Origin of the sequence: Prevotella sp. P6B4 (genome assembly GCF_000619985.1) — a bacterium.
Classification (GTDB): domain Bacteria; phylum Bacteroidota; class Bacteroidia; order Bacteroidales; family Bacteroidaceae; genus Prevotella.
The window spans coordinates 173015-230685 of record NZ_JHVE01000003.1 but is presented as its reverse complement, the minus strand read 5'-3'; the positions used below and the strand labels follow the sequence as shown (position 1 = coordinate 230685).

General features: G+C 50.7%; 35 protein-coding genes (2 of these 35 running past the window's edge). 15 read left to right on the top strand and 20 right to left on the bottom strand.

What is annotated here, in order from left to right:
- Together T491_RS0103240 and T491_RS0103235 are read left to right on the top strand one after the other, a co-directional pair.
- Positions 1–264, top strand: partial view of a TonB-dependent siderophore receptor gene (locus T491_RS0103240; RefSeq protein WP_028902604.1) — the end only. Its footprint begins 2250 nt before the window's first position; 264 of the gene's 2514 nt are visible here — the last part of the coding sequence; its start codon lies beyond the left edge, outside the window; its stop codon occupies positions 262–264.
- A gap of 43 nt (positions 265–307) precedes the next feature.
- A complete protein-coding gene (locus T491_RS0103235; RefSeq protein WP_028902603.1) occupies positions 308–1570 on the top strand; it encodes a hypothetical protein in 1263 nt (420 codons plus the stop codon).
- A gap of 97 nt (positions 1571–1667) precedes the next feature.
- Here the strand turns inward: T491_RS0103235 and T491_RS0103230 are convergent, their stop codons facing one another.
- Genes T491_RS0103230 through T491_RS0103210 form a run of 5 tightly spaced genes read right to left on the bottom strand, consistent with a single transcriptional unit; the run spans position 1668 to position 10773 of the window.
- Entirely contained in the window at positions 1668–2336 is a 669-nt protein-coding gene (locus T491_RS0103230; RefSeq protein WP_028902602.1) for a B3/4 domain-containing protein, read from the bottom strand.
- Positions 2336–3217 (bottom strand): 4-hydroxy-3-methylbut-2-enyl diphosphate reductase, encoded by an 882-nt coding sequence (locus T491_RS0103225; RefSeq protein ID WP_028902601.1) that lies wholly within the window; start codon positions 3215–3217, stop codon positions 2336–2338. The genes T491_RS0103230 and T491_RS0103225 overlap by 1 nt, the downstream gene beginning before the upstream one ends.
- A complete protein-coding gene (gene meaB / locus T491_RS0103220) occupies positions 3214–4308 on the bottom strand; it encodes a methylmalonyl Co-A mutase-associated GTPase MeaB (protein WP_028902600.1) in 1095 nt (364 codons plus the stop codon). Before meaB ends, T491_RS0103225 begins: the two co-directional genes overlap by 4 nt.
- Positions 4309–4327: 19 nt before the next feature.
- The gene (locus T491_RS0103215) at positions 4328–5401 is read right to left on the bottom strand and encodes a DUF1573 domain-containing protein (RefSeq protein ID WP_081773219.1); all 1074 of its coding nucleotides are present in this window, start codon (positions 5399–5401) and stop codon (positions 4328–4330) included.
- 2 nt (positions 5402–5403) lie between these two features.
- On the bottom strand, positions 5404–10773 hold the full coding sequence (locus T491_RS0103210; protein WP_028902598.1) for an alpha-2-macroglobulin family protein: 5370 nt from the start codon (positions 10771–10773) through the stop codon (positions 5404–5406).
- A gap of 124 nt (positions 10774–10897) precedes the next feature.
- Between T491_RS0103210 and T491_RS0103205 the strand changes: the two genes are divergently transcribed.
- Complete coding sequence (locus T491_RS0103205; RefSeq protein WP_028902597.1) at positions 10898–12979, top strand: acetate--CoA ligase family protein; 2082 nt, start codon at positions 10898–10900, stop codon at positions 12977–12979.
- On the top strand, positions 12976–14163 hold the full coding sequence (locus T491_RS0103200; protein WP_028902596.1) for an NAD(P)/FAD-dependent oxidoreductase: 1188 nt from the start codon (positions 12976–12978) through the stop codon (positions 14161–14163). The genes T491_RS0103205 and T491_RS0103200 overlap by 4 nt, the downstream gene beginning before the upstream one ends.
- Here T491_RS0103200 and T491_RS0103195 read toward each other — a convergent pair.
- Together T491_RS0103195 and T491_RS0103190 are read right to left on the bottom strand one after the other, a co-directional pair.
- The gene (locus tag T491_RS0103195; protein ID WP_028902595.1) at positions 14120–15646 is read right to left on the bottom strand and encodes a RagB/SusD family nutrient uptake outer membrane protein; all 1527 of its coding nucleotides are present in this window, start codon (positions 15644–15646) and stop codon (positions 14120–14122) included. The two genes, T491_RS0103200 and T491_RS0103195, sit on opposite strands and share 44 nt — an antisense overlap.
- A 32-nt stretch (positions 15647–15678) precedes the next feature.
- Complete coding sequence (locus T491_RS0103190) at positions 15679–18951, bottom strand: SusC/RagA family TonB-linked outer membrane protein (protein WP_028902594.1); 3273 nt, start codon at positions 18949–18951, stop codon at positions 15679–15681.
- Positions 18952–19206: 255 nt separating this feature from the next.
- Between T491_RS0103190 and T491_RS0103185 the strand changes: the two genes are divergently transcribed.
- The 4 genes from T491_RS0103185 (at position 19207) to T491_RS0103165 (ending at position 23872) form a co-directional block, all read left to right on the top strand.
- A complete protein-coding gene (locus T491_RS0103185; RefSeq protein WP_028902593.1) occupies positions 19207–21648 on the top strand; it encodes a GH36-type glycosyl hydrolase domain-containing protein in 2442 nt (813 codons plus the stop codon).
- Between the two features lie 797 nt (positions 21649–22445).
- Positions 22446–23012 (top strand): hypothetical protein, encoded by a 567-nt coding sequence (locus T491_RS0103175; protein WP_028902591.1) that lies wholly within the window; start codon positions 22446–22448, stop codon positions 23010–23012.
- A 70-nt stretch (positions 23013–23082) separates the two neighbouring features.
- On the top strand, positions 23083–23187 hold the full coding sequence (locus T491_RS17585; RefSeq protein WP_155950006.1) for a smalltalk protein: 105 nt from the start codon (positions 23083–23085) through the stop codon (positions 23185–23187).
- A 214-nt stretch (positions 23188–23401) separates the two neighbouring features.
- Positions 23402–23872, top strand: a complete 471-nt coding sequence (locus T491_RS0103165; RefSeq protein ID WP_155950005.1) for a hypothetical protein — start codon at positions 23402–23404, stop codon at positions 23870–23872.
- 50 nt (positions 23873–23922) lie between these two features.
- Here T491_RS0103165 and T491_RS0103160 read toward each other — a convergent pair whose 3' ends face one another.
- From T491_RS0103160 to T491_RS0103145, 4 genes are read right to left on the bottom strand one after another with little or no spacing between them, the layout of a single operon-like run.
- A complete protein-coding gene (locus T491_RS0103160) occupies positions 23923–26379 on the bottom strand; it encodes a bifunctional UDP-N-acetylmuramoyl-tripeptide:D-alanyl-D-alanine ligase/alanine racemase (RefSeq protein WP_028902589.1) in 2457 nt (818 codons plus the stop codon).
- 20 nt (positions 26380–26399) lie between these two features.
- A complete protein-coding gene (locus T491_RS0103155; RefSeq protein WP_028902588.1) occupies positions 26400–27221 on the bottom strand; it encodes a GSCFA domain-containing protein in 822 nt (273 codons plus the stop codon).
- A complete protein-coding gene (locus T491_RS0103150; RefSeq protein WP_028902587.1) occupies positions 27221–29875 on the bottom strand; it encodes a bifunctional fucokinase/fucose-1-phosphate guanylyltransferase in 2655 nt (884 codons plus the stop codon). The genes T491_RS0103155 and T491_RS0103150 overlap by 1 nt, the downstream gene beginning before the upstream one ends.
- A gap of 27 nt (positions 29876–29902) precedes the next feature.
- Entirely contained in the window at positions 29903–32389 is a 2487-nt protein-coding gene (locus T491_RS0103145; RefSeq protein WP_028902586.1) for a YfhO family protein, read from the bottom strand.
- Between the two features lie 94 nt (positions 32390–32483).
- On the opposite strand from T491_RS0103145, the gene T491_RS0103140 reads away from it, so the two are divergent.
- The 3 genes from T491_RS0103140 to T491_RS0103130 all read left to right on the top strand — a co-directional run bounded on the left by T491_RS0103140 (position 32484) and on the right by T491_RS0103130 (position 34467).
- Positions 32484–33230, top strand: coding sequence for an RNA methyltransferase (locus T491_RS0103140; protein ID WP_028902585.1), 747 nt, complete (start codon positions 32484–32486; stop codon positions 33228–33230).
- 39 nt (positions 33231–33269) lie between these two features.
- Entirely contained in the window at positions 33270–33899 is a 630-nt protein-coding gene (mtnN, locus tag T491_RS0103135; RefSeq protein WP_028902584.1) for a 5'-methylthioadenosine/S-adenosylhomocysteine nucleosidase, read from the top strand.
- Between the two features lie 73 nt (positions 33900–33972).
- The gene (locus tag T491_RS0103130) at positions 33973–34467 is read left to right on the top strand and encodes an S-ribosylhomocysteine lyase (protein WP_028902583.1); all 495 of its coding nucleotides are present in this window, start codon (positions 33973–33975) and stop codon (positions 34465–34467) included.
- A gap of 78 nt (positions 34468–34545) precedes the next feature.
- Here the strand turns inward: T491_RS0103130 and rpsO are convergent, their stop codons facing one another.
- A complete protein-coding gene (rpsO, locus tag T491_RS0103125) occupies positions 34546–34815 on the bottom strand; it encodes a 30S ribosomal protein S15 (protein ID WP_028902582.1) in 270 nt (89 codons plus the stop codon).
- 193 nt (positions 34816–35008) lie between these two features.
- Between rpsO and typA the strand changes: the two genes are divergently transcribed.
- On the top strand, positions 35009–36811 hold the full coding sequence (typA, locus tag T491_RS0103120) for a translational GTPase TypA (RefSeq protein WP_028902581.1): 1803 nt from the start codon (positions 35009–35011) through the stop codon (positions 36809–36811).
- Between the two features lie 118 nt (positions 36812–36929).
- On the opposite strand, the gene T491_RS0103115 is transcribed toward typA, so the two are convergent.
- A complete protein-coding gene (locus tag T491_RS0103115) occupies positions 36930–39356 on the bottom strand; it encodes a TonB-dependent receptor (protein WP_231480168.1) in 2427 nt (808 codons plus the stop codon).
- A gap of 209 nt (positions 39357–39565) precedes the next feature.
- On the opposite strand from T491_RS0103115, the gene T491_RS0103110 reads away from it, so the two are divergent.
- Positions 39566–42076: an ATP-dependent Clp protease ATP-binding subunit gene (locus T491_RS0103110; RefSeq protein WP_028902579.1), complete on the top strand. Its 2511-nt coding sequence runs from the start codon at positions 39566–39568 to the stop codon at positions 42074–42076.
- A gap of 18 nt (positions 42077–42094) precedes the next feature.
- Here the strand turns inward: T491_RS0103110 and T491_RS0103105 are convergent, their stop codons facing one another.
- From T491_RS0103105 to hflX, 6 genes are all read right to left on the bottom strand, one after another.
- Positions 42095–43564: a M6 family metalloprotease domain-containing protein gene (locus T491_RS0103105; protein ID WP_081773217.1), complete on the bottom strand. Its 1470-nt coding sequence runs from the start codon at positions 43562–43564 to the stop codon at positions 42095–42097.
- Positions 43543–45192 carry a fumarate hydratase gene (locus T491_RS0103100; RefSeq protein ID WP_028902577.1) on the bottom strand — a complete coding sequence of 550 codons (1650 nt, stop codon included), beginning with the start codon at positions 45190–45192 and terminating at the stop codon, positions 43543–43545. Before T491_RS0103100 ends, T491_RS0103105 begins: the two co-directional genes overlap by 22 nt.
- Before the next feature lie 27 nt (positions 45193–45219).
- Positions 45220–48126: a pitrilysin family protein gene (locus T491_RS0103095; protein ID WP_028902576.1), complete on the bottom strand. Its 2907-nt coding sequence runs from the start codon at positions 48124–48126 to the stop codon at positions 45220–45222.
- Between the two features lie 141 nt (positions 48127–48267).
- Positions 48268–49815 (bottom strand): hypothetical protein, encoded by a 1548-nt coding sequence (locus T491_RS0103090; RefSeq protein ID WP_155950004.1) that lies wholly within the window; start codon positions 49813–49815, stop codon positions 48268–48270.
- A gap of 22 nt (positions 49816–49837) precedes the next feature.
- Positions 49838–51700: a DUF4954 family protein gene (locus tag T491_RS0103085; protein WP_028902574.1), complete on the bottom strand. Its 1863-nt coding sequence runs from the start codon at positions 51698–51700 to the stop codon at positions 49838–49840.
- Positions 51693–53024 carry a GTPase HflX gene (gene hflX, locus T491_RS0103080; RefSeq protein WP_028902573.1) on the bottom strand — a complete coding sequence of 444 codons (1332 nt, stop codon included), beginning with the start codon at positions 53022–53024 and terminating at the stop codon, positions 51693–51695. The genes T491_RS0103085 and hflX overlap by 8 nt, the downstream gene beginning before the upstream one ends.
- 136 nt (positions 53025–53160) lie before the next feature.
- On the opposite strand from hflX, the gene nagB reads away from it, so the two are divergent.
- Together nagB and T491_RS0103070 are read left to right on the top strand one after the other, a co-directional pair.
- Positions 53161–53955, top strand: a complete 795-nt coding sequence (nagB, locus tag T491_RS0103075; protein ID WP_028902572.1) for a glucosamine-6-phosphate deaminase — start codon at positions 53161–53163, stop codon at positions 53953–53955.
- A gap of 59 nt (positions 53956–54014) precedes the next feature.
- On the top strand, positions 54015–55934 hold the full coding sequence (locus T491_RS0103070; protein ID WP_036915178.1) for a glycoside hydrolase family 97 protein: 1920 nt from the start codon (positions 54015–54017) through the stop codon (positions 55932–55934).
- A gap of 59 nt (positions 55935–55993) precedes the next feature.
- Here T491_RS0103070 and T491_RS0103065 read toward each other — a convergent pair whose 3' ends face one another.
- A protein-coding gene (locus tag T491_RS0103065; RefSeq protein WP_028902570.1) for a beta-galactosidase crosses the window boundary here: on the bottom strand, positions 55994–57671 show its 3' portion. 641 nt of this gene lie beyond the right edge of the window; the window shows 1678 of its 2319 coding nt (coding positions 642–2319); the start codon falls outside the window, past its right edge; its stop codon occupies positions 55994–55996.

Genomic DNA, 57671 nt, shown 5'->3' with positions numbered 1-57671 from the left:
ACGTACGAGAGCATGGGTATGACAGAACAGGCTGATGCCGCCTGGAAAGAAGCGCTCTCTACCGTCAAATACGTCACCCTGCACAAAGAGATGTCGGCCCGCGCTATTCTGAATCTCGGTGGCGAGTATGCCTTAGGGAACATCACCTTCGGGCTGAACATCCACAATCTGCTGGGCACACGTTACTACCGTAGCGGAATGAACACCAACATCATCCCTCAGCAAGGACGTTGGTTCACAGCCAGCATAGGTATCAAGATATGATTCTCATTTGTTAAACAATAAATACAATCAACTCATTATAAACATGAAACAAGTCTTTTTCTCAGTTGTTTTCATACTCCTTTCAGCGACAGCTGTCTGGGGGCAGCCAACATCAGCTATCGACCAGTTGAAGGCCGATCCTCGTAAAGCATACGGCAACGACTATCCGTACCAGTTGGCAATTCCTCGACTCACAAAGGCACCAAGTGGATACAAGCCCTTTTACATCAGTCACTACGCACGGCATGGCTCACGCTACTACTGGAGCAGTTCGCTCTACAAAGAACTCGACACCCTGCTTACTACTGCTCATCAGAAACAGTTGCTCACTCCCGTGGGCGAGACTTTCCGCCAGAAGTTCATGGCAGCCAAACAGGAACTACAAACAGGTGTCAGCGAACTCACCGAACTGGGATGGCAACAGCATCAGGGCATCGCCCGCATCATGTACAACAACTTCCCCGAGGTTTTCAAGAAGGGCGGCAATGTGCTGGCCGTATCGTCGCTGGTAGGCCGTTGCGTGCTCAGCATGTCGGCCTTCTGTCAGGAGCTGGTGCAATGCAATCCCAAACTTGAAATCCGCGAGCAATCATCACGCTTCACTCTTGATGCCGTAGTGCCTACCGACGGACAGAATCCAGTGAAGCACAACTACCCCAGATACGTCAAGCCCCGCTACGAGAAGAACATGAAAAACTTTAAGCGCGAGCACGGGCTACGCGACAAGATTGCCAAACGCATGTTCGTGAGCACCGAAGGGTTGCCTGGCAACATCCACCACATCACCAGCAACCTTATCAACCTCTACACCTCGCTGCCCAGCATTGGTCACGAGGGCATGATGGAAGGTATTATGAGCGACGAGGAAATAGCCTCTGAGTGGGAAGGTGGGAACTTGGGATCCTACTCATGGGTATTCGGTCCGCAGTATCAGATGATTCCTATCTTGCAGGATATTCTGCAGAAAGCCTCTGCTGCTATCGATGGCAGTAGCGACCATGTGGCCGACCTGCGTTTCGGGCACGACACCTGCATCGGCCCGCTTACCGTGCTCATGGGCATCAATGGTGCCGACCTCGACCCCGAAGACCCCTACGAGGTAAAGAACATCTATCAAAACTGGGAAACCTGCAAGGCTTCTAACATCCAGCTCATCTTCTACCGCAGCAACAAGCCTGGTGCCGACACCTTAGTGAAATGCCTACTCAATGGCAACGAGGCCAAGCTGCCTGTTCCAACCCAGAGCTATCCCTATTATAAATGGTCCGACTTCCTGCAATTCTATACCCAGCGTTGCAACAAATGATACCCTAACACTAACTCTGCTTTAGTATAACACTAACCCCGCTATAGTATGATACTATCGCGGGGTTAGTGTTAGGGTAAGAAATGGATTTCCCTGGTTATTTTTTGTAGATAGTGACGGTACCACCATCGCTTTGGGCATAGTCGATAAGCAACTGCTGAATGTATTGGGCATTAGCCAATACACGGGCCTCGTCACCATCATAGCCGTTAATGAGCACTACAAGGTGAGTGGTACTAAGCGTCATCTTGGTACGCTCATGGTCACTGGTAGGCGTGCCTACCCCACCCTCTGCATCACGGTACACGGGCAGACCGGCTATATTCAAAGGACCACGCCCTATACCTTCATAAGGCTCGCCCTCGCGGCCAACACCTAACACAAGTTCACCTCCCACGAACTTATCGGCATCAAAACCGCCAATGCTATAGCCATAGGCTATCGAAGCAAGGTTTACGAGGTCGACCAGCGTATCAATCTGATACAACTCCTTGCCCTGCAACATGCGGCGGATGAGCTGTTCGCTGGCTGGACGATAGCGCGAAGGATCCTTGCCACAACGCTTATAAACTGCACGGGTGGCAGCAATACTGGGTTGCAACTTAACGCTCTCGGTAGTCAGTTCGCTACGCAGGCGCTGTTCCACTTGGTGGATGGCATTCCAAAGGCGGTCGTTATATGGCGTATTGACCACCTGAGCCTCAACGCAGGCACCTACAAACTCGGGGCACACGCTGGAAATCTCATCAGAAACTCTAACCTGTATCATTGCTGCATCTCCTGAATAGCGTCGCGGCATTGCTCCATGAGCCAACGAGGGGTGCTGGTGGCTCCACAGATACCTACGCTATGGATACCATCAAGCCACGAAGGGTCAATCTCCTGAGGGGCTTCGACAAGGTGAGAATTAGGGTTAACACTCAGACACTCATTGTAGAGCACTTTTCCATTTGAGCTCTTACGTCCGCACACGAATAAGATAAGGTCGTGCTTGGCAGCAAACTGCGAGATATTGGGCATGCGGTTGGCCACCGAACGACAGATGGTATCAAAGCTCTTGAAAGTGGCCGTTGGCGAGATATGCGTCTTAATATAGTCGATAATACAACGGAACTCGTCGAGCGACTTAGTAGTCTGCGAATAGAGATAGATGTCGCGCGAGAAATCCAGTTTAGTCACCTCGTCACTACTCTCAATAACAATGGCTCTCGACTGGGTTTGTCCTACAAGCCCAAGCACTTCGGCATGACCTTTCTTGCCGAAGATGACAATCTGGGCAGGGGATTGTACCTCACCCGCAAACGTATTGGAGTCATATTGTTCTTTTATACGTTTCTGAAGTTTGAGTACCACAGGACAAGTGGCATCGATAATCTCAATGTCGTTCTGACGAGCCAGTTCGTAGGTCTCAGGAGGTTCGCCATGGGCACGCAGCAATACTTTGGCATGATGCAGCTGGCGCATCTCGTCGTGATTGATGGTAATAAGCCCCATCTCACGTAGGCGCTCGCACTCCATACCGTTATGTACAATATCGCCCAGACAATAAAGCTTTTCGCCTTTGGCAAGCTCCTCCTCGGCTTTCTTGATGGCGGTGGTCACTCCGAAACAAAAGCCACTGCCGTTATCAATCTCAATCTGAATCATTTCTTTAATAAGTCAAAATACATATCCAATAAATCCTGCGCAGCCACAAAACTTGTCTTCTGCCCAGCCAGCACCAACTGTTCAGCAGGTTGCAACTGAGCACGGATGGCGGGATTGTTGTAGAAGTTAAGGCGTAGCTGCTCATTGATGCTCTCATACATCCAGTATTTCGACTGCTCGTTACGTCGATAGTCGAAGTAGCCATTGGCCTTGACAAAGTCGATATACTGGTAGATCATGTCAAAGATTTCCTTGATACCCGTGCCATAGAAACCGCTGTAGCAGAGCACCTGTGGTGTCCAGCCACTATCAGGCATAGGGAAGAAGTGAAGCGCATTTCGGAAGTTGGTAGCAGCCATCTGGCAACGGTCCACATTATCACCATCACACTTATTGATAACTATACCATCCGAGATCTCCATGATACCACGCTTGATGCCTTGCAACTCGTCGCCCGTACCCGCCACCTGAATAAGCAGGAAGAAATCCACCATCGAGTGGCAGGCGGTCTCGCTCTGTCCCACGCCTACGGTCTCAACAAAAATCTTATCAAATCCTGCAGCCTCGCAAAGGATGATAGTCTCACGCGTCTTGCGCGCCACACCGCCCAACGAGCCTGCCGATGGGCTGGGACGGATAAACGACGACGGATGCTGCGCCAGCTTCTCCATACGAGTCTTATCCCCCAGAATAGAGCCCTTAGAACGTTCACTACTGGGATCGATAGCCAGCACAGCCAACTTTCCGCCCTTCTCCTTGAGCACATGCATCCCAAACTCATCAATCGATGTGCTTTTACCAGCACCTGGCACACCACTGATTCCAATACGAACGGAGTTACCACTATAGGGCAGACACTTATTGATGACCTCCTGCGCCCGCGCTTGATGATCAGGATTCGTACTTTCGATAAGGGTGACAGCCTGTGAGAGGATAGTAACATCGCCTTTGAGCACTCCCTCAACCATTTCGCCTACCGAGAGTTCTCGCCGACGATTGCGCTTGAGGTAGGGATTGACAATAGGAGGCTGGTTGACCCCACTGTTCACCTGCAGACCTGCATATTCTGAACTGTTTTCCGGATGTTCCATACAATGAAGAATAAAGGGGTTATTTCTTAATGTTGATATTGACCACCACCTTAGCATGGTCAGGATCGTTGGTAATCATGAGGATACGCGGACGTGTGCGAAGCTTCTGAAGTTCATCGGCATAGCCCGTAATCTTCAGATGGGCACTCTGTCCTGGTTCAATAACACTCTTAGAAAGGGTTACCTTCAGACCACCGGTAAAGAGCTGAAGCGAAGTAATCTTCAGTGATGAATGTCCCATATTTGATAGCGCCACAGTAGCCGACTTCTTGCTCTTACCTCCGAAATCAGTAAAGTCAACATCGGTACTCGACATCTGTAGCTGTGGTGCCAAGTCTTTATTGCCCTTCTCAAACTGCTTCATATCGGGCAGCAATACGGTCACCACCTCGATGGCATTCTCCTGCTTCACCTTGTCACCAGGGTTATGCGCCATATAGAGCGTGGTCTTGTTCAGGCCATAGTCGCGCAGCTTGTCAGAGAGCAACTTCACAGTGATAGTGGCCGAACGACCAGGCAGCAGATGATCAGGACTGGTAATGGCCGAGAGATACGGTGGCAGATGCATCAGGTTAGGTCGCAAGGCTTTCTTACCATTATTAAAGAGGTGTATCTCCTTCACAGGCACATCGCCCTTATTGATATCATCAAACTCGATGGCATCGGCATCCATCAGCAGGTCGCCCAAAGCAATGGGATAGTCGCCCGAATAATCCCTGTAGTCCGACTTCACCACACCTTTCATGGTGAGGTAGAACGGTTTTTTAGTACCGTTGCTCTTCACCAGGCACATCTTTTGGAAATGGCCCAACTGTCGTGCATCGTAGGTCATCCTGATGGTAAACCTGTCACCCACGCCCACCTCCTTAGGATACTCGATACGCGTACAGCCACAATCAGGCTTTACACTCTCGATAACCAGTCGGCGCAGACCTTTATTACGCAGTTCGAACGTGGCAGTGATGGGCTGTTCGTAGCCCGTAGCCCCTACATCGATAGTAGTGGTCTTGACTGTCAGGCGCTGCGCCTGCGCGTCGCACACGAAGCATTGTACAAAGAACAATGATAAATAGATATACTTTGGAATTCTCATCTTTATTTAGTAATATTAATTGTTTGCGAATGGGTTACAGCACGGAACTCAGGCGAGTAGGCGCACTCTACTGTTGCAGTACCTGTCTCGTAGGTTCCTGCACGATCTATGTAGTATTCTGTTTCAATCACATGGGTACCCTTCGATAGCATATCGTAGAAGTAGCATGTGATGTTATCACGAGGAGTGATGTAACCACCATGATGATAACCACTGAGTTGTTTGATTGGTTCCATACATGCAGCACGCTTGTCTACCATCTGAACAAAGTCGTAGTCACGATCGGCAGTGATGGTGATACGTACCTTCACACGATCACCAACCTTCAAATCCTTATTCAGGATTTCTCTCTTGATGGTCAATCCGTTACCGTGATCAGCAATATTTTCCGTCTTCTGGAAGAACTGGGCATAGACAGCACCCCATGATGTACCATCACTGGTCTTGCGGATGGTGAGGCGCTTGCCCTTGGGCAACTGGGTCTTCACGTAGCCCAGAGCAGCCGTAGCCTTAGGCTGAGCCACCGTGCGTGCATCGAGGTTGATGGTAGCCTTTGGCTGGTTCTGTACCAAACGGAACTCCTGTCCTCTGAGGAAAGCATATACTGCATTCACACTATTGATTGGAGTATCCCATGCCTGAGTGCGCTTCTGCTGAAGCAACCAGCGCTGCATCTCGTCGATGGTCTGGAAGTCATCAGGCGTTATCATTTGAAGCGCCTCGATAGCAATACTCTGAGTTGGTATCTTATAGTCGAACCATGAGTAACCAGCACGTGGCGTGTCGTAATAGCGCCCCATATCCTCGCGGAACACGGTGTACTCTTTCAACGACTGGGCATATTCCTTTGCGCGCTGCGTATCAACCTTTGAGAAGATGACAGTCGAGAGAGCTTTGTCGTAGATACTCTGACGTTTGATATCCTTCTTCAGCAACTCGATGAGATAGTCGTTAGCAGCCTGTACATCGGCAGGAAGTGTGCGACCATCAAGAGTAACCAGATAGAGCCACTGCAAAGCCTTGTAACTGGGGAAGCTGACTGTCTCGCCCTTCTTCTCGGCCTTCTTCAGTTCCTTCACCAGATCGACTATCTCGTTGCCCATAAAGCTAAAGGCATTATTAAGCATATCACTTGTAGCACTCTGTTTCTCAGTGAGAGCATTCAGGCGTACCAGCATCTCGCTTACTGCCACAGTCATATAGAACGAGCCAGGCATACCAGGATACCATGTCCAAGCGCCCTCATCATTTTGTAGTTTCTGTAGTTTCTCCACACACTTGTCCAGACGATTATTCATCAGGTTCGCGTCGAAGAAGTTAGCCAGACGATGCTTCTGTTCTGTCTCGTTGTCAGCATCCATCACCCAGGGTGTCTCATTCAGAACCACATCTTTCAGTTCCTGGTTCTTCTCAAGTTGAGATGTGAGCGATGTCTCATGGCCCTTCTCCTGTTGCCAAGCCTCAAACACAGGCTTGATCTGTGGATTATGGTCGATGATATGTTTACCGATACCATTGGCATAGAACGAGGCAGCCAACGAGATGGCATTGTCATCGCGGGGTGCCCCCAGCGTAGGCAGCGCCTGCACCATCAGCCAAACAGGATTATTGGTGTATTCGAGTGTGAGTTTTGTATTCTTGGCACCAGCAGGAACCAGCTTCGAGAGGTCGATAGTCTCTGTACCAGGCTGATGCTGGGTGATAGGCAGGGCGATAGTTACACGCTCGCTGGCAGGTAATACGGGCAGGTAGTGCTGCTCGCCATCGCTGAATCCCTTGCCGCTTACGCTCATCTTGCAGATTAACATTGAACTTTGAAGTTTGAAGTTTGAACTTTCCACATCGAATGTTACAGATGTGGTCTCGCCAGCCTTTAGCGATACTTGCTGAGTCTTCTCGTAGACTACCGCATTGGTCTCGGCATTTATCAATTTCAGTGTTGCCTTGCCTTGCAGGTTCTTAGCGCCTGTGTTATAGATGCGACCAGAGATGGCAGCCTTGTCACCTTCGCGAACAAATCGAGGCATGTTGGGCTGAATCATCACATCTTTCTTGGCCACAGTCTCAGATTGGATGTTACCATAATAGAGTTCGCGCGTGTGAGCGAAACCAAGCAGCTGCCAAGTGGTCAGACTCTCAGGCAGAGTAAACTTGATGGCCACACTACCATCCATATCCGTAGTGAGTTGGGGATAGAAGAAAGCGGTTTCGTTCAGGTTTTCACGCATCTGTACATCTTCTGTTTGATTTTCATCAGAATCAGCACTACCAGCGCTCGAAGTCTCGACAGCCTCCTTGGCGTCTTCCATATCATATTTAACTACAGGAGCAGCAAACTCCACCGTATTTTTAGCCATTGCAGGAGCAGCATCCATCAGCATCATTTCATCCGCTGCCTCAAGTCCCATCGAACGTCCCAACTTAATTCTTGAACCACGAATACTGTACACGCGATAACCATTGGGATAAACATCGCGGTCGAAACGACTGAAACGTATTCCGCTTTCATCAAGCATGTTCCACGAACGAGCGCAACTCTCATAGAAGTTGCGAGTGGCTTGATACTTCCAACTGGTACTTGGCAGTGGAACCCACAGATATGGACTGAACGACCACTGATGCTTAGCTATCTGGTCGAGACTCTGATCATAGAGTGTCGCCATCAGATTGGCGTCAACGGGTTTGCCTTCTGCATCCTTGATGGTCAGCGTCCACTCTTCCTGCTGTCCTGGTGTCAGTCGATCGCGGAATGTAGCCCACTCCAAGGTGAGTTTCTTGTCAGGCATTGGGCGCTGAATCTGCGCTGAATGGGTATAGCACTTGCCGTTCTTCACCCATGCGTAGGTAAGCAGCAGTCCGTTTTCGTACGCATCCTTGTATGTAAACTTGCGATTAATCAACTGATTATTACGATCCACACTCCCCTGTTCTATCAGTTTTTTACCAGAGAAGATGCTGTATACGATATGTACATCCTGAGCTGACGAGCCTACCTGGATAGTAACAGGTGTGCCATCATTGGGGAACTGCCCTGCCGACTGGTAGAACCAATCGTCAGTATCAGTAGCAGGTTTCTCATCGTTGAGCGAGAAGATGACAACAGTCTTTTCTACTGTCTGATCGTCGTATTTAGCCTCCACACAATGCTTGCCTGAAGCCAACTTAGCCAATGTTATCTGCTGATTGGTCTTGGCATTAATCCATTCGCCATTATCTATGCGATAGCGTACCTCTGCATCGATATCCTGCCCTGCGGCATTGCGCAGATGGAATGTAGCTGTGGGCTGATCCTCAACCAACACTTTTTCTGCCACGTCGATGCTCAGTGCTGTTGGGCGATTGCCCAGAGGCAACGACAGCTGACCATGATGTGTTTCGCCAGCCACGTCTGTCACATCGGCCTCAACCACGAAGTTGTAGAACATCGGATGCTCTGATTCAGGCATCGTCAGTGGCATTTTTACTGTAAAGTTACCATCAGCATCGGTGGTAGCCTCGCCAGCAAATATCTCTTTGCCTTGATTGCTATAACCAAAGGCCCCCTCGTCATAATAGCGACTATACGACCACCACCAGAGGGCTGTGCGACGCATTACCTTATAAGCCACTTTGGCATCCTGAACAGGTACACCTGCATAACTTAGTGCAGTACCCTTCACGTCGATTGTATCACCTGCCTTATAGACTTCCTTGTAATCAGCAAAATCTACATGGAATGTGGGACGCTTATACTCCTCTACACGCACACGTAGTGAGTTGTTGTTTACCTGAACGGTGAACATACCTGTCAGTCCGCTTGATGGCAGCGTAAAGTCGACAGCAGCCACACCAAACTCATCAGTCACAGCCTTCTTCTCAGCCACCACCTTATAGTTGGCATCACGCAGTGTAAACGTCATATCCTGCTTTATACATACCGTCTGCTCTGTGCCGTGAATCACCTGATAGGCCAAAGCTGAAGCATGAAGGGTCTGACCAGGGCGATAGATGCTGCGATCAGTAAATATGGCCGTCTGCTTGCGCACACCGTCAGCCTCGTAGTAGTCATAGCGATTAGCGCCGCTCAACACAGCACTTGCCTTGTCATCATTCGTATAGGCAAACACCGTGCGGGTGCGTGTCACATCTTCTGTCGAGAAGATATACTCACCCTTGCTGTTGGTCTCGCCTATGTATGTTTTCTCGTCGCGATAGCTTCTGCGCTCCTTTATCTTGAGGTGTGCACCAGCTATGGGCTGACCTGTTGTGGCATTCACCACCACATAGCGTATGCGGTTATTGGGCTGCGTCTCGGTGATGGTGTACACGTTAGTCACGTGATACATCACACGCACCACCTCAGTCGTGGGGTTACTCTTAAACTCCACCATATACATGCCCACTGGCAGTCCGTCAAGCATCAGCGAATCGTCAAATTCCTCATAAGCAGGGCGGGTAGCGAACTTGATTGTCTTGTTGATTACAGGCCGCCCCAACAGTGGTTTAATCTTAACCCACCCCTTCTCGTTTTGCGGCGAATACTCAAAATCGCCCTCACACTTCACGGGATATACCGTCATAGTGAGTTGCGACAGATTGCGCAGGTCCTTCAGCTCCACCTTCTGTGCCTGCATAGGACGAACCACCTGCAGTTCGTACTGCAATCGGAACTGCGGGTTAGTCAGTCGTGTCTTCTCGTTGCGCAGTTCATTGATAACAGACCACTTGCCCCACTTTGCTACTGCGTCATCAATATAGGTGATCCTCTCTGCCGCAGGTGTGGCATACGACAGGGTATGATAGCGCTCTACAGCCTGTTTTGCATCGAGCAAACTCACTGCCTTTTGGTTGCCCACCTTGCTATAATAGTCGCGCATCAACTGATAGTCTTCCAATTCAGCACCTATCACGCTCAGCATGTCGTTACCAAACACCGATGCGTCAGTACCCAGTATCACAAACGGTTCAAAACTCTTATCCTTCGTCTTGGCCAGCATCTGGCACAGTTCAGGTGTCAGAACGGGTTTCTTATATCCAAGTGCCAGACTATAGTTCTCGTCAGAAATCTGCCACAATACGGTCTGATATACCATCCGTAGCACCTTATCGGTAGCAGCGTTATAGCGATTTACTATACGATTGATCTCAGGCTTCAGCGAGTCGGGAGCGATGGCAGCCATAGTCTGAGCTCCCATAAGCTCAGCCTTCAGCAGTTGTCCGTATTGTTTCTCCTTCTGAGCCTTGGTCACTATCTGCTGCAGTAGCTCGTACTGGGTCTTGGGCAGGTCTTTCTCTTCAGCATCCGACACTTTCTTCCAAAGTGAAGCATACGACTGTCCGAAGATGAACATTGGTATGATCAAAGCTATAGTAATCAATAAAATCTTTCTCATAAAGCCCGTTTTAATTGGTTTAACTATGCAAAGGTAGCGATTATTTTCCAATTTCCTTTGGAAATTATGAATTATTATATTATCTTTGATTTTCGTTTGAAGATATTTTTGTAACTTTGCACCTATGATTAACCAACAATTATTGAATCCGAAGAGCATCGTCGTCATAGGCGGCTCTAACAACGTGCATAAGCCCGGTGGGTCTATCGTGCGTAATATTATCAATGGTGGTTTCGATGGTCCTCTGCACATCGTAAACCCCAAGGAAGATGAAGTGCAGGGGATCAAAGCCTATCATGACGTAAAGGACATACCCGAAACGGATTTGGCCGTGCTGGTAGTTGCCGCTAAGTTCTGTCCTGACTACGTGGACTATCTGTGCGCGGAGAAAGGCGTACGTGCCTTTGTCATCATCTCAGCCGGATTCGGCGAGGAGACCAAGGCGGGTGCGGCATTAGAGCAGCGCATTCTGGATACGTGCAAGAAGTTCGGAGCAGCCCTCATCGGCCCAAACTGTATCGGACTGCTGAACCGCAACCATCATAGCGTGTTCACGCTCCCCATCCCCAACCTGAATCCTCAGGGTGTGGATTTTGTTTCGGGCTCAGGTGCCACCGCAGTTTTCATCTTAGAGAGTGCGGTCATCAAGGGTCTGCAGTTCAACAGCGTATGGAGCATTGGTAATGGCAAGCAGATTGGTATCGAAGATGTACTACAGTATATGGACGAGCATTTTAATGCCGAAACAGATTCGAAGGTCAAGCTGCTCTATATCGAGAATATTTCGAACCCCGACAAGCTCTTATTCCACGCCAGCAGTCTGATCCGCAAGGGTTGTAGGATTGCTGCCATCAAGGCTGGTTCGAGCGAGAGTGGTAGTCGTGCCGCCTCGTCGCATACGGGTGCCATAGCCTCCAGCGACTCTGCTGTCGAAGCCCTGTTCCGCAAGGCAGGCATTGTACGTTGCTTCTCGCGCGAGGAGCTGACCACCGTAGGCTGTATCTTTACGCTTCCAGAACTGAAGGGTAAGAACTTTGCCATCGTCACCCATGCAGGTGGCCCAGGTGTGATGCTGACCGATGCCCTTTCGAAAGGCGGTCTGAACGTGCCCTCGCTCACCAGCGATGTGTCTGACGAGATAAAAGCAGCAGCCGAGGAACTGAAATCCAAGCTCTTCCCTGGTTCATCGGTAGCCAACCCTATTGATTTCTTAGCCACAGGAACAGCTGAGCAATTAGGCATGGTGATAGACTATTGCGAAAACAAGTTTGATAATATCGACGCCATTGCCGTTATCTACGGCACCCCAGGACTCACCCAGCTCTACGAGGCCTACGATGTGCTCGATCAGAAAATCAAGGAATGTAAGAAACCTATCTTCCCAGTTCTGCCCAGTCTGCATACCGCAGGTCCTGAGGTGGCAGAATTCCTGAAACGCGGCCATGTGAACTTCAGCGACGAGGTGACCCTTGCCACAGCCCTCAGTCAGATCATGCGCACGCCAAAGCCAGCACCACCCGAGGTGCAGCTTTATGGTATCGACCTTCCCCGACTCTATAAGATTATCAGCAGTGTTACAGATAACGGTTATGTTTCGCCACAAACCGTACGCGACATTCTGTCGTGTGCAGGCATCCCCCTGGTACCCGAGATGGTCAGCACATCGAAGGATGAGCTGATTGCCTTTGCCGAGAACGTAGGCTATCCTGTGGTGGCCAAGGTGGTTGGTCCTATCCACAAGAGCGATGTGGGTGGTGTGGCCCTGAACATCCGCACCCCAGAGCACCTGGCTCTTGAGTTCGACCGTATGATGAAAATCAAGGATGCCACAGGCGTGATGGTACAGAAGATGATGAAGGGTACCGAACTGTTTATCGGTGCTAAATACGAGAACCGTTTCGGCCATGTCATCCTCTGCGGTTTAGGCGGCATCTTTGTCGAGGTGCTGAAGGACGTATCAAGCGGTCTGGCCCCATTGAGTTACGACGAGGCCTACTCAATGATTCACTCACTGAAGGGTTATAAGATCCTGAAAGGTACACGCGGACAGAAGGGTATCAACGAGCAGAAGTTTGCCGAGATTATCGTACGACTCTCTACCCTGCTGCGTTTCGCCATCGAGATCAAAGAGATGGACATCAACCCCTTGTTGGCTGACGAGAACGACGTAGTAGCCGTCGACGCAAGAATACTGATTGAGAAATGAGAACAGCGATAGTAGGCGGAGGGGCGGCTGGATTCTTCTTAGCCGTTAACCTCAAAGAGATGTGCCCCGATATGGACATCACCATCTTCGAGAAATCGAAGAAGGTGCTGGCCAAGGTCGAGGTGTCAGGTGGTGGCAGATGCAACTGCACCAACTCGTTCGAGGCCGTGAGCGATCTGCAACAGGTGTACCCCCGTGGGCACCGGCTGCTGAAACGGCTCTTCAAGACCTTCGATTACCGTGATGCCTACCAGTGGTTTGAAAGCCACGGGATAAAGCTCACCACCCAGGACGATCATTGCGTATTCCCCGCCTCGCAGGATTCGCACACCATCATTAATCTCTTCTTAGCCGAAGCGCGCAGAAAGCACATCGACATCCGCACGCAGCGCAAAATCGAGAGCCTCGATGAGCTGAGCGATTTCGATTTCAAGGTCATCACCACAGGTGGCGGTACCGCAGCTATGGCTGGTGTTCCAACCATCGAGCCCGTACCCTCGCTCTTTACTTTCACCATCAACGACGAAGCCTTGCGCGCCTTGATGGGCACCGTGGTCGAAGATGCCACAGCCTCTATCCCTGGCACTAAGTTCCGTAGTAACGGACCACTGCTCATCACCCACTGGGGCATGAGCGGACCAGCCATTCTGAAGCTCAGCAGTTATGCCGCCCGCGACTTGCACGGGCACAACTATCAGATGCCTTTGGCTGTGAACTGGACCTCGCTCAAGGAGCCCGACATCCAGCAGGAGCTGCGCACCATCATCGCCCAGCATCCACAGAAGCAGATAGCCACCATCCGTCCTTTTGGTCTGCCCAGCCGTTTGTGGGATTACCTCGTGGCCAAGACCCTTGGCGAGCGTGCCCAGAACCGTTGGCAGAACCTGAACCAGAAGGAGCTGAACCGCCTGACCAATGCCCTGTGCAATGATCAGTACCAGATAGCAGGCCGTTCAGCCTTTAAGGACGAGTTTGTGACCTGTGGCGGTATCGATTTGGCGAGCGTCAATCCCAACACCTTAGAAAGCAAGCACCTCCCCAGCGTTTATTTCGCTGGAGAGGTGCTCGATATCGATGGTATCACAGGCGGCTTTAATTTCCAGGCCGCTTGGACCACCGCTTATACTGTAGCCTGCGCCATTAGTCAACAAGCTCGTTGTAGTCAGTCTCCTTCTGAGGGATAACCCATGTCCAGGCATTGCCGTCCTCAGGATTGATGGTTACGGCAAAGTCTGACTTGAAGCTACCACCCTGAGCATTGGTCTTACGAACGATGGAGTCACCCCAACGCTTGTAGTCGAACCAGTCGTTACCCTCGCCCCACAGATCGAAGCGGCGATACAACTTGATTTCGTCCATCAGCTCGTCGCCAGTCTTGGTGCTCTTGGTGTAGGCATCATCGTACTGGGCCACAGCCTCATACAACAGCTCCTGAGCCTCAGCCTCCTTGTTCAGGTGACAGTCAGCCTCAGCCTCTGTGTACAGCATCTCGGCATAACGGATGAGTGGGAACGAACCACCACCAGGATAGAAGGCCACCATAAACTTAAACTGCATATAGGCATATACATGCGATTCGCTATACAAGCAATCCGGATAGTCTTTACGTGCGCGATTATACAAACTCTTTTGGCTGCGACCAGCGGCATTACACTCGGCATACTCAGCATCGGTAGGAACCAGATATAAGTATCTGCGTTTGTCAGTTTCAGGAATCTGGTCAATCAGTTCCTTACTGATAGCCACAGGATACTTGCAACAGTTGGTGGTGCTCGAGTTACAACCGATATAAGCAAAGAAACTATAGTAGTTCAGGTTCTGTAATTCATCTTCATACACGCCCCAGATCCATTCATCATTCGCAGAATGGAAACCACCATTGATATAATCGTCAAGCGTCATCTGCGCATGGCCTTCACGAGCCAAAGCGGCATAGGTAGCAGCAGTCTGCCAGTCCTCACGGTTCAGTGCGGCCTTGGCATAGATGGCATAAGCCACATCCAATCCAGGCTGGTAGAACTTCTCGCGCTCTACACCACTCTTTTTGTACAGAGCGATAGCCTCGTCCAGGTCCTTATAAATCTGAGCGTAGGTCTCTGCCTGAGTAGCGAGTTTCTGGGCACCCAGACTCTCGTCGATACGCAGCACGATACCATCGGTGTCGCCCTGATAGTCGCTCCAGCGATAGGTGTAGAGCTGAGCCAGGCGGAAGAATGAGTAAGCACGGAAAGTAAGTGCCTGAGCCTTCAGGAAAGCCTTATCGGCCTCTGTGCCTTCTGCATCATCCACATGGCAGATAATGGCGTTGGCATTGCTCACCAGCTTATAATAGTAGAACCAAGGATAAACGGTATAAGTCGAGGTAGGACGCAGGTGGTAGTTGTTGTTCCATACGTTAGCCCAACCGGTATTAGCGCACTTCTGGGCATCGTTACCATTGAATGTGCCGTACCAGTTCAGGATGGTGCCCTCGCCGTTCAGACCCTGTGTGCTCAAATACTGTGACGACATAGCCTTGCACAGTCCGTTCACAGCCAGTTCGATATTCTCGGTAGTACCCAGTACTTTTTCTTTATCCTTCTGAGCCTCAGGAGTGGTATCCAGATAATCGCTCGAACAAGCGCTAAGCCCCAGTGCAGCGATACAAATATATAAATACTTTCTCATAATTTTCTTTTTACTTTTTTACCTTTTTACCTTTAGAATTTCACGTTCACGCCCGCTGAGAATACACGAGATGTCACGAAGGTAGCCGACTGAGTACCATTGAAGCTCATCTGTGGACTCAATCCCTTACGAGCAGCCAGCGTAAACAGGTTCTCGCAAGTCAGTGTCACCATCACGTTCTCCATGCCTGCCTTACGCACCAGATCCTTTGGCAGGTTGTACGAGAGGTTTACGTTCTTCAGAATCAGATAGCTGGCGCTGGTCAGCCAACGCGAAGAGGTGCTGTTCAAGTCTGCCTCCAGACCACTCACAATCTGTGGTGAATCGCTCAGCATGGGCACACCATTACGATCGATAGCGTCGTAGTCAGTAGCCTGCTCGCTGGTCCACCCCTTCAGTACATCCTTGTGCAGCGATGTTGGCGTACCACCCGAGGTCATCAGTGTCTGGTAGTTGCTGTCCATAATCTTGCCGCCCAACTGATAGGTAAACAATGTGTAGAACTGGAAATCCTTGTAGTTAACGCTGAAGTTAAAGCTACCAAAGGCAGTAGGCATGGCCGAACCCTGGAACTCGCGCTTACCATAGGTAGTAAGATACGAGTAAGGCACACCGTCGATCACAACTACGGCATTCAAGTTACTACCCTTAATCTGGGTTCCTTCGGTATTACCATAGGTAGTGCCGTCGAGTGTGAAGAAGTAGTCGTCATCGTTAAACTTATACAGTGAGAAACCGTTCTTGGTGTTGATACCCTCCCAGGTGTAGGTATAGAACTGATAGCGGTCCATGCCCTCAACAATCTTCTTGGTACCATCGATGATACCACCCTTATTCTGCTCAGGCAGCTTTACCACCTTATTCTTCTCGAAGGTAATGCTGGCACCCACGTTCAGTTTCCACTCCTTGGTCTTCAGCACGTCCATATCAGCCGAGAGCTCTACACCATGGTTCGAGATGGTACCCAGGTTTCTGGTAACCACACTCTCTGCCGAAGAAGTGCTGGTAGCACCTGCTGAGAGGGGATTATAAACATTAAAGATCAGGTCCTTATTGCGCTTATCGAAGTACTCCACGCTGAAGTTCAGTTTGTTCAGCAGGCGACCCTCGATGGCGACACCCCACGACTGTCCGGTCTCCCACTTCAGGTCCTCGTTAGGCAGCTGTGCATTGTAGAAGGCACCCTTGTGGTCGTTCAGAGCAGGATTATACAAGGCCATATAGCCATAGTAGTCCGAACCAGAGTCGTTACCTACCTCACCATAGTCGGCACGCACCTTCAGGTAGTTCACCCAGCGGTACTCCTTCATCCACTTCTCGTTCGATACTACCCAGTTAGCACCAGTGCTCCAGAAGTTACCCCAACGGGATTTCTTTGAGAAGCGTGATGAACCATCGCGACGGAACGAGAACTCAATGTTATAACGACTATCGTAACCATAGCGCACACGTCCCAGATACGATTCTGTGTGATAGGTCTCGTTGTAGTCTCTCGATATCACAGGCTCAGCAAAGTTGATCAAGTTGTTCAAGCCTGGCTCAATCTCAGTATTCTTAGTAACATAAAGCTCGTTTACGGTATAGTCGTAGTTCTCATGAGCCAGCAGGGCGTCGATAGAGTGTACACCATACTCATGGTTCCAGTGCAGCTGCTGCTGGAATGCGTAGTTCTTATAGCGATAGTCGCGACGACGACCACGACCGTTGTTACCCTTACCATCGCCAATCACAGCGCTATCGTAAGCACTCTCCGAGCTGTTGCGCAGGTTCAGGTTACCCTTCAACGTAAAAGTGAAGTTGTAAGGCAGTATAAAGTTAGCGTAGGCAATACCATTCACGGTGTTACGTGTGGTCTTATCCTGATTCAGCTCATTCTCCCAGATCACATGACGATTCTGATACTGGTTACGTGTAGCCATTACCTGCCCGTTATCATCTGTATACGAACCGCTGTCGTACTGCTTGTTTCCGTATTTGTCCAGATAATACTCACCAGTATATATGTTATGCGCATGTACAGGATATACGGGCGAAATCTTACGACAGAAGTTGAAGGGGTTACTGTAGGCATCACCCGTACCATAGGTAGAATCAAAGTTCTGGTGGGTGGCGTTGATATTCAGTCCAGCCTTGAACCAAGGAGCGGGATTAACATTGGTTGTCAATCGGGCTGAGAGACGGTCGAAGCCCGAAGTCTTCAGATAGCCCTGCTCATCGAGATAACCCAGCGAAATCAGGTAGTCGCTCTTCTCACTGGCGCCATTCACATTAAAGTTGTATTCCTGGCGGTAGCCGTTACGGATGGTCTGCTTGTACCAGTCCAGATCCTCACCGTAGGTACCCAGCATCTGGGCATCGCTCACCATCTTGCCATTGGCGTCAAACAAGGCGTTGTCGGCCTTATTGAATATGTTGAGCAGCACGCGGTCCTCAATCAGATGCTCTGATGCGTAGGTAGCAGCGGTAGCAGCATCGGCACCTGTGGTCATCTTATTATTCTTCATGTTCAGCCACTGAGCCTCCATCCACTCGCGAGCACCCAAGCGATCGTACTCAGAGATACCACGGCTGTAGGTACCCTGCTTAATGTCCAGGGTTACGTTCATCTTACCTTGCTTACCCTTCTTGGTGGTAATCAGAATCACACCGTTCGAGGCACGGTTACCATAGAGGGCGGCTGATGCAGCATCCTTCAGTACCGACATGCTCTCGATGTCCTGAGGGTTCAGGTCGCTGATGTTACCATTATAGGGCACACCATCCAGAATGTACAGCGGACTTGTGCTACCATTCACGGTTCCCACGCCACGAATGCGGATACTTGGATCGGAACCAGGTGCACCAACACTGCTGTTCACCTGTACACCAGTCACTGTTCCTTCGAGTGCCGAAGCTACCGAAGTGGTAGGACGCAGCTCAATGGCCTCGCTCTTCACCTCCTGAATCGATCCGGTAAGCGATGTCTTCTTCTGTGTACCGTAGGCCACAACAACCACCTCGTCGAGGGTGTGTACATCATTTCTCAACTGAATCTTTAAAGTTTTTGTGCTTACTGCCACCTCCAGTGGTTCCATGCCCACATAGGTGATACGCAGTGTTTTCATACCTTCAGGTACTTCGAGTGTGAAGTTACCATCATAATCGGTAATGGTACCAATGTTGGCATTACCAACCACCTGAATGGTGGCGCCAATAATCGGCTCGTTATCCTCATAACTTACCACTGTACCAGTAACCGTTGTCTGTGCCAGCGCCATCCCCACACTTAGGAACAGCCCAGCCAACATCATACTGAGTCTTTTCATTTAATAAATAATGTTGTATAAATAAATATTAGTAATTACTATCATTTTTTTAAAACCAGAATTAAGCATTCCTCACGAAATGGGCGGCAAAGGTACGAAGATATTTTGACATCTGCAAGATTTTTTTCAAAAATATGATATTATTATGCTCATTTTTGCCGCTTTAATGCTCTGACCCGATGTTATATCAGATATTTTTGTAACTTTGCAGTCTCAATTTAGTATTTTTTCTAACTCTCAATACACATTTTTATCATGGAACAACAGAAACGCTATGGTCATTTCGACGACCAACATCGTGAGTATGTCATCACAGACCCGCAGACACCTTGGCCCTGGATCAACTACCTGGGCAACGAGGATTTCTTCTCCTTAATCTCTAATACCGCTGGTGGCTACTCATTCTATAAGGATGCCAAATTCCGCCGTATCACCCGTTATCGTTACAACAACGTACCCATGGACAACGGGGGGCGCTATTTCTATATCAAGGATGGCGATACCGTATGGAACCCAGGCTGGAAACCCTGCAAGACCCCACTCGACTTCTACGAGTGCCGTCATGGCATGAGCTACACCCGCATCACAGGACGTAAGAATGGCGTTGAAGCCAGCGTACTGTTCTTTGTACCATTGAAGAAATGGGCTGAGGTTCAGAAGCTTACCCTGAAAAACGAGACTGACGAGGTGAAGACTCTGAAGCTCTTCTCGTTCGAGGAGTGGTGCCTGTGGAATGCCGCTACAGATATGGAGAATTTCCAGCGAAACTTCTCTACAGGTGAGGTTGAGATCGAGGGTTCTACCATCTATCACAAGACCGAGTATCGCGAGCGCCGCAACCACTATGCGTTCTATCACGTAAACGCTGATATTCAGGGATTCGACACCGACCGTGAGACCTTCGTAGGCCTCTACAACGAGTTTGCCGACCCACAGGTAGTGATGGACGGCAAGCCACGCAACAGCCACGCCCACGGCTGGAGCCCCATCGCCTCGCACTATATCGAGGTAACCCTGCAGCCAGGCGAGAGCAAGGACTTTGTGTTCCTCCTCGGCTATATCGAGAATAAGCAGGAGGAGAAATTCTCTGCACCTCAGGTTATCAACAAGACCAAGGCACACGCCCTCATCGCTGAGCTCGACACTACCGAAAAAGTTGACAAGGCCTTTGCCGAGCTGTGCGAGTACTGGGATGCTCTGCTCAATATATATAAGGTGAAGACAGGCAACGACAAGCTCGACCGCATGGTCAACATCTGGAACCAGTACCAGTGTATGGTCACCTTCAATTTCTCACGCTCTGCCTCGTTCTTCGAGAGCGGCATCGGACGTGGCATGGGCTTCCGCGACTCCAACCAGGACCTCGTGGGATTCGTACACCAGATACCATCACGCGCCCGTCAGCGCATCATCGACATCGCCTCAACCCAGTTCCCCGATGGCGGCTGCTATCATCAGTACCAGCCCCTCACCAAGCGTGGTAACAACGATATCGGCGGTGGATTCAACGACGACCCCTGCTGGCTCATCTTCGGTACCGTGGCTTATATCAAGGAGACAGGCGACTTCTCCATCCTCGACGAGATGGTACCATTCGACAATCAGCCAGGCTCAGAGGTAACACTCTTCGAGCACCTGAAGATTTCGATGGACCACGTCATCAAGAACCTCGGTCCCCACATGCTGCCACTCATTGGCCGTGCCGACTGGAACGACTGCTTGAACCTGAACTGCTTCTCATGGGATCCTAACGAGAGCTTCCAGACCACCGAGAACGTATCAGAGGGCACCAAGGCCGAGAGCCTCATGATTGCCGGACTGTTCGTGGTTACTGGTAAGGACTACGTAGCCCTCTGCAAGAAGATTGGCAAGGATGCCGAGGCAGCTCGCATGCAGCAGGCCATCGACGCCATGGTCGAGGCAGTGAAGAAGCACGGCTGGGATGGCGAGTGGTATCTGCGCGCCTACGACTTCTATGGCAATAAGATTGGTAGCAACGAGTGCGAGGAGGCCAAGATATTCATCGAGAGCCAGGGCTGGTGTACCATGGCCGAGATTGGTGCCGAGGAAGGTATGGTTGCCAAGAGTCTCGACTCATGTAAGAAGTACCTGGAGTGCGAGCACGGTATGGTACTCAACAATCCCGCCTTCACCAAGTACATCTACGAGTATGGTGAGATTTCTTCATACCCCGAGGGTTATAAGGAGAATGCAGGTATCTTCTGCCACAACAATCCTTGGGTCATCATCGGCGAGTGTATCGCAGGTCGTGGTAACGATGCCTGGAGCCACTACGCTAAGATTCTGCCCTCATACGTAGAGGAGAAATACCAGACACTACATAAGGTTGAGCCATACGTCAACTGTCAGATGGTAGCCGGTAAGGACGCCTTCAAGCCAGGCGAGGGTAAGAACTCATGGCTCACAGGTACCGCCGCTTGGATGTGGTACACCGTATCAGAGTTCATCCTCGGTATCAAGCCCGACTACGATGGTATCCGCATCGATCCCTGTCTGCCAGAGACAGCAACCGACTACACCGTAAGCCGCAAGTTCCGCGATGCCGACTATGAGATTACCATCCATCCTAACGGCGCCCAGAAGGGTGTTAAAGCCATCACCCTCGATGGCCAGCCCGTCGATGGCACCGTTATCCCCTACGCTCCCGGCAAGCACGTTGTAGAGGTTACGATGTAATCAGGATTACATACATCTATACAAACAAATCCCCGCCCATCACTGAGCGGGGATTATTGGTTTTAGGCGACAATAAGTATGTTATACACTTCAAAAATGTACCTGCGTACCTGCGTTCGGCTAAGGTACCAAACGAGCATTCAACCTATGGGATGATGTGATTAAACTAAAGTAGCGATGTGGTAACTGCCACGGTGATTCATTAATTCATTAATTCATTTCTGTTTTTAGCATAAGCAAATATTGGAGGAAGAACGATTGGAGATTCCAAGATTAACATCTTATACATATTATATATTATATATATTATAATATATATAATATATAAAATAATAATAAGAAAAATAGACGGATAATTGATTTTACAAAATGAATTAATGAATTAATGTATTAATCTCCATGTCCAGAAGAACGTTTTGAGCGGTACGGCAGAATCTGGTAGAAAATTTACGAGATTCAGAAAGAATCTGCCAGACTTTCTCGTAGATAGTCAGGCTAAACGAATAAGATAGTATATATGGAGGGTTCTTTAGTTGGATTATTTCTTTACATTTTAACACTTTAGAAAAAAATCGGGAAAAAGTCGAAAAAAGGCTTTTTTCGCATCGATTATTTTTGTACCTTTGTACTCGCAATCAAGAAGTTGCGGGTACGAGTGAAGGCTGCGGCTCAGCATAGCTCGAGCGAGCTCGGCTCTGCATTCGCCTTGCACTTCCCTTGCATCAGTAAACATAAGTATTAACCATTCTTGGCAGAGCCAAGCGGCAAAGCCGAGCGAAAATCATTAAAATTAAAGTATGGCGAAGATTTTTTATGAGCTGCGACAGAACAAGAACAACAAGTCGCAAGTATTTGGCAGGTGGTTTGCCCACAGCAAGAGTATTGAAACCCTGAACACCCGCAAGATGGCCAAGCACATCAGCGAGCACGGTAGCGTGTACACGCAGGATGTGGTATTCGGTGTGCTGGAGAAGTTCCGCAGCTGTCTGGTGGAGATGCTGCTGGAGAGCAAGCGTGTGAAGATCGACGGTCTGGGCACCTTCTTCACTACCCTGGAGAACGAGCCCGGCGGCACCCTGAAGAAGGACGACTTCAACGTGGGTAAGAACCTGAAGGCGCTCCACATCCGATTCATGCCTGAGCAGGAGCAGGAGATGAACATCTCAAGCCGTGAGTTCCTGAAGAAGGCCGAGTTTGTGAATGCCGAGAGTCTGCTGGGCGGCACCAGCGACAAAGACACCAACGATGGTGGTTCGGACAATCAGGGCGGCAATACCGGTGGAAACACTGGCGGTGGCCAGGGTACCAACACGGGTGGCAACGGTGGCGGTGAGCCTAACCCCGACGGAAGTACCGAAGATTAGTGGTTGGGGCAAAAGCCCCAACTACTTTGAACTTTGAACTTTGAACATTGAACTTTAAATCACTAAAACTATGAACAAGAAAGAAAGCATTAAGTTTATCGTGCAGCTGATTGCCAGTATCGCAACTGCGATTGTAACTGCCCTTGGTGCCACGAGCTGCATGGGCGTCATGTAGATAGCCAAGGACCTGCACTTGCGCGGCCCGCCACGCATACTGCAGCAGGCTCTATCCTATCACCCTCAGGTTTCAAATCGAAGCCTGAGGGTATTTTATTTTTCAGTCAATCGCTTCAAAAAGAATTAAATTTCTACCACTGTGCTTTGTTATCTTGGAAAGAATGCGTAACTTTGCCAGCGATTTTTCGGTAAAGACAAATAACAGACTATTTATGAAACGAAACACGATTCTTGCCGTCGTTGCCGGCATTATGTTAGCCATTGGCTTTGGACCGTACTTACTGTTGCTGCTGGTTATCGCCCCCTTCGCTTACTTCATCATCAAGCGCAAGGAGCGGACGGCTGTTCCAAGGGTGACCTACGCCACGGTGGAAGAGGCAAAACAGAGATACGGAGAACCCGACGGCGTGGTGGTGCTGGATGCCTCGCGAGCCAACGAGCTCCTTGCCCTTATCCTATTCTATCCCAACCATGACATTGCGATTATCGCCGGCGAAGAGCTGAAACTCAGCAGTCTGGAGTGCGTGATGTCAAAGAACATGGCCACGCCCTACACCATAGACGAGTATGCTGTGATCATCGGTACCAACGACCCGCTTCGTCCCACTATCGAGCTCCGTGTGGGCTACGGTGCCGTACTGGCTGGCGACATTGCCGCACAGATAGACGCTTACATACAATAAAGGGAGTACATAACTGCACTCCCTGACTTGTAGTTGTATATAGGATTAAACTAATCCTGGAAATAAACACGCTTGACGCGGTTGCTGATGCCGGTGAGCACCTCGTAGGGGATGGTGTCGAGGACATCGCTGAGCACAGTGACTGGCAGGTGCTCGCCGAAGATCTCAACCTGATCGCCCTCGACACAAGGGATGTCGGTGACATCGATGAGGGCTACGTCCATACAGATATTACCCACATACTCGGCCTTCTGACCATTGACCAGACAATAGCAGTGACGATTGCCCAGGTGACGGTTCAGACCATCGGCATAGCCGATAGGAATGGCGGCGATGACAGAGTCGCGTGTGAGCTTGCCCTTGCGGCTATAGCCCACGGTATCGGTCTTGGGCACCTGGCGCATCTGCAGGATGGTGGTCTTCAGCGTAGAGACGGTGTGCAGGATGCGGTTGTCGCGCGGATCGATGCCATAGAGGCCAAGGCCCAGGCGACACATATCCATCTGGCGCTCGGGGAAGTGCTCGATGCCGGCAGAGTTGTCCATGTGGCGCAGAATCTTATGCGAGAAAGCAGCCTGCAGCTTGGCACTGCCTGCCTCGAAACGCTTGAACTGAAGGGTGGAGAAATTATCGAAATCGTCGCTATCAGAGCCTACGAAGTGGCTGAACACAGAACGTGGGATGACTGCCTGCTGATGCTTCAAACGGTCGATGAGCTCGTCCATATCCTCCTCGGGATCGAAGCCCAAGCGATGCATGCCTGTATCGAGCTTGATGTGGACAGGCCAGCCAGTGATACCCTCCTTGCGAGCAGCCTTGATGAGAGCGTCAAGCAGGCGGAAGCTATACACCTCGGGTTCCAAGTCGTAGTCGAACATGGTCTTGAAGGCGGTCATCTCAGGATTCATAATCATGATATTGGCGGTGATGCCTGCCTTACGCAGGGTGACACCCTCGTCGGCCACGGCTACAGCCAGGTAGTCCACACGGTGATCCTGCAGGGTCTTGGCTATCTCTACAGCGCCAGCGCCATAGGCATCGGCCTTGATCATACATACCATCTTGGTGTCGGGCTTCATAAACGAGCGATAGTAGTTGAGATTCTCGACCACAGCATTGAGGTTCACCTCGAGGATGGTCTCATGTACCTTCTGCTCGAGCTGCTCGGTAATCTGGTCGAAGCCGAACGGACGGGCGCCCTTGAGCAGGATCATCTCGCCACGCAGGCCTGTAAACGCCTCGCTACTCAGGAAGTGGTTCACATCGGCAAAGAACTGCTTGTCGGCAATCTGAATCTTATCAGCCTGCGCTGTGAGCTCAGGACCGATACCGATAAACTTGCTGATGCCACGCTTGATGGCGAGCTCGCTCACCTGGGCATAGAGCTTATCGGGCGATGTGCCGGTCTGGAAGATATCGCTGAGAATCAGCGTACGCTTGTTCTGCTCCTCGCGACGGTTCATGAAGTCGAGGGCGATATCGAGCGAGTTGATATCCGAGTTGTACGAGTCGTTGATGAGAATACAGCCACGCTGTCCCTCCTTCACCTCCAGACGCATGGCCACGGGCTCAAGCAGGGGCATACGCTCGGCAAGTTCCGAGGGCGTCAGTCCCAATCGGAGGGCTACTGCGGCACAGGTGATACAGTCCTCAATCGAAGCCTCATCGATGAAGGGGATATCGAAGCAGTTCTCCTCGTCCTGCCAGATATAGGTGATGCGCGAGTTCTCAACGCTCTTCACGAAGAAGGCTGCCTGCTGGTCGCAGGTGCTCCACGAGATCTTCTCGCCCTTATAGTTCATACGACGGATGCAACGGCTCACGATATCGTTATCCGAGCAATATACCATAGCCTCGGTGTCGTGCATCAGCTCGAGTTTCTCCATGCATTTCTCCTCCATCGAACGGAAGTTCTCCTGATGGGCAGCACCTAACGAGGTGAGCACGCCGATGGTGGGCTGGATGATATCGCGCAGGGCCATCATCTCGCCTGGCTGAGAGATACCTGCCTCGAAGATGCCGACCTCGGTCTGCTCGTTGAGCAACCATACTGAGAGGGGCACACCTATCTGCGAGTTGTAGCTGCGAGGCGAGCGCACTATGCGCTGTGAGGGCAACAGCAACTGATAAAGCCACTCCTTGACCATAGTCTTGCCATTAGAGCCCGTGATGCCCACGATGGGCAGCGAGAACTCATCGCGATGGCGCTCGGCCAGTCGCTGCAGGGCAGCCAATGTGTGGGGTACGCGCAAAAAGTTGGCTTCAGGATAAAGGGTATCGTAGTGATCGGGCACCTGCTCGACTACGAACTGGCGCACACCACGGTTATACAGGTCCTGAATATAGCGATGACCATCGTTACGCTGAGTTTTCAGGGCAAAAAACAAGGTCTCTTCTGGGAAACAGAGGCTACGACTATCAGTAAGCAACCAACTTACCTGTCCCTCGGTGTTTCCATATCGTCGCGCACCAATCAGTGTGGTAACTTTTTCTATACTGTATTCCATTTTGATATTTGACTATTTCACTATTTATCGATTGGGAGTGCAAAGTTAGGGTATTTTTTTTGCAACTCGGCTATTTTTAACATAGTTTTATCCATAAACATCCGATAATCATCCGAATCGGGATGGAAGGGCTTATGACTCAACGCTGCCTTCAGGGGCTGCCACTCCTTGAGGAAAGCCTTGGCGGCATCGCTCAGATAGACCTCAGAGAACCGCTGCCAGATGTATTCCACGGCCTGCAACGAGGGGTGGAGCATATCCTCAGCATAGAAACGGTAGTCGCGCAACTCGTCGTTGATGATCTCGTAGGCGGGGAAGTAGGTGGCGGGCGCCACCTTATCGACGGCTAAGAGCAGCGTGGCTTTAGAGAGTTGGGAGCCGTGGTAGCCGTATTTGCGATAGCGGATGGGGCTCACGGTGAAGACGATATGCATCTGCGGATTGGCAGCATGCAGGATAGCAACAGCCTGCTGCAGATAATCGGCACAGGCATCGACACTCAGCTCCTCCTCGTCGAAGAGCGACTGGGGGCGCTTCTGACAGTTATCCACAATCTCGCCTGTTTCCTTGAGCCGGTACACGTGGTTGGTACCAAGGGTGAGGACTGCCGTTTTTACAATTGACAATTCCTGGCGTTGCTGAGCAGCGAGGCGCTGGATGGTATGGAGGACGGAGGCAGGATTATACATCACGCCAAGGGGATTGACGATGGTACGGAAACGCTCCTCAGTGAAACGTGCGCCCATCTTATCGGCAAAGCACGACCCTACGAAGAGCATCTCCTCGCATGGCGCCAGCCTGAACCCAGGGGCCTCTATATCAACAATCGTTCTAAATTCCATTAACTTCTGCTGATTTGTAAGCCTGTGGTAGAGAGACTCATATCCACAAATCGTGCGTTCTTACGCACAGTGTTCTCATTCAGTATCTGCTTGATGCGCGCAGCGGCCTCAGGATCCTTGGCCACCATATACAGATAGCCGCCTCCACCTGCACCAGGCAGTTTATAGCCCAAGCAGAGGTCGTCGATCAGACTGGTGAGTCTGGCCACATCGGCAGGATTAGTACCTGCATCGAGGCGCTGGTTCTGCGCCCACGTCTTACGTACCAACTGGCCCATACGTTCGAAATCGTTCTGCAGGATGGCCTCGTACATATCAAGGGTGTGCTGCTTCATCTGGCGAAGCAAGCGGAGCTCCTCGCCGTGGTTGAGGAACATACGGCGCACTATCTCTGCCAGAATGCTCTTGGCCGTGCGCGTGATGCCCGTATAATATAATAGGTGACAGGGGCGATATTCGGGTTGCGTCCACAGATCGGTGGGCAACCAGCGCACCTGTGGGTTCTGGGTGAATCCCCTACCCGTCTGTAGCAGTTTCACACCACCCAGCACGCCTCCGAACTGATCCTGCCAACCACCACCTGTGGTGAGCATCTGTTCGAGCATCAGCGTGCGATGACCTATCTCGTTCTTATCCCATCCCAGTCCGCAGAAGTCGTTGAGCGCACCCAGCACCGTAGCAGCCAGGATGCTGCTGGTGCCCAAGCCGCTGCCTGCGGGGATAGCACTGAGCAGGGTGAGCTCGATACCTGCGCCAAAGGCTGCCAACTCGTCGCTGAGCGCACGCTGACCAAAGCCAGCCAGCACCAGAGCGGCCTTAGGGATAGAGAAGGGTGAGCCTACGTGCATAAAATCACGCAACTGCTCGGAGGTCTCTACTACCTCCATGGCACCCAGGTCGATGCTACGCAGCACGATACGGGGCTCCTGACAAGGGCGTATATAGGTCTGCAACGGGGGCTGACCATTCAGCTCTATCGCCAGATTGATGACGTTTCCACCCTCCATCAGACAGTAAGGCGGTGTATCCGTCCAACCACCTGCGATATCGATACGTACAGGCGAACGGCCCCAAACTATCTGGTCGTCGGCCACGCTGAGCTGTGGCACAGGCTGGCGCTCATCGGTATCGAGCAAGCCCTCGCGCAAAAGCTTAAAGGCTTTATCGCTCTCGCCACGGAACATGGCATCGTGGATGCGGGTCATCAGGGGCGCATCATCGTCGAGCACGGGTGGCATCGCGATATGCTGCTCCTCAAATTCGCGCTTGGCATCGGCCAGGTCGAGCTGGTAGAACACACTGTGGTTCCAGTTCTGAGCCAAGGCGCTCCAGTTGAGCTTGCGGAAAGCCTTGCGCTGGGCAAACAGGCGATGCAGATTGGCCTCGGTACTGATCTCCTCGGCAGAGATATGACGAACGGCCAGGAATCCCAAGCCATCCAGATTATCCAGTTTCTTCAGGACTTCAAGGTTCTCGACCACGGGGAACTGCTGTTTCTGCTGTTCGGCACCGGCAAACTTATCGTCGATATGATACAGGCGCACTGCGTATTCGGTATCGCCAATAGGCACCACGTCGATACACTCGCCTGGGGCCAGGTTCACCTTCCAATGGTTCTCGGGCACGCCTGTTATAATATGGTCGTGGCTCAGGGTCCAGCCCTCGCTCACGTTGCTGTTCTCAATCCATATATGGGTATTCTCGCCAGTAAAACGATACTGACAGACAGAATTCTGCACAAAGATGCTGGGGTGCGGCTTACGATCGTGGTGCATAATCTCACGCTGATCGTTAACCAGATTCTGGATGCGGAGGGTTGATGTAATCATCTCGCGCGAAGTTCCGAAATGATAGAACTCGCCACCCTGCAGAGGCACAATAGCCACCTTCAGACCCTTCAGATCGTCGTCGGGCAACGTAGGATTGGTGCCCAAGGCGCATCCGAATTCGGAGTACAAATCGTACTCTTTTATTTGACCATTGACCATTGATTTCTTAGCGAGGAGCTCTACAGCCTTGTCGCTCAGCATCCAGATACCGATATCTGTCAGATAATAGTGATCCTTCTGCAGGTCGCTCAGCATCTCGACAGAGGGTTTCTGCAACATCTGCTTGAGCACCTGGGGCGTCTTGCGCGAACTCACGAACACACCGTGGTTCTTGGCCACCGAGGCATCGAGCCACAAGCCATAGCACACCACATCGGCCTCAGGAATGGGCTGAAGGGGCTGCGAGGTGCGCACCAGCACATCGCCGCTCACCACCATGGTGTGGATGCTTTCGGGGGCCATCTCCATCAGCTGCTCATAAAGGGGCAGCTGCAGGCTGAGCAAATCCTGCGAGAGGCGCTGTCCACGCTCCCAACGGAATACGGGCACGGGGGTGAGGATTTTACCAGAAGGTGCATACGAAGGCAAGCGACGACTCTGTCCACCTGCGTGCAGCAGGATACGTTTCTCACGAGGCAGCCACTCGGCAAGCGAGGCGCCATCCTCGGTGGTCATACAGGCTTGCAAGAGCCAGGTGGTGCCACCACCACTGCCCAGCTTATGCCCTACGGGGTCGTTGGTACAGAAATACTCCTCGCGACTCAATCCAGTCACATCGTGGAAACTGTCCACCAAGTTAGGTGGTAATGAGAGCAGCTTTTTCATTGAACATTTAGCTTTGAACTTTGAACTTTATTTCTGCTTGCGGCGGTAGGCCATGAATGCGGCGCCTGCCAGAACCAACAACAGAACTGCGTAAGCCATATAGGCGATGGTCTCGGTAGTATCGACCGACTTGGGGAAGAAACTGAGCACCACCTCGTGCTTGCCAGGCTTCACGGCGAGGGCACGCAGCACGTAGTCGACTCTACCCAACTCGGCTGGCTCGCCATCGACGGTAGCTGTCCATCCAGGGTAGTACACCTCGGAGAAGACTACCACACCACCCTTGCCCGAGTTAACCTCGTAAGTCAACTGGTTGGGCTCGTAGCTCTTGATGGTTACCACGCTGGCAGTATCCTGAGTAGCGCTCTCGCCCAACTGGGTCTTGAACTGCTCATCGGCCACAGCCTCGTGGCGCAGGTCAATCTTACCCACCTGAGCTATCTCCTCGTTGGCATTCTTCACATAGTTCACCTGATCCACAAACCAGGCATTACCCAGAGCGTAAGGGTTCTGGATGGGCACGGTCTGGCCACCCTGCAAGGGGAAGATGAAGTAGCGGGTGTTGAGCATATTAAGTACAGGACAGATGCTGTCGCCCTTCACCTGGGTCATATCGCCACCAGCCTCGGATACAGCGCCCATCAGCTTCTGCATCTCAGGATTGATATACTGTTCGATCAGCTCCTGATAGCGGCGCAGCTTGGCAGCGTGGTAGCCACCAATGCTCTTATGATAGTAGGATGTCTCGTTCTCGTTAAAGGTGTTTGAGGCAAGATTCAGCACACGGTAGTCGAGCGTCTTGTCGCGCAGGATCAGCTCGTCAGTCTGCGACATCTGCTGAGGTGCCTCGCGCTCGCTCTTGGGCACAAACATCTCATCATTCAGATAGCGCTTGTTCACCTGCCAAAGGTCGACCAGACAGAGCACTAAGATGATGCCTACGGCATACGCCTTCTTGAGCTTGCCGTACATCATAGCAAAGAGCGCACCTGTGCCCACCACGATAATCCAGAACGAGCGCCAGCAATCAGCCGTAAACACAGCCTTACGCATCTCGGTAAGGTTGCTGGTGAGTGGGGCGATATGCTCCTGAGGCAGCGTGCTGAGCGCGCGCATCTCGCTCGACGAGATAAAGCTATCGAAGAACAGCGATGGCATGAGGGCAAACAACAGACAGAAGCCAGCAGTAAGGGCGAAACTGATGCAGATGTGCTTGCGATACTTAGCGAAGGCGTCAGGCTCATCGTAGAGTCGCTTCAGTGCCATCATGGCCAGCAAGGGAATAGTAAACTCTGCAATCACCAGTATTGAGGCCACCGTACGGAACTTGGCGTACATGGGTACATAGTCGAGGAAGAAATCGGTAAAGCCCATGAAGTTCTTACCCCACGAAAGCAGTATCGACAGGATGGTAGCAGCCAGCAAAGCCCACTTCATAGGGCCCTTCACAATGAGCAGGCCTAAGATGAAAAGCATCATCACAAAAGCACCCACATACACTGGTCCGCTGGTACCAGGCTGCTCGCCCCAGTACTGACCTATCTGCTGGTAGATACTCTCGTAGGTAGGATTGGCCTTCTCCATGGCAATCTTACTCTCACTCATGGGTACCGAGGCACCACCCTTGGTGTTAGGTACAAGCAGCGTCCAGGTCTCGTCGATACCATAGCTCCACTGAGTGATATAGTCGCGCTCCAGACCACTGCTGGTCTGGTTGGCAGAATTCTGCTTCACCAGCTCGCTCTTGCCACGCATCGACTCCTGACCATACTGCCAGGTGTGGTAGAGATTCGAGAGGTTGATGCACACACCAATGGCTGCTCCTGCCACGCACACACCTGTGGCCTTGGCAAAGGCGACATACGTCTTATGACGGATAGCATCGACCAGCCAGGCAATCACCATCGCCAGAATGATGAACAGATAGTAATAGGTCATCTGCACGTGGTTGGCATTGATCTCGAAAGCCGTGAAAATAGCTGTGAGCAGGAATCCCCACAGGTATTTGCCTCGATAGGCCAGCACAATGCCCGCTATCATAGGTGGCAGGTAAGCCAACGCCCACACCTTCCAGATATGGCCCGCAGCAATGATAATGAGGAAATAGGTGCTGAACGCCCACACGATGGAACCTAAGGCTGCGAGGTGCTGACGGAAGTCGAAAGCACGCAACAGGATATAGAATCCTAACAGATAGGCAAACACATACCACACGTTCTCAGGCAGGAACAGATGGTATATCTTAGTCATGGTACTCAACTTGTCGGTAGAATTGTACGAGGGAGCCATCTGGTAGGTAGGCATACCGCCAAAGAGGGCATTGGTCCAGCGACTGCGCTCGCCCGTCTTCTGCATATACTCAGCCACCTCTTGTCCTGCACCTCGACCTGCCGATGCATCGTGACGATAAAGGATACGTCCCTCGATATCAGCTGGGAAGAAATAGGCGAAAGCCAGAACGGCAAACAACAACACTGCCAACAAATCGGGCAGCCATTTTTTCAGTAATGTCATAACTTGCAAATTATTTAATTTGCCTGCAAAATTACACATAATTTTCAATTTTCAATTGTCAATTATCAATTATTTTGTATCTTTGCAGCAAAATATGGAAGAAACAATCATTACAAGCGTACAAAACGCCAAGATTAAACACGTAGTAGCCCTGCAACAAAAGTCGTCGCTCCGCCGTGAGGAGGGGCTGTTCGTGGTTGAGGGTCAGCGCGAGATAGAGCACTGCAAAGCCTGTGGCTACGAAGTGGTAGAGGAGTACATCCGCGACAAGAATGTTACGCCACAGGTATATGAGAAAATGGCCTATCGCGGCAGTACCGAGGGGCATATCGCTGTGGTACGATGCAAGCCTCACACCCTCGCCCAGCTACAACTGAAGGAGCATCCGCTCATCGTTGTACTCGAGAGCGTGGAGAAGCCTGGCAACTTAGGCGCTATCCTGCGCTCAGCCGAGGCTGCTGGCATCGATGCCCTTATCGTGTGCGACCCACTCACGGATATGTATAATCCCAACGTGATCCGTGCCAGCATCGGTGGCGTGTTCTGCGTGCCCACAGCCGTCTGTTCGTCGCAGGAGTGCATCGCCTTCCTCAAGGAGCACGGCATCACCATCCTCACCGCTCAGCTGCAGGATTCGTACGAATACTACGATTACGATATGACGCAGGGCACAGCCATTGTGATGGGTACTGAGAGCACAGGACTAACCAACCAGTGGCGCGAAGCTGCCGATGCCCACATCCGCATACCCATGCTGGGCCGTTTAGACTCGCTGAACGTCAGCGTCTCAGCCGCCATCCTGATGTACGAAGCAGTACGCCAGAGAATGGTAAAAAAGTAAAAAGTTAAAGTTTAAAGTTCAAAGTTCAAAGTTCAAAGTATGAAGATAGGAATGATAGTAGCAATGGATAAGGAACTGAAGCAGCTCCGTCCATTATTCCCCGAAGATAAAGTGATTCTGCAGAAGAGCGGTATTGCCACAGTGAATGCCGCTATCCAGACAGTAGAAATGATTCGCCAGTACAAGCCCGATGTGATTATCTCGAGTGGTTGCGCTGGTGGCAATGGCGATGATATCAACCTGCAGGATGTAGTAGTAAGTTCTGAGCTCACCTACCACGATGTGTACTGTGGCTCTGCCATCGACGACACCACCGTCTATGGACAGGTGCAGGGTTTGCCAGCCCGTTATCAGGCTGACCCTTACCTGCTCGAGAAAGCCAAACAGACTGGTGCCAAACCAGGACTGATTGTAACTGGCGACTGGTTTGTGGATTCGAAAGAGAAGATGCGCGAGATAGTAAGCCACTTCCCAGAGGCAAAGGCTGTCGACATGGAGAGCTGCGCCATCGCACAGGTATGCCACATCTATAAGGTGCCTTTCATCTCGTTCCGACTGATTAGTGATATCCCTCTGCGCGACACTGATGCCTCGCAGTATCACAACTTCTGGGATACCGTTGCCGAGAAGTCATTCATTACCACCAAGACTTTCATCGAAAGCCTGTAAAGGTAAAAAAGTAAAAAGGTAAAAAAGTAAAAAGGTAAAAAAGTAAAAAGGTAAAAAGGTAAAAAGGTAAACAATGGAAGTAATACAGAGTTTTACGATTGACCACACGCACCTAAAGCCAGGCATCTACGTATCGCGTGTGGATAAAGGTTTCACCACATTCGACCTGCGCATTACCGAACCCAACAAGGAGCCTGCTGTTGCCCCTGCTGCCATACACAGCATTGAGCATCTGATGGCTACCTGGTTCCGCAACAGCCGCGCCAAAGAAGATGTGGTATATGTAGGGCCCATGGGCTGCCTGACAGGCATGTACATCATTATGCTGGGCAACTACACCGTTGAGGATATGCGCCAGCTCACCATTGAGTGTCTGGAGTGGATTCTCACACAGGACGAGGTGCCTGCTACACGTCCAGAGGCATGCGGCAACTACCTGCTGCACGACCTGCCCATGTGCAAATGGGAGTGTGCACGCTATCTGGATCGCCTGAAAAACGATTTCCACTCGGAGTACACCAAACTGCAGATTACACTCGAAGACGGCAAAGTATTCGCCGACGCCTGAATCGACAACAAACATCAAAAAGAAATCCCCACCTCGATTGAGATGGGGATTATTCTTTTTCCGGATGTAAATAAATAATTACTTACGGAGACCAAGAGCCTTGATGATAGCACGATAACGATTGATATCGTTATTGTACAGGTACTTCAGCAACTTACGACGCTTACCTACCATCATGGTCAGTGAACGTGCAGTGTTGTGATCCTTGTGATTCTTCTTCAGGTGCTCTGTCAGGTGAGAGATACGATAGGTGAAGAGAGCAATCTGAGCCTCTGCAGAACCTGTATCAGTGGTGCTCTTACCATACTGACCGAAGATCTCCTCCTTCTTTGCCTTGTCTAAATACATAACTTTAATGTGATTAAAAAAATTGTTGCAATAACATTTTTCAAACGCGATTCCCGCCTAATCACCAGTGGGTTACGTCGTCAAATGCTTCGGATTTTCCGAAATGCGGCTGCAAAGGTACAACTTTTTTTCGTTTCCACAAATTTTTTCCGAAAAAATGTGTAACTTTGCACCCGAATTTAAGTATTTTCGTATGCAGGATATCAGAAACATTGCAATTATCGCACATGTTGACCACGGAAAAACAACACTCGTGGACAAGATGATGCTGGCTGGACACCTGTTCCGTGACGGACAGAATCTCAGCAATCAGGTACTGGATGCCAACGACTTGGAGCGCGAGCGTGGTATCACCATTCTTTCAAAAAACGTCAGTATTAATTGGAAAGGCGTTAAAATCAATATCATCGACACTCCAGGACACTCGGATTTCGGTGGCGAAGTAGAGCGTGTGCTCAACATGGCCGATGGCTGTCTGCTGTTGGTTGATGCTTTCGAAGGTCCTATGCCACAGACACGATTCGTGCTGCAGAAGGCACTCGAAATCGGACTGAAGCCTATCGTTGTAGTTAACAAGGTAGATAAGCCAAACTGCCGCCCTGAGGAGGTTTACGAGATGGTATTCGATCTGATGTTCTCACTCAATGCCACCGAGGAGCAGTTGGATTTCCCCGTGGTTTACGGTTCGGCTAAGAATGGCTGGATGAGTGAGGACTGGCAGAAACCTACCGACAATATCACTTATCTGCTTGATAAAATCGTAGAGATGATTCCCGCCCCAAAGAAGGAGGAGGGAACACCTCAGATGCTCATCACATCGCTCGACTATTCGAGCTATCAGGGTCGTATCGCCGTAGGTCGTGTACACCGTGGCACCCTGAAGGATGGCATGCAGGTAACCATTGCACACCGCGATGGCACCATGGAGAAGACTAAGATCAAGGAACTGCACACCTTTGAGGGTATGGGACACGTACATACCGAACAGGTGGAGTGTGGCGACATCTGCGCTGTCATCGGACTGGATAAGTTTGAGATTGGCGATAGCATCTGCGACCTGGAGAACCCAGAGCCACTGGCTCCTATCGCTATCGACGAGCCCACCATGTCGATGCTGTTTATGATTAACGACTCGCCATTCTTCGGCAAGGAGGGTAAGTTTGTGACCTCGCGCCATATTAACGACCGCCTGGAGAAGGAGCTGGAGAAGAATCTGGCCCTGCGCGTGACTCCTTTCGAGGATAGCACCGATAAGTGGATTGTATCAGGACGTGGCGTGCTGCACCTCTCAGTGCTGGTTGAGACCATGCGTCGTGAGGGCTACGAGCTGCAGGTTGGTCAGCCCCAGGTAATCTACAAGGAGATCGACGGTGTGAAGCACGAGCCTGTTGAGGAGCTCACTATCAACGTGCCCGAGGAATTCTCATCAAAGATGATTGATATGGTAACCCGTCGTAAGGGTGAGATGACATCAATGGAGAGTCAGGGTGAGCGCGTAAACATCGAGTTCGATATCCCATCGCGTGGTATCATCGGACTGCGTACCAATGTGCTCACAGCCAGTCAGGGCGAGGCCATCATGGCCCACCGCTTTAAGGAGTATCAGCCATACAAGGGCGAGATTGAGCGCCGTGTAAATGGTTCGATGATCTCGATGGATACTGGTAACGCCTTTGCTTATGCCATCGACAAGCTGCAGGACCGTGGTAAGTTCTTCATCGATCCAGGTGAGGATGTTTACATGGGTCAGGTAGTTGGTGAACATGTTCACGATAACGATCTGGTGGTAAACGTATGTAAGGCTAAGCAGCTTACTAACGTGCGTGCATCGGGTACCGATGATAAGGCTCGCATCATTCCAAAGACGGTGATGAGTCTGGAGGAGTGCCTGGAGTACATCAAGAGCGACGAGCTGGTTGAGGTAACACCAAAGTCGATGCGTATGCGCAAAACGATTCTGGATCACGACCAGCGTAAAAAGGCTGCGAAACAGTGAGCGTAATGATGCTTGCATCGATTACCGAACGCAAGCAGGCTCGACCGTTGGTCAAGACAAATAAGGTATAAGATACTCACAAAAAAAAGCCTCGCCAATCGGCGAGGTTTTTTTATGCTTAGAAGTGGATGTTTACATCTAATCCCAGTTGGATAGGTGTTGCTCGCTGAGCAAAGTAGTGAGTTCCACCTACCGCACTCGATGCAACAGCAAACGTGTTGTAGTGTGTATTGGTGAGGTTACGTCCCCAGAGTGATACCAGCACTGGTCCGAAATCATAATCGGCATGTGCGCCAGCCACAGCATAGAACTTCTGTGCATAGGTGTTAGCCTCGTCCCACCAAATCTTACCCTGGCCATTCATATTGACACCAATGGTAAACTTGCCGATGTGCCAGTCAATCATAGCGCTTACTGTGTGCTGAGGAACGAAGGGCACATAGTTGCCATTGTAATCACCAGCGAATATATCCGTATTTGGAGATGTAGAACCACCTACGGTATGCTGGTACTCATCAAACTTAGCATTTGTGAATGCATAGGTTACAGCCCAGTCGAGAGCATTGTCGATAGCCTTTCCACGCAGAGTAGCCTCAACGCCACAAGAGTGACTCTTACCTGCATTGACCATTATGCGACCATAGTTGCTGTTAGGCTCCATGATCGACAGCTGTTGATTGCGAATCTGCATGTAGTAGAGAGCCAAGTCGAAGTGAGTGCTACCACCAAACAGGTTGAGGTGGGTACCAATCTCATAGTTCCAACTCTCCTCAGGCTTGTAGGCGATAGTCTCGTTGATAGCATCATAGTCGGCAGCAGTGTGCTCCACATCGTAGTCACCACGCATAGCGTCCTGCTGATGCGCATTCAACTCAGTCTGCAGCACATCGCTGAACATCTGGAAATTGTATCCACCAGCGCGATAGCCCTTTGATACCAGTGCGTAGATATTACCAATATTCTCGTCGAAGCTATAGGTCAGCGCCACCTTTGGCAACAGCTGGGTGTAGCTCTTAGAGCGACTGTCCTGTACATGCGATGTGAGGTGATAGGTAGCAGTAGCATTAGCAGTACCACCCGTCATGTTCATATAGGCCAGGGCATCGTAGTCAATCTTCACCTTATCTATATTAAAGCGCAGACCGAGTGTAAGTTTCCAGTTGTCGCCAAACAGAAAGTTCGACTCATGGAAGGCAGCGAAGTTCCAGCTTGGAGTCTTATAATCACCTGGCACAGCCATCTCGGCAGTCATGGTAACACCCATTCTGTCGACCATTGCCTGGGCAGCAGCCTGACTCATACCCTTTCTAATCATACCCTGAATCATCGAGTTCTTCATGGCATTGGCAATCGCATTGCCGATAGGACCTGTGATACCATCGCCAAAGAGTACAGGCGCATTGGTGTTGAGCCACTGGTACGATCCAAACAGGCCCGTGGCATGCTGCCAGCGCGAAGCGCCATGGTTACGCAGCACCAGCTCCTGAGTGATGGCGTTCATCTTCTGGCGCTGCTCCAGTCGCAGGTAGTCGCCAGTCATATAGTCCTGGTCCATCAGCATCAGGTCGTTCAGATACTGATAGCTGGTGGTTGAGGTAAAGAGCAAGGCATCTGTCTCGTAACCAATGTTCAAACCTGTGGTAAACATATTACGCTTGTAACCGTTCATGATGGTGGTTGCAGGATCCTGAACTGTTTCATCTGCAGGCATAAATGTTGAGCTATATAGTGTTGGCAGATAAGCGAACGGATGGAACTCGCCATAACCAAAACCATTCTGGTTTACATACTGGTAATCAGCAGTCCAGTCGAACTTCAGTTGCTTATTAGGCTGCCAAATCAGACGGAGCTTACCACCAGCCTCGTTGGTCAAGTCGTTCTTCTGGTCGAAGTTCTGATTATTAATAAAACCTTTCAGTCCGCTGTAGAATCCAGCCACGCTGAATGCCAACTTCTCTGATGGACGATGGTAGTGAGCCACCTCTACATTACTATATAAGCCAGTGCCGATACCCAAACGGATATCAGTGCCCTGATAGTTCATGGGATTCTTAGAGTAGATACGTACCAAGCCGCCCTCGGTATTCATGCCATAGAGCGAACCCTGGGGACCACGCAGCACATCGACACGGTCCAACATATAAAAATGGTTGTTGAAAGCCGACTTCGACATCAGGGGGATGTTATCGTAATACACACCTACTGCAGGGTTGTTGATACGCGAACCAATACCACGTACATACATCGACGATGTGAGGCGCGAACCATACGATGGCATTACAAACGAAGGTACATACTGCGAAAGCTGACTCAAATCGTGAACATGCAACTGCTGCAACTGCTCACTACCAAACACGTTACTACTAACTGGCTGAAGGCGCAGGCGCACCTGCTCCTTGGGTTGCGATACCACCACAACCTCATCGAGATCGACAACCTTACTTGAATCGCTTAGAGCCTCAGTATCGAGACTAAAAAGAGGAGTGGCCAGGCCAGAAAGCTGGCCACCCAGTGCCAAAAGCACGAAAACAATCTTCTTATTCATTAATTCTACAACTTATAATCTTAATTGCGCTGCAAAGGTACGCAATTTTTGCAACATATGCAATCCACATTTATATGGATTTTTAGAAACACTACGACAAACAGACATACATCAATGCCATTTTGTCAGCATTTATTCACTCGGCACGAACATTGAACATTGAACATTAAACGTGAAACATGAAACATTAAATAAGAAAGGAGATAGATATGACATTCGACAAGTTTACAATTAAAGCGCAAGAGGCCATTCAGCAGGCGGTGAACACAGCCCAGATGAATGGTCAGCAGGTGATAGAACCTGTACACATACTGAAAGGTGTGATAGAGAAGGCGAAGGACGTTACCACCTTCATCTTCCAGAAGTTGGGGGTGAATGCCCAGCAGATAGAGTTACTGGTAGATCAGGAGATACAGCATCTGCCCAAAGTGCAGGGCGCTGGTCAGCCTTATCTCTCCAGTGATAGTAATAATGTACTCGTGCGCGCGCAAGAGGTGGCTCAGAAGGGGGGCGACGAGTTTGTATCAGTAGAGCCTGTCCTACTCGCCCTGCTCAAGGTTAACTCTACCGCCTCACGCATCATGAAGGATGCTGGCTGCACAGAGAAGGAGATGCAGGCTGCTATTCAGGAGCTACGCCAAGGACAGAAGGTACAATCGCAAAGTGCCGATGATAACTACCAGAGTCTGGAGAAATATGCCAAGAACCTGGTTGAGATGGCGCGCCAAGGTAAGTTAGACCCCGTGATTGGTCGCGACGATGAGATTCGTCGTGTACTGCAGATTCTGAGTCGCCGCACCAAGAACAACCCTATATTAATAGGTGAACCTGGTACTGGTAAGACAGCCATCGTTGAGGGCCTGGCTGGACGTATTGTGCGTGGCGATGTGCCAGAGAACCTGAAGGACAAGCAGCTTTACTCCCTTGATATGGGTGCACTGGTAGCTGGTGCGAAATACAAAGGTGAGTTTGAGGAGCGTCTGAAGAGCGTGATCAACGAGGTGACCAAGGCCGAGGGCCGCATCATCCTGTTTATCGACGAGATCCACACATTGGTTGGTGCTGGCGGTGGCGAGGGCGCCATGGATGCTGCTAACATTCTGAAGCCAGCATTGGCACGTGGTGAACTGCGCGCCATTGGTGCCACCACACTGAACGAGTATCAGAAATACTTCGAGAAGGATAAGGCCCTGGAGCGCCGATTCCAGACTGTGATGGTAGACGAGCCCGATGAGCTCAGCGCTATCTCTATCCTACGAGGACTGAAAGAGCGCTATGAGAACCACCATAAAGTACGTATCCAGGACGATGCCTGTATCGCCGCCGTACAACTCTCAGAGCGATATATCAGCGAGCGATTCCTGCCTGATAAGGCTATCGACCTGATGGACGAGGCCGCAGCCAAACTGCGTATGGAGCGCGACTCTGTACCAGAGGAACTCGATGAGATCACCCGTCGTTTGGCTCAGCTCGAAATCGAGCGCGAAGCGATTAAGCGCGAGGGCGATACGCAGAAGATATCGCAACTGGATAAGGATATTGCCGAACTGAAGGAACAGGAGACCCAGTTCCGTGCCAAGTGGGAAGGCGAACGCCAGCTCATTAATAAAATCCAACAGGACAAGCAGGAGATTGAGAACCTGAAGCTGGAGGCAGAGCGTGCTGAGCGCGAAGGCGACTATGGTAAGGTGGCCGAGATACGCTACTCAAAATTAAAGGCTCTTGAGGACGACATCGCACACATCCAGAGTCAGCTGGCCAATGCACAGGGCGACAACTCTCTGGTGCGCGAAGAGGTTACTGCCGATGATATCGCAGAGGTAGTATCTCGCTGGACAGGCATCCCTGTAACCCGCATGATGCAGAGCGAGCGCGAAAAACTGTTGCACTTAGAGGACGAGTTGCACAAACGCGTGATTGGTCAGGACGAGGCCATCATTGCCGTATCTGATGCTGTGCGCCGTAGTCGTGCAGGCTTGCAGGATCCTAAGCGACCTATCGCCAGCTTCATCTTCTTAGGCACTACTGGTGTAGGTAAAACAGAGCTCGCCAAGACCCTGGCCGACTATCTGTTTAACGACGAAACGATGATGACGCGTATCGATATGAGCGAGTATCAGGAGAAATACAGCGTGAGTCGACTGATTGGTGCACCTCCAGGATACGTAGGTTACGACGAGGGTGGACAGCTGACTGAGGCCGTGCGCCGCAAGCCATATTCTGTAGTGCTGTTCGATGAGATTGAGAAGGCACATCCAGATGTATTCAACATTCTGTTGCAGGTACTGGATGATGGACGTTTGACAGATAACAAGGGACGTACTGCCAACTTCAAGAACACCATCATCATCATGACCTCGAACGCTACGCACGAACAACTTCGCGCCACTATGCGCCCAGAGTTCCTGAACCGTATTGATGAGATTATCACCTTTACCCCACTTACCAAGGAACAGATTGCAGATGTAGTGAAGTTGCAGCTCAAGAAGGTAACGGATATGCTGGCACCTCAGGGCATCAGTCTGGAGTGTACACCTCAGGCCATCAACTATCTGGCAGAACAGGGCTACGATCCCGACTATGGTGCACGTCCTGTGAAACGCGCCATCCAGCAGTTCGTTCTCAACGATCTCTCCAAGAAGCTCTTGGCTGATGAAGTGGATCGCACCAAGCCTATCATCATCGATGATTTTGGCGACGGACTCGTGTTCAGAAATTAAAAGAAAAGGTTGCTCAAACTAAAGAGCAACCTTTTTTCGTTTGTGAATATACAATCCCCTTCGATGTGGTCTGCCAGCCAATCGCCGACCTTGTAAATCATACCAATAATCATCGCTGTCCTTAACAGTCTCAACGATGGGTGCAACTCCTGTTGTCATAGCATCGAACGAGATGGTACCATCAGCAGCCATCTGGATATTGGAAAGTGGCATAGGCAGTTCCGAACAGTCGTGAACCTCTAAAGTATCAGTCAACATGGGATAAGGTGAAGAACTGAGGATACGACTATTCATGTGATTGGATTTATCAACGTACTGCGAAAGACCTTTATCATTGAGATAATCAAACCATTGATCAAAGTCCATACCATCGGCATGCAACAGCTCATAGCGATTCGACGAACCATTTACCCTATTAAGATACCATTCATTAGCATCGTAGTCTACATAGGCTATCAGAAGTCCTTTTCCTGGTACGCCCTTGTCCCACCCCGTCTGCTGGCGATTTTCCAATATATAGAACTTGTTATCCCCAATCACCATCTTATACGCTTTGCCGCCATCGGCTACAGGTTTCAGATCTGTAATGGTACAGGGAACGGTGATTTCTTCGAGTGGAAGCCAACCTAACAGATAGCGCTCAAAGGCCGAGAAATTGGGCGGACTCCAACCCCAAGCCGTATAATTACCACCATCCATCAAGTCCCACTCATCGACTACCGAAACCGGTGCGACACTTACATCATAAGTAGGATAAAGATCAGGCAGCCCCAAACAATGACTATACTCATGACAGATGGTACCGATGCCGCATAGATTACCTGTATAAAATTTCTCAGCACTGGCACTATAATCCCTAGCAGACAGATTCTCGCCCACCTGAACACTCACGGACAGTTTACCGGTATTCGGCCAGAAATACTTCGAGTACTGACTATTACCACCATTTCCACCATAGCTCGAGTGAATGAAGATAATCTGATCCACCTCACCATCCTGATCCCAATCGTAAGGCGAAAAATCGATATGCAAGGAGTCGACTGCCTTCTCAACAGCTTCCTTCATCGCAGGTTTAGCATAATTAGGGGAGGACTGACCTTTGGCATTCTTACTGACAAAGACAGGACCAAAAACATCGAACTGCACGTTGAACATACCAAGCGACTGATCGCGGAAATAATCAGCAGCACAAGGCATCGTACCACACGTATTACTGCCTGTGACATTCAACAACTCATGGTAATATGTTTTGGGATCGTCCATACTAAAAGCGGCATCAGCATACTGAAGAAGTATGACAGCCTGACGATAAACACGATTGGGGTCCCAGTTTTGTTTCAGTGGTGGTAAGGCACGTGTCTTAGCACCTGATGATACTTGTGCATCTTGTATGCAAGGATAGCGCTGTATCATCAACTCTTGTGCGCTGGTAGCAATTGCCACCAGCAGCACAAAAGCGAATGATGTTATTTTGCGCAAGGAGTCCATGGCTTCAGGGTCTTGAAGAAGTCATTACCCTTGTCATCAACCAGGATGAATGCGGGGAAGTCCTCAACCTCAATCTTCCATACAGCCTCCATACCCAGCTCTGGATACTCAACGCACTCAATGCTCTTGATAGAGCTCTTAGAGAGAACAGCAGCTACACCGCCAATAGTTCCCAGATAGAAACCGCCATGCTTCTTACATGCCTCGGTAACAACATCAGAACGGTTACCCTTGGCAATCATCACGAGCGATGCACCGTTAGCCTGGAACTCATCAACGTATGGGTCCATACGGTTAGCTGTGGTTGGGCCCATAGATCCACAAGGATATCCCTCTGGCGTCTTAGCAGGTCCAGCATACAGCACTGGGTACTTCTTGAAATAGTCAGGCATACCCTCACCAGCATCCAGACGAGCCTTCAGTTTAGCGTGAGCGATATCACGGGCCACGATGATAGTACCCTTCAGGTTCACACGTGTGCTTACAGGATACTTAGAGAGCTCAGCACGTACAGCATCGATACCCTCGTTCAGGTCGATCTCGATACCCTTGCCGCCCTCACCTGGCTTGCGCAGCTCCTCAGGAATCAGCTCTGTTGGGTTGCTGTCCATCTTCTCCAGCCAGATACCATCAGCATTGATCTTTGCCTTGATGTTACGGTCGGCAGAGCAGCTAACGCCCATACCGATAGGACAGCTTGCACCATGACGAGGCAGACGGATCACGCGGATATCGTGAGCCAGGTACTTACCACCGAACTGTGCACCCAGACCGATCTTCTGAGCCTCCTTAATCAGCTTCTGCTCCAGGTCGATATCACGGAAAGCACGACCAGTCTCATCACCTGTTGTTGGCAGACCATCGTAGAACTTGATTGAAGCCAGCTTCACTGTCAGCAGGTTCTTCTCGGCTGATGTACCACCGATTACGAATGCAATGTGGTATGGAGGACATGCAGCTGTACCCAGGCTCTTCATCTTCTCTACCAGGAATGGGATGAGTGTTCCCTCGTTCTGGATAGTAGCCTTGGTCATTGGGTAGAAGTAGGTCTTGTTGGCAGAGCCACCACCCTTAGCCACCATCACAAACTTATACTCAGCACCCTCTGTTGCCTCGATGTCGATCTGTGCAGGCAGGTTGCAACGGGTGTTCACCTCGTCGTACATATTCAGAGGAGCGTTCTGCGAGTAGCGCAGGTTGTCCTGAGTAAAGGTATTGAACACACCCAGGCTCAGAGCCTCTTCATCCTCGAAACCAGTCCAAATCTGCTGTCCCTTCTCGCCATGGATGATGGCGGTACCAGTGTCCTGACAGAAAGGCAGGATACCCTTGCAAGCCACCTCTGCATTACGCAGGAACTGCAGGGCTACATACTTATCATTCTCAGAGGCCTCGGGATCGGTCAGGATCTTAGCCACCTGTTCGTTATGTTCGCGACGCAGCATGAACTCCACATCGTGGAATGCCTGCTGGGCCAACAGTGTGAGTGCTTCCTTGGTAACCTTAACGATCTGCTTTCCTTCAAACTCGGCGGTGCTTACGCCTTCTTTTGTCAACAAGCGGTACTCCGTCTTGTCCTCGCCCACCTGGAACATGGGCGCATACTTAAATTCAACTGTCTTAGCCATAATCACATTTATTTATATGTACAATATTTAATATCCAAATACTTCTTCGGTTGTCAGTCTCTTCACAGGACCGATCTTCTCGAGTGCTTTCATGTCGAGCTCCTTCTCATCGCCCAGGATGATGTAGCGATAAGTCTTGTTGGCCATAGTCTTCTTCTCGAAGTTCACCATGTCCTGCAGTGTCACCTTGTCCAGATCCTGATAAATCTTCTGATTCAGGTCGTAGTCCAGACCCAGTTCCTTCATAGCGTTCCACTTGTTGATGATGCTCATCTTGGTGGTGCGCAGACTGGCCAACTGCTTGGTCAGTGCGTCCTTAGCTATCTTGAATGCTGTCTCGCTGGCAGGCATCTCGTTCAGTATCTCATGGAAGTGATTGATGCAGTCCATCATCTTGTCGTTCTGAGTGATGATGTGAGTCATATAGTTCTCCTTACCACTCTTCTTGTCAGGAAGTCCATAGTAAGCCGCAGCGTTATAAGCCAGACCACGTGCCTCACGCATCTCCTGGAACACGATACCATTCATACCACCACCGAAGTACTCGTTGAATACTCCTACTACAGCAGCCTCATCGATATTCCAGTTGCGATGCTCGTCGTGATACATACGCATGTAGATATTCTTAGCGTCGAATGGAGCAATCCAAACCTCGTTGGTAGGTGTCTGTTGGCGCTCGTACTCCTTGTTCTGTGGTACAGGCATCAGCTTCTTTGGCATCTTATGAGTCTTGGTCACGATGTCAGAAACCTCCTTCACACTCATGGGGCCATAGTACTCCACGCTGTGCTCATAGCTACTCAGATTCTTCAGCAGGTCAACAAACACCTGTGGGTTGGTATTCTTCAGCTGCTCCTCGCTCATGATATCGCGGCTGTAGTTGCGCTTGCCAAACACACCATAGTTATACAGCCAATTGAAGTAACCACGCTGATTCTTCTTAGCATCACTACGACGCTTCAGTATCTGACCCACCATCTCGTCGTAAGCTGCTTTGTCCACCTTTGCGTTCTGCAGCAGTTCCTCACCCAAGGCCAATGCAGCCTGCATATTCTCGCTCAGTCCCATCAGACGCACGTTGATAGCATCGCTACCCTCGCCCACATAGAAGTCGCAACCCAGTTCATAGAACTTCTGCTTCAACTCAGCAGCGGTATATTTGTCAGTACCTAAGTAGTCGATATAGTCGGTAGCCACGTCATAACGGTTGTCAGCCTTGCGACCAAACTCATAGCGCAGGTTCAGCTGGAACAGTCCGTTCTCTGTATTCTTGACATACTTCATAGGAAGTCCCTTCTTGGTCTTTGCCATGGTAAGATCCTTCTTGAAGTCAACAAACTTGGGCTGAATTGGTTCTACCTTGGTATTCTGCACATCCTTCACAAACTGGCTCATCATGTCGCGGTTGGTAGGGATAGCAGTGATGGCAGGCTTGTCGATTTTCTTCTGAGTCTCGTCCACGCCCTGCTTCTTGAATACGGTTACATAACCCTCGGTAAAGAACTTGTTGGCAAAAGCCACCAGTTCCTGCTTGGTAATCTTCGAAATACGGTCGATGCTCTCAACCTCCTGTTTCCAGTCCACCTCATTAATAAAGGCATCAACAAACATATCAGCACGTCCCTCGTTGCTCTCCAGCACCTGATAGCGATTGCGCTTGTAGTTATTGATGATACTCAGCAACAGGTTGTCAGGGAAGTCACCTTTCTTCAGCTTTTCGATTTCTGCAAGCATCAGACTGCGAACCTCCTCCAGACTCTGTCCCTGCTTAGGAGAACCCAAAACCAGGAATGCACCATGGTCGCGCATCAACTCTGCTCCGGCACCTGCGCTCTGTACCTTCATGGTCTGATTCAGATCCAGGTCGAACAGTCCTGCACGACCATTGCTCAGTACACTCGACAGCAGGTTCAAGGTATCAGCCTGCAGGCTGTTGGCCTGCTCAGCACGCCAAGCTACCCATACCTGTTCTGCCTCTTGTCCGATAACTGTAGAATCCTTAGGCTGTGTCAATGCAGGCAGCGGTGCAAAAGTAGGCTGCTTTACATCAGCACCTGGTTTCCAACTGCTGAAATACTTATCGATGATGGCAATGGTTTTATCAGGATCAAAATCACCTGCCATACAGATAGCCACATTGTTGGGGCGATACCACTTATTGAAGTAGTTCTTGATATTTGTTATCGAAGGATTCTTCAGGTGCTCCTGGGTACCGATGGTGGTCTGTGTGCCATAAGGATGGTTAGGCCACAACATCTTGCACAGGGTAGCGAAAAGCTTACGACTATCGGATGTCAGTCCGATGTTATACTCCTCATACACAGCCTCCAGCTCCGTGTGGAAACCACGAATCACCATGTTCTGGAAACGGTCGGCCTGAATCTTGGCCCAGTTGTCAATCTCGTTTGATGGAATGTTCTCTGTATAACAAGTCACATCATTCGAGGTGTAGGCGTTGGTACCCTCGGCACCGATGGCAGCCATCAGCTTGTCGTACTCATTGGGGATAAAATACTGTGCAGCCACCTGACTTACCGAGTCGATCTCATGATAAGCCTTTTTGCGGGCCTCGGGGTCGGTGAGCTTACGATAAGCCTCGTAGCGCTGCTCGATCTCCGCCAGAAGAGGGGCCTCTGCTTCGGGATTGTTCGTTCCGAACTTCTTGGTGCCTTTAAACATCAGGTGCTCCAAGTAGTGAGCCAGTCCAGTTGTTTCTGCAGGGTCATTCTTCGAACCTGTACGCACGGCGATGTAAGTCTGAATACGTGGTTTCTCGGTATTCACGCTCAGGAACACCTTCAGTCCATTATCCAATGTGTACATACGGGTCTGCATCATGTCGCCGGGAACGGTGACATACTTGTAGTCTTTGGCTTGAGCATTCATTCCGAATGCCAGCATGGCTCCAACAGCCAATAAAAATCTAGTTTTCATTAGTAATAAAAAAAATAAATGTTATATAATCAGCCGCAAAGGTAGACACTTTTAGCGACATTTGCAAAATAATTATCGGGTTTTTATCCAATTTGGAACGTTTTAACCGGAAATAAGTGGATTTATAAATAAATCCGCTTTTCAATTCTCTGTAACATTGGTTTCCTGATGGGTACCAACGAATTCACGACTCTGCTCTATCGGCTCGTACCGGTCTCTATCATACTGAGCGCCACAAGTAGCACACTCATAGGTATCCAGATAGTGCTTAACCAGATAAAGAACCTTGAAATCCTTGTACTGATGCACCCTCGTTGTACGCGAATGGTTTTGGACATTGGACTTATCTGTCCTCGTACTACCATCACCCATTTTCCATACGGTTTCTGTCCATGTCTTCCATCTTGCAGTATTGCTCGACACAAGCTTGTCGTACTCACTCTCAGTACACCATTGAAGCGCCTCATCCACAAATGCTGTATTAACACGGGTGTATGAGTCCATCGACTTACACTGAGGACAACGCTGTTCCATGATTTTCCTCATGAAACGGTCCTCAAAACTGATAGCCATATAGGCGATGACAGGCAAGAAGAACCACCACCATACCCCCCATGTCAACATGAGTACAGTCCAGATGTAGATGGATATGATGATCAGAGCGGTGATAACCCACCTGACAGCATAATTGCTCAACCATATAAAAGGATGGCGCAGAGGTATCAGCGCCATGATGATATGCGCCAACAGGAAACAGGTGGCATACAACCAGCAGAATCCGAAGACGAAGACAAGCGCCATGGCAAGGTAATATTTCCAGCCATCCAACTCCTTCAGGTTCAGATTATACCAATAGTAACTCTCGTCGATGAATGAATGACAGACATCCACGATGGCACCCGTGAGGGGAATGGTTTCCAGGAAGAAGGCATTCCTATCTGTACTGTCTTTATACTGGATATGCCCCACACCTGCCACATCAGCCTTTGGGAACGAGATATCAGGTCGCATCTGCACACCCGTTTGGGGATCGAGCACTGACACATTAAGAAACAATCTCACGCCAGAGTCGACACGCTGCACGGTCATACTTTTATCAAAATAATCCTCTATCTCGGCTGGAGTCATCGTTTGGCAGAGAGCCTCAAACTTCTCTTTCGAGATATATCGCGGTCCTATAGGCGAAGTGAGCTGATAGTTATCCAACTCCATCTCAGTGAGGAATTTGATTTCAGATCTTGTCGTTTGCAGATCCGTACCGTCGGATGTTTTCACATCATACGTTACCTTGGAATCTTTTTTCAAACCAATAACACGGACTGTGTCGCCGATATATTCCTTGATATCATCTTTTGAACCTTTGACGATGACAGCGCGCTCATCAATAGCCAAAGGCGAGACAAACCCACGCTGACCGTCGGCTGTCTCCACCCAATAATAAGCCTCATGATTCGTTGGTTTGCCAATGCCAAACACCTGCAGACTATCGCCAGTCTTCAATTTCAGAATCGTGGCGTCACCAGCTTTATAATGCCGATTCCAATAAAGCGTCAGGTCGGCATTCTTGATGACCGTGGCGACTAGTGGATTTTCAGGTATCGCACGACGTGTGCGGACCACAGAAAAGATCAGAACCCCCAGTATGATAATTGCTGGTATCAGGTTTCTCCAAATCAACGAAATCTTCATAGGCTTTTAGTCGTTTATGAGGTTAATTCTCGTAATCAGTCTCGTGGTCGAGTTTCGAAAGGAAATCCTCATAGACATCCTGCTCTACGTCGCCCATCTGGTATTCCTTCTCGGCATCCTTGCGAATCTCAGCAATCCAGGCACGACGTGCTCTGACGTAGTCCTCGCGAATACGTTCGCAGGCGGCCTCGTCAAGTTGGTCGATCTGATAGTAGTCCAGAATCATCTGGTAGCTCCATGCCCAACGATAGTCGGTATAATTGTTATTGATTTCCGAGAAACGGTCGAGCACCTGCTGGATGTTGTCGATGACACCATTCTTGATATCATCCACCAGTCGCTGTTCCTCCGATTCAGGCAGCAGCAGTCCGCTCATATCGATCCATTTGCCTGTACCAACGGTTGATTCCGGAGGTGTGAGCAGCGATGAAGGGGATATTTTCTGCTGGCGCTTCAGCACGGCACCCATGTAGATACGCAGCGCGATATCATAGTATTTCAAGCCCTTGCGTAGCGAGGTGGCATTGATCACGTACTCATGAAAGTTATATCTGGTCACATTGTCGCCCGAAGCATGGCGCAGGTCCTTCAGAATCTGGATACCCTCCATGATCTCACCCACGGTGAATGGCGACAGCCAGTCGAAGTTAATGATCGACTTTCTGGACTGCTTGGAACGCTTGTCGCGCTTGGGCCACTTCTTGATATCACGGTAGAGACCTACGGTAGTGATGTTACGTCCAGGCACCAGGTAGCAGTCATCGCCGTATGCCAACAGATAGGAGAACGGCAGATTACGGGTATCAGGATGGTGCATCAGTTTACCGAAGCAGACAGAGAATGCGCCGATGGTAGCAGGCATCAGCACATAGGCGCCCGAAGCAGTCTTAGAGCCTCGTTCCAGCGTACCGTAGTGCATGGGTCCCATCTTGTAAGCATGGTTTGAGAAGTTGGTGTTCGAACCAGCATTATAGAAAGAGAACTCACCGCCGATGAGCAGCGAGCTTTTATGGTGAGAGGCCGAGAACGGGCCACAGAAGGCGGCGCAGGCCTCACCGTTGGCCATGAACGAGTTGGCAAAGAACAGACTGGCCTCGGCCGTAAATCCGTTGGTGATCTGGCAGGCCTCGCCCACGAAACAATCCTGCATCTTCACCGAGTTGTTGATTGAGCAGCCATCGCAGATAATCGAATTCTCGCAAATTACGCCAGTACCGATGAATACAGGAGCATCCATCGACGACATCACGGTACACTCAGACAAGCGGGCGGCACCGCTGATTTCACAGTCGCCCTTGATGATGGTGTTGGTGATATCCTTGGCATTGATAATTTTCACGTTGTTACCGATGTAGCCACGATCTGGACGCGACACACGGAGTTCGTCCTCAATCATCTGCTGGAGGGTCTGCTTCAGGTTCTTGTCAGCATTGTGCTTCACCATGAACGATGCGAGCTGGGAATTCAACTCACGGAAGATAGTCACATTGCCATCGCCCATCTCGTTAAGCACTGAAATGACCGAACCCTCACCGTAGGTCGCATCGTCGGTGGTCTCAAGGGTGCAGATGTTCGAGATGTAGCAGTCGTTACCGATGGTGTAGTTGTTAATGTAGTTACCGATCTTCTCGACCAGGCAGTCGTTACCAACAGTCACGTTACGCAGGGTGGCATCGTTAATACCCGAATGCTTCATGAACCCCTTGCTGACCTCAACCATCTTGTCGAACGAGCCCAGGCGGATATCGCCGTAGAACATCACACGATGGAAGTTGTACGGTTTAAAGTTCTCGTCGACTAATACGCGCTGCCAGTCCTCAGCCCAGCAGACATTGTTCTCCAAAACATCGATCTCGTTTTGGGTTAGTTTTCTGTAATTACTCATAATCTTGATATAAAAAATCGTTATACGGATATTTCTGTACATGGAGTTCGCGTACACGTTTGTATAACGTATCGCGCAACTCGTCGATGTTTTCTTTCTTCTTGGCCGAGATGAATAGGCACTCCAAGTAGTGCTGGTTCTCGCCGGTACGTGCCATCCATGTCTGCTCGAGGTCGTCGAGGGTCAGATTCTCCTTGGTGGCAGGTGTCAGGTCGTCTTCCTCCTTCTCCACCCAGGTGTAGGCGTCGATTTTATTGAAAACCAGCATGGCGGGTTTGTCGGCACATCCCAGTTCCTTCAGTGTTTCCTCCACCACACGTATCTGTTCCTCAAAGTCGGGGTGTGAGATATCCACCACGTGAACCAGCAGATCAGCCTCGCGCACCTCGTCGAGGGTGCTCTTGAACGATTCTACCAGGTCGGATGGTAACTTACGGATAAAACCAACGGTATCAGCCAAGAGGAATGGCAGATTGTCGATGGTCATCTTGCGCACGGTGGTGTCGAGGGTGGCGAAGAGTTTGTTCTCGGCAAACACCTCGCTCTTGGCCAGCAGGTTCATCATGGTCGATTTTCCCACATTAGTATAGCCCACGAGGGCAACGCGGATCAGTCGGCCACGGTTCTTGCGCTGGGTTGTTTTCTGCTTGTCGATTTCTGCCAGGCGCTGTTTCAACAGGGTGATACGCTGCAGGATGATTCGGCGGTCCATCTCCAACTGGGTTTCACCAGGACCACGCAGTCCTACCGAACCCTTACCTCCGCCCGAACCCGAGCCACCACCCTGGCGCTCCAAGTGCGTCCAGAGTCGCTGCAATCGAGGTAGCATGTATCGGTGCTGCGCCAGCTCCACCTGAGCCTTAGCTTCGGCTGTCTGCGCGCGCATAGCAAAGATATCGAGAATGAGGGAGGTACGGTCCAGGATCTTCACCTGCAGTTCCTTCTCGATGTTACGCATCTGCTTGGCAGAGAGTTCATCGTCGAAGATCACCATACCCACGGGCTGCGGGGCGTTCGACTCATCAAGCAATCCCTCGGCAAAGAGCGAGGCATCCTGCGCGTCGAGCCAATCGTCGTACGCATCCTGACATTGTTTAATATAGTCCTTGATTTCCAACAGTTTACCGCTACCCACATAGGTAGTCTGACTGGGTCCACCCACCTTCTGGGTGAATCGCTTCACGGTCACTGCTCCAGCCGTATCGGCCAGGAACTCGAGTTCGTCGAGATATTCTTTGGTTTTGGCCTCGTCCTGCTCCTTGGTAATCAGACCTACGAGCACGGCAGTCTCGGCCTTGGCTTCTGATATTACAAATTCCTTCATATTGGGTACAAAATTAAACAAATATCTCCGTGAGCGGAAAAAAATGATGTTAATCCGTGTTAATACGCCCCTAAAAAGAATTATTCGTTGTATTTTTGCAGGCAAATTAGGAACCAAACTTAAAACAAATAGTATTATGAGAGTAATTATTCAGAGTGACTATCAGAAAATGTCACAGTGGGCAGCAAACCACGTCATCGAGCGTATCAACGAGTTCAATCCAACCCCCGACCACAAATTTGTGCTGGGTCTTCCCACCGGTTCATCGCCTGTAGGCATGTACAACGAGCTGGTTGAAGCCAACCGTGCAGGTAAGGTTTCTTTCAAGAATGTGATCACCTTCAACATGGACGAGTATGTAGGTCTGCCTGAGACTCACCCTGAGAGTTATCACGCTTTCATGGCACGCAACCTGTTCGACCACATTGATTGCCCCAAGGAGAACATCCACATTCTGAACGGTAATGCTGCCGACCTGCAGGCCGAGTGCAAGCACTACGAGGAGATGATCAAGGAGGCAGGTGGCATCGACCTGTTTATCGGTGGTATCGGTCCTGATGGTCATATTGCTTTCAACGAGCCTGGTTCTTCACTGAGCAGTCGCACCCGCATGAAAACCCTGACTACCGACACCCGCATCGCCAACAGCCGTTTCTTCGGCGGCAAGCCCGAGAACGTACCCGCCCATGCGCTGACCGTAGGTGTTGGTACCGTGATGGCTGCCCGTGAGGTAATGATTCTGGTGAACGGTCATGGTAAAGCCCGCGCCATGCAGGCAGCCATCGAAGGAGCCGTTAACCACATGTGGACTATCTCTGCGCTGCAGATGCACGAGCACGGCATCATCGTGAGCGATGAGGAGGCAGCCGACGAGCTCAAGGTTTCTACCTACAAGTACTTCAAGGATATCGAAAGCGATCAGCTTTTGTAACATTGAACTTTGAACATTAAACATTGAACTTTGTGAGAAAAGTATTTATTTCAATATGCATGGCGTCATCAGTTCTTTGCTGGGCTGATGACGTTTGTGTTTCATCGCCTAACGGGAGTTTGGTGGTGACGATCAGTGATGCTGGCGGCCGATTGAGTTACAGTGCCAGCCTCGATGGAGTGAACATGTTAACATCTTCGGCTTTGGGCTTGAAGACCAGTATCGGCGACCTGACACGCGACCTGAATATCCAGGACACGAAACAGGGTTTCACCGCCGAGGAATACCAGATGCGCGGCACCAAGGCTGCGGGCAACAAGTACGAAGCCAACACGCTGAGCCTGGACGTAGTGAACAAGGACGGTGTGAAGTTCGGCATCCGTTTCCAGGTGAGCAACAACGACGTGGCGTTCCGCTACACCCTGCCCCGACAGACCATCAACCGTCGCGAGTACAAGCGCGTGCGCATCCTGTCGGAGGCGAGCAGCTTTAATTTCCCCGAAGGCACCACCACGTTTATCTCGCCACAGATTGGTCCTGAAAGCGGTTGGGAGCAGACCAAACCCTCGTACGAGGAGGGCTACTCCAACGATGCGCCCATGGATAAGGCTTCGCAATACGGTCATGGCTACATCTTCCCTGCGCTGTTCCATCTGCCTACAGGCTGGGTGCTGGTAGCCGAGACGGGGGTGAGCGGTGGTTACTGCGGCAGTCATCTGTCTGACTATCAGGTAGGTAAGGGCTACACGGTGGCCTATCCCGACCAAGGCGAAAACAATGGGTTCGGCAATGATTTTGCCGCCATCCCCCTGCCTGGCGAAACACCTTGGCGCACCATCACCATGGGTGCCGACCTGAAGCCCATCATGGAGACCACCATCAGCTACGATGTGGTGGAGCCCCAGTACAAGGCGTCGACCACTTATCAGCCCGGTCGCTACACCTGGAGCTGGCTCATCGGTCAGGACAACTCAATCAACTACGACGACCAGGTGCGCTTCATCGACCTGGCCTCGACCATGGGGTTCGAGTACTGCCTGGTGGACAACTGGTGGGACCAGAACATCGGTCGTGAGCGTATCGCCGAGCTGTCGAAATACGCGCAGTCCAAGGGTGTCCACCTGCTGATGTGGTACAACAGCAACGGCTTCTGGAACGACGCCCCCCAGACCCCACGCAACTGCATGAACACCGCCATTGCCCGCGAACGCGAGATGAGCTGGCTCGAAAGCATCGGCGTGAAGGGAATCAAGGTGGATTTCTTCGGCGGCGACAAGCAGCAGACCATGCAGCTCTACGAGGATATCCTGAGCGATGCCAACCGTCACGGTCTGCAGGTAGTGTTCCACGGCTGCACCATGCCCCGCGGCTGGGAGCGCATGTATCCTAACTTCGTGGCTTCGGAGGCTGTGCTGGCTTCGGAGAATCTCTTCTTCGGCGAGGGTGCCACCATCAGCGAGGGTTTCGACCTCACCCTGCACCCCTTCTGCCGCAATGCAACGGCCTCGATGGACTGGGGCGGCATCATCATGAACAAATGGATGTCGACCGACAACAAGAGCCGCCACACCCGTAAGACCACCGATATCTTCGAGCTTGCCACCGGTATCACCATGCAGACCTCGGTGCAGTGTGTGGCCATGCAGCCCAACAACCTGCAGGAACTGCCGCAGTTTGAGATGGACTACCTGCGCCAGTTGCCCACTACCTGGCAGCAGACCCGCTACATAGCCGGCTATCCCGGCAAGTATGTGGTGATGGCACGCCAGGCCACCAATGGTCAATGGTACATTGCCGGACTGAATGCGCAGAAGACACCGCTCACGCTGACCCTCGACCTCAATGCGTATGGCAACGGACTCTCGAAGCTGCTCATCGACGACAAGCAGCTGCAGCCCACCCAGACGGTGCTCAAGAAAGATAAGAAAGGAAAAGTGAAGGTAACCATCCAATCCAATGGTGGATTGGTTATCTACTAAGTAATAAGAAATCCCCGCCAAGTTGGCGGGGATTCTTGTTTTCTACGGGGATTCTTATTTTAGTAAACAAAAATCTGATAGTCCTTGATACTGCCCGGAGCACCCTGCTCGGCGCGTGGCAGATAGTCGATACCAGTCACGGTCTGCTGGCTGCCCAGGTCGATCACCATCAGGTGAGGCAACTCAGCACCCTTGCCCGTACGCCAGTAGGTAGATTCCTGCAGGTCGAAAGCCTTGTCGGCAGTGAAGTTACCGCGAATGATATCCTCGCTGTCGGCATATTTCACAGTCCACTGTTCACGACTGATACGACCACCGGTGGTGTTGATGGCGTAGATTTCAGCCACTGCCACGTCGACCTTGCCAGCCTGTGTCGAGAGGGCTTGCAGAGCGATGTAACGTCCCTTGGCAGGCGCATCGAAACGTACCTTCTGCCAGCCGTTGCCAGCATAGAAGCTACCCTTTGCCACAGGTGTTGCCGAGTTCAGGTCGGGCTTGTCGCCGGGATTGTTATGCGTGCGCGATTTCTCCATATTCAGTTTGTCGAGCTCGGGCTTGGTCAGTCCGGCGATAATCGGATTCGTAGGTCCGACCACGTCGAGCACAATCACCTCGTTCTTTCCCTTCTTCAACCAGCAGCCAGGCACGTAGAGTGTCTGCTGCGGACCGATGCTCCAGAAGCGGCCGATGGCATGGCCGTTCACATACACCTGTCCCTTGCCGAACTGCTCCATATCGAGGAAGGTATCGCCCACCTTCTTCAGGTTGAAGTAGCCGCGATAGTAGCCCATCTTTGTGTGATGAGGAACAATGTTTGGCGAATGGGTCTCAAATGCATTCTTAGCCGTCTGATAATCATCGGGGATGGTCATGATGGTCCAGCGCTTCAGGTTCCAGATGAGCTCATGGCCATCAACCTCGCTTGAGAGGGTGACGCTGTTGGTGATGCCCTTGTAGTCCTTGATGGCGCGTCCGAAGTTGATGCGTCCCATTGCCTCGATGTATATATCCAGTACCTGTCCTTTCTTGACAGCAGGCAACTGCAGGCTGTTCTCATTGCGCACACGGTCTATTTTGCCCACGTACTTATTGTCAATGAACACCTGTGCAAAGTCGTGCCCCTCGTCGAGCGTCAGTACGCTGGGTTTGGTTATCTCGGGAAGAACAGTGGTATAGACGATGCTACCCCAGCCCTGTTCCAATTCCTCCATGGTACGCAGCTCACTGTCCATCACCACGCTGTCTACTCCCATAAGCAGATCTGCGTGCTCCGTAAGTTCAAATGCTGGTATCGATATGAACTGCGCCGGCATCTTGGGGATGGCGGGCAGCTTGGTGGTGCTGTACTTCTGCATCATCTGGCGCAGCTTGAAGTATTTGTCGGTAGTCCCGCCATACTCGTTGATGGGGGCATCGTAGTCGTACGAGGTCACATCGGGTGCGAAACCGGGCGAGTTGGCACCAGCCCAGTGGCCGAACGAGGTGCCGCCGTGGGTCATGTAGAGCGAGAACGAGATACCCTTAGACAGCATCTCATCCATACCGTCCACCATATCCTTGGCAGGGCGTGTCTCGTGGTTGGCACCCCACTTGTCGAACCAGCCGCTCCAGAACTCCGAGCACATCAGCGGCGCGTTGGGGCGCAGCTCCTTCAGGCGTTTGAACTGCTGGTCGATATTGGCACCTGTACCAAAGTTCATGGTCCAGACGAGGTCGTCGAGTCCGTTCTTCTCGAAG

Excerpts from the sequence above, each read along its gene's own strand:
- typA (WP_028902581.1), top strand. The coding sequence starts at position 35,009 with ATGCAGGATATCAGAAACATTGCAATTATCGCACATGTTGACCACGGA.
- T491_RS0103100 (WP_028902577.1), bottom strand. The coding sequence starts at position 45,192 with ATGGCTAAGACAGTTGAATTTAAGTATGCGCCCATGTTCCAGGTGGGC.
- T491_RS0103190 (WP_028902594.1), bottom strand. The coding sequence starts at position 18,951 with ATGAAAAGACTCAGTATGATGTTGGCTGGGCTGTTCCTAAGTGTGGGG.
- T491_RS0103110 (WP_028902579.1), top strand. The coding sequence starts at position 39,566 with ATGACATTCGACAAGTTTACAATTAAAGCGCAAGAGGCCATTCAGCAG.
- mtnN (WP_028902584.1), top strand. The coding sequence starts at position 33,270 with ATGAAGATAGGAATGATAGTAGCAATGGATAAGGAACTGAAGCAGCTC.
- hflX (WP_028902573.1), bottom strand. The coding sequence starts at position 53,024 with ATGAAGGAATTTGTAATATCAGAAGCCAAGGCCGAGACTGCCGTGCTC.
- T491_RS0103145 (WP_028902586.1), bottom strand. The coding sequence starts at position 32,389 with ATGACATTACTGAAAAAATGGCTGCCCGATTTGTTGGCAGTGTTGTTG.
- T491_RS0103090 (WP_155950004.1), bottom strand. The coding sequence starts at position 49,815 with ATGAAGATTTCGTTGATTTGGAGAAACCTGATACCAGCAATTATCATA.
- T491_RS0103130 (WP_028902583.1), top strand. The coding sequence starts at position 33,973 with ATGGAAGTAATACAGAGTTTTACGATTGACCACACGCACCTAAAGCCA.
- T491_RS0103155 (WP_028902588.1), bottom strand. The coding sequence starts at position 27,221 with ATGGAATTTAGAACGATTGTTGATATAGAGGCCCCTGGGTTCAGGCTG.
- T491_RS0103095 (WP_028902576.1), bottom strand. The coding sequence starts at position 48,126 with ATGAAAACTAGATTTTTATTGGCTGTTGGAGCCATGCTGGCATTCGGA.
- T491_RS17585 (WP_155950006.1), top strand. The coding sequence starts at position 23,083 with ATGAACAAGAAAGAAAGCATTAAGTTTATCGTGCAGCTGATTGCCAGT.
- nagB (WP_028902572.1), top strand. The coding sequence starts at position 53,161 with ATGAGAGTAATTATTCAGAGTGACTATCAGAAAATGTCACAGTGGGCA.
- T491_RS0103210 (WP_028902598.1), bottom strand. The coding sequence starts at position 10,773 with ATGAGAAAGATTTTATTGATTACTATAGCTTTGATCATACCAATGTTC.
- T491_RS0103085 (WP_028902574.1), bottom strand. The coding sequence starts at position 51,700 with ATGAGTAATTACAGAAAACTAACCCAAAACGAGATCGATGTTTTGGAG.
- T491_RS0103225 (WP_028902601.1), bottom strand. The coding sequence starts at position 3,217 with ATGATTCAGATTGAGATTGATAACGGCAGTGGCTTTTGTTTCGGAGTG.
- T491_RS0103150 (WP_028902587.1), bottom strand. The coding sequence starts at position 29,875 with ATGAAAAAGCTGCTCTCATTACCACCTAACTTGGTGGACAGTTTCCAC.
- T491_RS0103160 (WP_028902589.1), bottom strand. The coding sequence starts at position 26,379 with ATGGAATACAGTATAGAAAAAGTTACCACACTGATTGGTGCGCGACGA.
- T491_RS0103185 (WP_028902593.1), top strand. The coding sequence starts at position 19,207 with ATGGAACAACAGAAACGCTATGGTCATTTCGACGACCAACATCGTGAG.
- T491_RS0103140 (WP_028902585.1), top strand. The coding sequence starts at position 32,484 with ATGGAAGAAACAATCATTACAAGCGTACAAAACGCCAAGATTAAACAC.
- T491_RS0103235 (WP_028902603.1), top strand. The coding sequence starts at position 308 with ATGAAACAAGTCTTTTTCTCAGTTGTTTTCATACTCCTTTCAGCGACA.
- T491_RS0103195 (WP_028902595.1), bottom strand. The coding sequence starts at position 15,646 with ATGAGAAAGTATTTATATATTTGTATCGCTGCACTGGGGCTTAGCGCT.
- T491_RS0103200 (WP_028902596.1), top strand. The coding sequence starts at position 12,976 with ATGAGAACAGCGATAGTAGGCGGAGGGGCGGCTGGATTCTTCTTAGCC.
- T491_RS0103070 (WP_036915178.1), top strand. The coding sequence starts at position 54,015 with ATGGCGTCATCAGTTCTTTGCTGGGCTGATGACGTTTGTGTTTCATCG.
- T491_RS0103215 (WP_081773219.1), bottom strand. The coding sequence starts at position 5,401 with ATGAGAATTCCAAAGTATATCTATTTATCATTGTTCTTTGTACAATGC.
- rpsO (WP_028902582.1), bottom strand. The coding sequence starts at position 34,815 with ATGTATTTAGACAAGGCAAAGAAGGAGGAGATCTTCGGTCAGTATGGT.
- T491_RS0103205 (WP_028902597.1), top strand. The coding sequence starts at position 10,898 with ATGATTAACCAACAATTATTGAATCCGAAGAGCATCGTCGTCATAGGC.
- T491_RS0103165 (WP_155950005.1), top strand. The coding sequence starts at position 23,402 with ATGAAACGAAACACGATTCTTGCCGTCGTTGCCGGCATTATGTTAGCC.
- T491_RS0103115 (WP_231480168.1), bottom strand. The coding sequence starts at position 39,356 with ATGAATAAGAAGATTGTTTTCGTGCTTTTGGCACTGGGTGGCCAGCTT.
- T491_RS0103105 (WP_081773217.1), bottom strand. The coding sequence starts at position 43,564 with ATGGACTCCTTGCGCAAAATAACATCATTCGCTTTTGTGCTGCTGGTG.
- T491_RS0103175 (WP_028902591.1), top strand. The coding sequence starts at position 22,446 with ATGGCGAAGATTTTTTATGAGCTGCGACAGAACAAGAACAACAAGTCG.
- meaB (WP_028902600.1), bottom strand. The coding sequence starts at position 4,308 with ATGGAACATCCGGAAAACAGTTCAGAATATGCAGGTCTGCAGGTGAAC.